The sequence below is a fragment of the Pseudomonas sp. Sample_23 genome, assembly GCF_004307595.1.
Taxonomy (GTDB): domain Bacteria; phylum Pseudomonadota; class Gammaproteobacteria; order Pseudomonadales; family Pseudomonadaceae; genus Aquipseudomonas; species Aquipseudomonas atacamensis.
In genome coordinates, this window is sequence record NZ_RCNX01000082.1 from 1 (window position 1) to 57270 (window position 57270).

Sequence of the window (57270 nt, forward strand, 5' to 3'; positions counted from 1 at the left end):
TCGCTGAACGGCTGCCAGAAATGGCTGACGGTGGCGAGCATCAGGCGACCTGCATGTGCGGTGTTGGCTGGATCAGTTCTCTGCTGGTTCCGTACACGCAGTGGCCGTTTTTGATCAGCAGGGTATGCGGAATTTGTTGGCGGACAGCCGCCAGGTCATGGCAGACCACAAGCAGTGTCCGGCCCTCGGCGTGCCAGTGGTGAATGTGTTGCCAGAGCAATTGCTGGCCGAGTTCGTCGAGTGCGGCGTGCGGTTCGTCCAGCAACAGCACCGGGGCGTCAGCAAGGCTCAGTCGCGCGAGCAGGGCACGTTGTAGCTCACCGCCGGACAGGGCCATCAACGGACGCTGTTCGAGCCCACTCAAATGCCAGTCTTCCAATGCGTTTTTCAGTCGCTGCGTGCGCAGCTGTGTCGAGAGCCGACGGCCCCAGAAACCTGCGGCGATGAGCTCTTCGAGGCTGATTGGAAACTGCCGATCCAAATGTTGCTGTTGCGGCAGAAAGGAAATGCCGCTTTGGCGTGGAACAGCCATTTCCACCTTGCCGGCCAAGGGCTTCTGCAAACCGGCGATGACTTTCAGCAGACTGCTTTTGCCGCAGCCGTTGGCGCCGATGATTGCGGTCAGGCTGGCGCTTTCGAACTCAAGACTCAAAGGCGTCGTCAGCGGTTGGCCGGGTGCGCCCCAGACCAAGGATTGGCAGCGGATCATTTTTGCTCCCGTCGCCAGCTGCTTTCGACGACGGCGTCATGGGCATGCAGGCTTTCGGCGTGGATCACGCGGATGTGGAATTGGTTGATGCCGGGCGTGCGCTGCAGTGCCAGATTGAGGCGGCGCGCGGCGTCTTCGCAGAACATCAGGTTTTGCCCATTGGCGAGTGCGAAGGCTTGCTCGTCGGGGCGCTTTACTGCGGTCTGTACGGCGGTGCCGAGGGCCGCTTCAGCGTCATTGATAATCGCGGTCAGCGGTAGCTCGTCGATGAAACTGTCGAGATGCAGGTGCAGTTGCGCATAGCTGCGTTGGCTGTGCGGCGTCGCTACGATCCCTTTGGTTGAGCCAAGCCATGCCAAAACATCTGCGTGTTGCAGAGCCTTGTTGGCGAAATCGTCGACGAATTGCTGCTGGATCAATTGCCTTGCCAAGGCTGCGGAGCATGGGCAGGTCGAGGAATAGGGCAGTTCAATTTTTAGTTCCACGTGGAACATTTGCTGTTTCAGGCTCGCTGAAATGGACGCCGGATAGGATTTCCACCCGGCCAAGGGGCTGACCAACGCGGGTCGTTTCAGCAACAATTCGGTGTGAATATTCAGATACGCGCAGGCGGATAGACCTTGATGGCTTGTCAGAAAACACTTGAGTACCTGATGCAGCAAAGCGGGAGAAAGGCTTCGCTGTTCGAGGGTTTCGAGTGCCAGATACAAGCGCGACATGTGAATACCACGCGCTTCACCATCATCGAGACTCACGCCAGCGTCGACTCTGGCGCTGAGGCATTGGCCTTCAAGCACAACGGGTAGAGCAATCCCACGCATGCCTACCCAGTCGAGGGGCAGTGCCAAGCGTGCAGATTGGGCGGCGATATCCGGGAGAGTAAGAGCATTCATGGTTGAGACCGTCGTATTGATCTCTTTTTACGTTACATTATAACAATCCATTCAGCGATGCTTTTTTCATGAAAAGGTTTTCACTAGCAGCCCGTCATCCGGCTGCAAGTGAACCTTACGCTGCTACCGCCCGAGCTGGAGAAGCGGTTGATGGTTGTCCAGCCGACACGACGGGTGTAGCCAACCCAAGCCTCGCCATCGGAGGCGATGCCGGTAAAAAAGGTCAATTGGCCGAAGCGGCTGTTGGTTTGCGCCCAATAGCGATGGCCGTCCTTCTCGAATCCGCGCAGGTAAAGCGTGGTGCCTACCGTATTGACGCTATAGGCATTGCCGTCGGCGTCCACACATGCCAGCAAATTAGCGCTGCGCGTGCAGTGCGCGAGCGCCGGCATTTGCGCTTGGGCTTGGCCGGCCAGCGACATAGCAAAGCTCAAAAGCAGGTGCTTCAACCCATTGTTCATTGGGAATTTCCACGATCGGTGCTGCGACAAATTACGAATTCTCCTGTGTCGGACTGGCAAGCTTTGATTGTTATACTATAACATCATCCGTAACCAGCCTGAGCCGCCGATTACAATCGTTTGCCTTCATTTTCCCGAGTAAATGGAGCGCAACACGCCAAGCGCACACCTAAAAGCGCAAATCGGCTGCCATTTATGAGGATTATCCAATGTCAGCCAAATTGCCCGTCACCGTACTTTCAGGATTTCTCGGTGCCGGAAAAAGTACACTTTTGAATTACGTACTACGTAACCGAGACGGATTGCGCGTTGCGGTGATCGTCAACGATATGAGCGAGATCAACATCGATGGCAGTGAAGTCCAGCGCGATGTCAGTCTGAACCGTGCGGAAGAAAAGCTCATTGAGATGAGCAACGGCTGCATTTGCTGTACGTTACGCGAAGACCTGCTTGAAGAAGTCAGCAAACTCGCTCGCGAGGATCGTTTCGATTACCTGCTGATCGAATCCACCGGCATTTCCGAACCGCTTCCGGTTGCTGAAACCTTCACCTTCCGCGATGAACAGGGGCAAAGCCTCGCCGACATTGCCCGCCTCGATACCATGGTCACCGTGGTCGACGGTGTGAATTTCCTGCTCGATTACCAGGCGGCCGAAAGCCTCGCCTCTCGCGGCGAGATTCTCGGTGAAGAAGACGAGCGCTCCATCACCGATCTGTTGATCGAGCAGATCGAGTTTGCCGACGTCCTGCTGATCAGCAAAATCGACCTGATCAGCCAGCACGAGCGTGAAGAACTCACCGCCATCCTCAAGCGCCTCAATGCCCAGGCTGAAATCATTCCAATGGTGATGGGCGAAATCCCCCTGGAGAAAATCCTCAACACCGGTCGTTTCGATTTCGATCAGGCCGCACAAGCGCCCGGATGGCTACAGGAACTGCGCGGTGAGCACGTCCCGGAGACACAGGAATACGGCATCGCCTCGACGGCCTACCGCGCGCGCCGGCCATTTCACCCGCAACGCTTCTTCAGCTTCATCGATCGGCCTTGGCTGAACGGCAAGCTGCTGCGCTCCAAAGGCTTCTTCTGGCTGGCCAGCAAACCCACCGATGCCGGTAGCTGGTCGCAGGCTGGTGGCTTGATGCGGCATGGATTCGCCGGTCGCTGGTGGCGTTTTGTGCCAAAGAATCAATGGCCGCAGGATCAGGAAAGTGTCCAGGCGATCATGGGAAACTGGATTCCAAGCGTAGGAGATTGCCGCCAGGAGCTGGTTTTCATCGGTCAGAACATAGATTTCCTACAACTGACCGCCGAACTCGATGCCTGCCTTTTGACCGACGAAGAAATGGCCATGGGTGTAGAAGGCTGGCGTTCGCTGCCTGATCCATTCGGCCCTTGGCACGAAGAGGCCGCCTGATGCTCGCACTCAAGGATCAGCCGCTTCTTACCCGTCAGCAGCACCAGGGTGTGACCCCGGAAACGTTGACGCGAATCCTGGACGACCAGACCAATCTCGCCGTCTGGCAACGCCAGTTGCCCGTGCACATTGCCGACTTTGCGCAATTGGTGCTGTCGCTCAACGAGCCCTTGGCCGAGTCGCTGTGTTTGGAATTGCCCGACGAAGATGCCGAACCGGATCTCGCCGGTCTGGCTGCAGGGCTGCGTGATCTGCAAGGTTTCGAAGGTTTCATGAGCGATCTCAAATGGCTGATCAGTGCCTTCGCCTGCCTGCTGGGGGCGCGGCGTATCGGCGTGCGTTTGCGTGTGCTGGACAAGGCCATGTGTCCGCGCTTCCACGTCGATCACGTGCCGGTGCGCTTGATCACTACTTACGCTGGCATCGGCAGCCAATGGCTTGAGGAGGGCGCGATGGATCGCCTGCAACTTGGCCAGGCCAATGCCGAACCGCAAGATCCAGCGTCGATTCGTCAGCTCAACAGCGGCGACGTCGCGCTGCTCAAAGGCGAAAAATGGCACGGCAATGAAGGCTTCGGCCTGATCCATCGTTCGCCGCAACCGGCACCCGGTGAACGCCGTCTGTTGCTGACCCTCGACTGGCTCGGCTGACACATCAGGGCTTGCGCCAGGCGCCCTGGCTCTGGCCTTCGCAATAAGGCTTGAGATACGCCGCATCAGTGGCCACGCCGTAATAGTGGATATCCTGGCGATAGGGCATATTGGCGACTTGCGCGTTGCTGCACACGCCGAAAGCGCCGCTGGGGCACTGGTCGACGTATTGCACCTCGACCTTCTGCCCGGCCAGCGTCGGTTGGCAGAAGCCGTCATTGAACAATTTCTGCGGAATCGTCCGGTTCTGCTGACAGACTTTGACGTCGAGCCGTTCGCCCTGTGTGTGCACCACGCAGGCCTGAGCCCACGCTTCACTCGACAGCAGCGCCAACAGCAACGACCATCCCGACCAGCGCATCTTCGATCTCCTCAATAACTGTCCGCAGAAAAGTGCCCGCCATGTTGCAGAACATTCCGACCCACGTCATCGCCGGCCCGTTGGGCGCCGGCAAGACCAGCCTGATTCGTCAGTTGCTGGCGCAACGGCCTGCGGACGAGCGCTGGGCGGTGCTGATCAACGAGTTCGGCCAGATCGGTCTGGATGCTGCATTGCTGACGAATGACGCCGATGGTATCGCACTGGGTGAGGTGGCCGGGGGCTGCCTGTGTTGCGTCAATGGCGCGCCATTCCAGATCGGCCTCGGCCGCCTGCTGCGCAAAGCCAGGCCAGATCGACTGTTTATCGAGCCATCCGGGCTGGGCCATCCGGCGCAGTTGCTCAAGCAATTGAACGAGGCGCCGTGGCTGGGCGTGCTGGCGGTTCAGCCTTGTGTGCTGGTTTTGGACGCTCAGGCACTGCACGCGGGTAGAACCCTGCCGGACGCCCAGCAGCAAGCGTTGGCCAGCGCGGGTTTGCTGTTGTTGAACAAGGCCGAAGATCTCGATGAAGCGGTTCGAGAGAAAATCGCCAGCCAGTTGCCGCCCGTCAGGCTGATCTGGACGCAGCAAGCCCAGCTATCTCTGAGCGAGCTTCCGGGGCTGGCAGTAAAAGCGAACGAAGGCGCAGGGCATCTGCCGCTGCCGACTGGATTGGCACAGCTGCCAGCGGTCTGGAGCGATCCGGCCGAACCGATTTGCCTGAGTCAGGCGCAGGAGGGTGGGTGGAGCATCGGTTGGCGCTGGCATCCGCGGCAGGTATTTGATCAAGCACGCATCGCCGATTGGCTGAGAGCGCTGGACTGGAAGCGGGCGAAACTGGTTATCCACAGCACGGATGGCTGGGTTTCGGGCAATGCGCTGGAGCATGCCGAGCTGAGTTGGCAAGCCAGCGAATGGCGAAAAGACTCAAGAATCGAGCTGATCTTCGCCGAACCGCAGAATATCGAACAGCTGCAAGCCGGTTTGGCTGAATGCCGGATTCAGTGAGTCAGCTCAGGGCTTCCACTTGGTATGTTCCTGGCGCCACTGGCTCAGCTCGATGACTTCGGCGCGAGGCTTGTGCACTTCGACTACCGGCGGCGTATCGTCGAACGGCGCCGGGTAGGGTGCCAGTTCAATCTGCGCACTGTGCGCGCCGAACTGGGTGACGGTGCCGTTGTGGCGGCTTTCGCCGGTCACGGTGAACTCGAAGTTGTAGACCCGCGCCAGTCGCCGGCGACCGTTGGCATCCCTGATCAGACCGATTTTTTTCAGCGCGACGTTACCGTCCAGCAGTTCAACGCCAACATTGGTGCAATGCTGCTTGACCCGCTCCAGCGCGCGCTCGCGCAAGCCGTGGTTGTGCCATAGCCAGGCACCAGCGGCGGCGAACAGCATCAGCACGAAGATGTTTTCCAAGGTCAGCATCTACATCGAACTCCAAATGATGGCGTCAGCTTAACTGCCTCGCCGGTCTGTCGTACAGGCTGTGTTTCGTCGCATACTGCGCGGCTTGAATTTCAATCGTTTTACGGAATGACCCGAATGAAACGTACGCCTCATCTGCTCGCCATCCAGTCCCACGTGGTGTTTGGCCACGCCGGCAACAGCGCTGCGGTTTTTCCGATGCAGCGCGTCGGGGTCAACGTCTGGCCGCTCAACACCGTGCAGTTTTCCAACCACACCCAGTATGGTCAGTGGGCCGGGGAAGTGCTGGCGCCGCAGCAGATTCCCGAGCTGATCGAAGGCATCGCCGCAATTGGCGAGCTGGGCAACTGCGACGCGGTGCTCTCCGGTTACCTCGGCAGCGCCGCGCAGGGACGGGCGATTCTCAGCGGTGTGGCGCGGATCAAAGCGGTCAATCCGAAGATGCTGTACCTGTGTGATCCGGTCATGGGTCATCCGGAAAAGGGTTGCAGCGTGCCCACCGAGGTCAGCGATTTCCTTCTTGATGAGGCCGCGGCCGTGGCGGACATCATGTGCCCGAACCAGCTGGAGCTGGACAGTTTTTCCGGGCGCAAGCCGCAGTCGCTGTTCGATTGCCTGGCGATGGCACGGGCGCTGCTGGCGCGCGGACCGAAAGCGGTACTGGTCAAGCACCTGGATTACCCGGGCAAACCGGCGGATGGCTTCGAAATGTTGTTGGTGACGGCTGAGGGCAGTTGGCATTTGCGCCGTCCGTTGCTGGCGTTTCCACGTCAGCCAGTGGGCGTCGGCGATCTGACCTCTGGTCTGTTCCTGGCGCGGGTACTGCTGGGCGACAGCCTGCTGGCGGCATTCGAATTCACCGCAGCGGCAGTGCATGAGGTGTTGCTGGAAACCCAGGCGTGCGCCAGTTATGAGCTGCAACTGGTGCGGGCGCAGGATCGCATTGCGCATCCGCGGGTGAAGTTCGAGGCTACCGCGATCAGTCTGTAAGACCGCGTTGCCCCCATTCGCGAGCAAGCTCGCTCCCACATTTGGTTTGTGTACGCCAGAGAGCCAGTGTGGGAGCGAGCTTGCTCGCGAAAGCGTTGTTCAGAGCGCTAAAAATCTCAGGCGTCGCCCTTGATCTCCTGATAACGCTTCTCCAGCTCCTGACGAATCTGCCGGCGCTGCTGCGCTTGCATGAAGCGGCGTTTGTCTTCGCTGTTCTGCGGTTGCAGCGGTGGCACGGCGGCCGGTTTGCGCTGATCATCCACCGCGACCATGGTGAAGAAGCAGCTGTTGGTGTGGCGCACCGAGCGTTCGCGGATGTTTTCGGTGACCACTTTGATGCCAACTTCCATCGACGTGTTGCCGGTGTAGTTGACCGAGGCGAGGAACGTCACCAGTTCGCCGACATGAATCGGCTCGCGGAAAATCACCTGATCCACCGACAGGGTCACCACGTAGCGCCCGGCATAACGGCTGGCGCAGGCGTAGGCCACTTCGTCGAGGTATTTGAGCAGGGTGCCGCCGTGGACATTGCCAGAGAAGTTGGCCATGTCGGGGGTCATCAGTACCGTCATCGACAGCTGGGCGTTTCCGGGTTCCATAACGTTCTCACGGATCAAGGCTGATTGCAGGAAGCGCCTCTGCGGGCACCTGGTGGCTTTTCAAAAAGCACCGTTATCGGGACGCCGCGCGGCGGGCCGCCGTCACGCCGGTAGCGATCTGTTTCCATATATTGCACCGGCTTCCAGAGCGAAGTCGCGGTGTTAACCTGCAAAAGCCCTGCCCAAGGGCAATTCCTACATTAAAAGCGGATTTTTACCCTGCTCGCGCAGAACGTCTGACGTCTGTCCGCGCGCCTCGTCATCAAGGAGCCCACGCCATGCATGCCATCAGTTTCATTCAGGATCTGGCAGTGATCATGCTGGTCGCGGGCGTGGTAACCGTGCTGTTTCATCGTTTCAAGCAACCGGTGGTGCTCGGCTACATCGTCGCCGGCTTCATCATCGGCCCGCATACGCCACCGTTCGGCCTGATTCACGACGAAGAAACCATCAAGACCCTGGCCGAACTCGGGGTGATCTTCCTGATGTTCTGCCTTGGCCTGGAGTTCAGCCTGCGCAAGTTGTTCAAGGTTGGGGCAACGGCGTTCATTGCCGCGTTTCTCGAAATCATCCTGATGATCTGGATCGGTTACGAAATCGGTCGCTGGTTCGACTGGAACACCATGGATTCGTTGTTTCTCGGCGCGATTCTGGCGATCTCCTCAACCACCATCATCGTCAAAGCGCTGAACGATCTGAAGATGAAGAACGAGCGCTTTGCGCAGTTGATCTTCGGTGTGCTGATTGTCGAGGACATCCTTGGCATCGGCATCATCGCGCTGCTGTCGAGCATCGCCGTCAGCGGCACGGTGAGTTCGGGTGAAGTGTTTTCCACGGTCGGCAAGCTGTCGCTGTTCATGATCGTCGCGCTGGTCATCGGCATTCTGTTGGTGCCGCGTCTGCTGGCTTATGTGGCGAAATTCGAAAGCAACGAGATGCTGTTGATCACCGTACTCGGCCTGTGTTTCGGCTTCTGCCTGCTGGTGGTCAAGCTTGAATACAGCATGGTGCTCGGCGCTTTCCTGATCGGCGCGATCATGGCTGAGTCGCGGCAATTGCTGAAAATCGAACGATTGGTCGAGCCGGTTCGCGACCTGTTCAGTGCGATCTTTTTTGTCGCCATCGGGCTGATGCTCGACCCGCTGATTCTCATCGAATACGCCTGGCCGATTGCGGTAATCACCGTCGCCGTGGTGCTGGGCAAGATGTTGTCCTGCGGCCTCGGTGCGTTTATCGCTGGCAACGACGGACGGACCTCACTGCGGGTCGGCATGGGGCTGTCACAGATCGGCGAATTTTCCTTCATCATCGCCGCGCTGGGCATGACCTTGCAGGTCACCAGCAACTTCCTCTATCCGGTCGCTGTGGCCGTGTCGGTGATCACCACGCTGCTGACGCCGTACCTGATTCGCGCGGCGGATCCGTTGTCGATCAAGCTCTCGGCCGCTGTGCCCAAGCGGCTCGGACGGGTGCTCGGCATGTATGGCGAATGGTTGCGCAGTATTCAACCGCAGGGCGAGGGTGCGCTGCTGGCGTCGATGATCCGGCGGATCCTGTTGCAGGTCGGGGTCAATCTGGCGCTGGTGATTGCGATCTTCTTTGCCGGCGCATACTTCGCCGAGCGCATGTCGTTGTGGCTGCAGGACTGGATCAGCGATCCGAGCTGGCAGAAGGCATTGATCTGGGGCGGAGCGTTGCTGGTCTCGCTACCATTTCTGATCGCGGCTTATCGCAAGCTCAAGGCGCTGTCGATGCTGCTGGCGGAGATGGGCGTCAAGCCGGAGATGGCCGGGCGTCACACGCAGCGAGTGCGCCGGGTGATCGCCGAAGTGATCCCGATTCTCTCGCTGCTGGTGATTTTCCTGCTGTTGGCAGCCTTGTCGGCCAGTATCCTGCCGACCAACAAGCTGCTGGTGCTGATCGCCGTCGTCGCGGCCGCCGTGGCGGCGCTGCTGTGGCGCTGGTTCATCCGCGTGCATACGCGGATGCAGGTGGCCTTGCTGGAAACCCTCGACAACCACAAGGAGTCGTCGGGGCATTGACCTGCCGGGGCGTGTGGCGGATCAGCTTTCCAGCCAGACGTCCCGCGCCCAGTGCCACACCGATTCCCATGATTCTTCGGTGATCAGCTCTTCTTCGCCGGACCACAGCACCACGGTGCCGTCTTCTTCAACGCAGTAGTAGTCGTCGCCGTCCTGGCAGATCGGGATCAGGTCACGCGGCACGCCGGCGTCCCAGGCATTGGCGGCAACGTCCGGCAGATAGGTGTGCGATTGCGGGTCGGTGACGGTCACCGGCTCGAGGCTGCCATAGACCACGTCGCTGACGGTCAGCAAAAACTCTTTGAAGACGAACGGAATGTTGATGAAGAGTTCTTCTTCGATCTCCACCAATTGGTCTTCGTCTGGCAATTCCAATGGAACCGGCACGGGTTCGTTGGCTTCGCGCAGTTGTTCGATGATTTCTTCCACGTCCGGGATCCTCTTGCTTGAATGGCGCGGTTTATATGGGCCGGTTTATACAGTAGCTCGCCATAGATGCAACCGTGAAATGAAAAACCCCGGCCGAGGCCGGGGTTCTGTTACTGCAAGTGAAGCGCAGCAGGGATCAGCCGTTCTGGCGGATACCGGCGACCAGCCAAGGCTGGTTGTCGCCCTGCGGACGTTCCATGTTCCAGCTTTCGCTGAACACTTCGCCCTGGTCGAAACGCGAGGTTTTCGACACGCCGGTGAAGGTCAGGGTGGCGATGGTCTTGTCGGCACGATCGTCGACGCCGTCCAGCTGCACCTGCAGGTTGTCGATGTAGGTCGACTGGAAGCCGTCGCCCAGATCCGCACGCTCACGCTTGAGGAACTCAAGCATTTGCGGGGTCACGAACTCGGCGATCTTGTCCATTTCGTTGGCGTCCCAGTGCTGCTGCAGCGACTGGAAGTGGCTGCGCGCGGCTTCAAGGAAGCGCTCTTCGTTGAACCAGGCCGGTGCATTGATCACCGGACGGGCAGCAGCCGGAGCGGCCGAACCACCGAAGATCGAACCCATGGCGGCAGGCTTCTGCTCGAACACTTCACGCTGCATCGGCGCGCCGGCCGGAGCGAATTGCTCCTGCTGCTTGCGACGACGGGCGGCGATGAAGCGGAAGATCACGAACGCGATCAGGGCCATGATCAGGATGTCGAAGATCTGCATGCCCTGGAAGCCGTCGCCCATGAACATCGACGCGAGCAGGCCACCGGCGGCGATGCCCGCCAGCGGGCCGAGCCAGCGCGACGCACCGCCGGCCTTGGCTGCGGCGCCAGCAGCACCGGCAGCGCCAGCGGTCGCTGCTGCGCCGCCCACGCCTGGAGAAGAAGGAGCCATCTGGCTGGTCTGGTGCGTCGGCGCAGCGCCGGCGCTTTTGCCACCACCAAAGCGCTTGGCGTTGGCGTCGAGGCTCATCGTCAGGCCGATGCACAACGCCATGGCGATGCTAAGAAAACGTTTCATAAAGGGTATTCCCGTTTTGTGGAGACACGCGCGCCATGTTGCACAGCTGAAGTGTTACTGGCTAGCGAGAGAGTGTTTCGGGCTTTTGCCTGACAGGTCGCGTTCAGCTTGGCGAGGCAATCAGCCGATGTACTTTTGTCTGTAGGAAAAGGCGATAGGTTCAGAGGGATTGATGTACTTGCGTCGCATAACCTGCGGGAGCGAGCAGGCTCGCTCCCACATGGGTTCAGTGCCGGTGGTTAGATCGCTTCCAGCTTGGCATAGCCGAGCATCAGCCACTTGCTGCCTTCGCTGAAGTTCACCTGCACCCGGGCCTGGGCGCCGGAGCCTTCGAAGTTGAGGATCACGCCCTCGCCGAAGATCGAGTGACGTACGGCCTGACCGAGCACAAAACCGGTTTCCGGAATCTCGCTGCCGCTGAACAGGCTGCTGCCGCTCATCGACTGGTTGCCGCCGAACGGTCGGCTGACGCTATTGGACAGGCGCACTTCCTGAATCAGGCCTTTCGGCACTTCGCGGACGAAACGCGACACCTTGTTGTAGGTTTCGCTGCCGTACAGGCGCCGGGTTTCCGCGTAGGTCATGACCAGATTCTGCATCGCCCGGGTGATACCGACGTAAGCCAGACGCCGTTCCTCTTCAAGACGCCCCGGTTCTTCCAGGCTCATTTTGTGCGGGAACAGGCCTTCTTCCATGCCCACGAGGAACACGTAAGGGAATTCCAGGCCTTTGGCGCTGTGCAGGGTCATCAGCTGAACGCTGTCTTCGTGCTCGTCGGCCTGAGTGTCGCCGGCCTCCAGCGAAGCGTGGCCGAGGAAGGCCGCCAGTGGCGTCAGTTCTTCGTCCTCTTCGGTGTTCTCGAAGTTGCGTGCGGCGCTGACCAGTTCCTCAAGGTTTTCCACCCGGGCCTGGCCTTTCTCACCTTTTTCCGCTTCGTGATAAGCGATCAGACCGGACTGCTCGATGACGGTTTGCGTCATCAGGTGCAGCGGCATCTCGGCGCACTTGGCAGCGAGGTTCTCGATCAGTTCGATGAACGCACCGAGCGCACTCGCGGCGCGACCGGTCAGGCCTTTGTTGGCCACCAGTAGGCGCATCGCTTCCCACATCGATACGTCGCTGTGTCGCGCATGCTCGCGAATCGCTTCGACGGTTTTCTCGCCGATGCCCCGCGCCGGTACGTTGATCACTCGCTCCAGCGCCGCGTCGTTGCCGCGACCCTCAAGCAAACGCAGGTACGCCATGGCGTTCTTGATTTCCGCGCGTTCGAAGAAGCGCTGTCCGCCATAGATGCGGTACGGGATCCGCTCGCGCAGCAGGGCTTCTTCAAGCACCCGCGACTGGGCGTTGGAACGGTACAGAATGGCGATATCGCTACGGGCCAGACCGGTTTTCAGCGCGCTTTCGATGGTTTCTACCACGTAGCGCGCTTCGTCATGCTCGTTGAACGCGGCGTACAGGTTGATCGCTTCGCCGTCGCCGCCGTCGGTCCACAGCTCTTTGCCGAGACGCCCGGTGTTGTTGGCGATCAGCGCGTTGGCGGCTTTGAGGATCCCGGCGGTGGAGCGGTAGTTCTGCTCCAGACGAATCGTCTCGGAGTCCGGGAAGTCGGAAGAGTACTGATGGATGTTCTCGATCTTCGCCCCGCGCCAGCCGTAAATCGACTGGTCGTCGTCGCCGACCACCATCAGGCTGTCGCCGCCCTTGCCGAGCAGGCGCAACCAGGCGTACTGCACGGCGTTGGTGTCCTGGAACTCGTCGACCAGAATGTGCCGGAAGCGCTTTTGGTAGTGCGCCAGCAGGCCGGGGTGATCGCGCCACAGATCGAGCGCGCGCAGCAGCAGTTCGGAGAAATCGATCACGCCAGCCCGCAGGCACGCCGACTCGTAGGCTTCATAGATGCCGCGCATGGTGGCCAGGAACAGGTCGCCGCTGGCCTGAATGTGTTGCGGCCGCAGACCTTCGTCTTTCTGGCCGTTGATGAACCACTGCGCCTGACGCGCCGGCCAGCGTTGCTCGTCCAGACCGAGCTCGCGGATCACCCGCTTGACCAGACGCTGCTGGTCATCGCTGTCGAGAATCTGGAAGGTCTGGCTCAGGCCCGCTTCCTGCCAGTGCGCCCGCAGCAAGCGGTGCGCGAGGCCGTGGAAGGTGCCGACCCACATGCCGGCCGGGTTGATGCCCAGCAACTGCTCGATGCGATGGCGCATCTCGGCAGCGGCCTTGTTGGTGAAGGTCACCGACAGGATGGAGTGAGGCGAGGCGTTTTCGACCTGGATCAACCAGGCGATACGGTGCACCAGCACTCGGGTTTTACCGGAACCGGCGCCGGCCAGGACCAACTGACGGCCAACGGGGGCTGCTACGGCCTGGCGTTGGGCATCGTTGAGGGAGTTCAGCAGAAGGGAGAGATCATCGCGCATCGGGGCATTCTAGGGTGCGCCGCAGGCCCGGGCAAACCGTGCGTTGCATTAGCCGATGAAAGTGCTGCCGATGACGACCGGTCGGTCACTGGCTGCAGGCTTCGGCCCGTCTCGCCTGAGGGGTTGCAGCGGTGCGCAAGCGGCGGAAAATTTCCCCGCAATTGTGATCGGCAGCAGTTTGGCATCGGGATCGGCTTGTGTATGCTCCGTCCACGTTTCGGGCGCACGCCCTCCTATAAGAACAAGAACGTTGCCCATGATCCTCAGCGCCGAACTGTCGGGGCCCTCCGTGGACCCCCGGGTGATCCGCAAGCACTATGCCGTCGAAATGGCGGTGGAGCGCACGCGTCTGCTGTATCAGGGCTCGTTGTTGCCCACGCTGTTCATGTTGATCAATGGTCTGGTCTGCGCCGCTTTGCTCTGGAGCCCGCAGCGCTACTTCGTGGTCAGCGTCTGGCTGGTGTGGCTGCTGTCGCTGGTCGCGCTGCGGGTGATTCAGGTAGCCGCGTTCGATTCGGCGATTCCTGATCGTCAGGCCCAGCCGATCTGGTTCCGCATGTTCCTGCTCGGTTCGACCATGACCGGCCTGACGCTGGCCGGAGCCGGCATCGCTCTGGTACCCGCTGACAACTTCATGCAGCAAGCCTGGGTGTTTGGCCTGATCGGCGCGGCAACGCTGTCGGCCAGTGTCGCCTACGCGGTGAGCCTGCCGGCGTTCCTCTCGTTTACCTTGCCGTGCCTGCTGCCAGCGATCGGCTACCTGTTCTGGGGCGGCGACGATCAGGCCCGGGGCTGGGGCTGGCTGGGTCTGATCCTGCTCGGTTCGTTGAGCGTGGTGGCGTGGCAGGTCAATCGGCTGATCGACCGTGGATTGCTTCGGCGTTTCCAGAATCAGCACCTGATCGAGCATTTGCAGCAAGCGCAGACGCGCAGCGAACAACTCAATCAGGAGCTGGGCAAAGAGATCGAACAGCGCCGCTGTGCCGAGGCGCAGTTGCGTGAAGCGCAGGTCGATCTCGAAGATCGCGTGGCCCAGCGCAGCCGCGAACTGGATGCCGCCAATCAGGCCCTGAGCAAAAGCGAAGCGCGCTTGGCGCTGGCGCTCAAGGCCAGTGAGCTCGGATTGTGGGACTGGAATCTGCAGACCGACGAGGTCCATCACACGCAGATTCAGGAACTGTTCGGCCTCGCCCCGGAATACGTCACCGCGCTGCTGCGCGACCTCAAGCCACGACTGCATCCTGAAGATGTGCCGTCACTCAAGTTCGCCCTGGTCGAGCATCTGAAGGGGCGCACCGAGGATTATCAGGTCGAATATCGCCTGCGCCACGGCGACGGTCACTGGGTGTGGATCGAGGACCGTGGCCGCGCCGTGGAGCGCAGCGCCAGCGGCCGGGTGATCCGTATGGTCGGCACCCGTCGCGATATCAGCGCCAGCAAAAGCCTTGAAGAGCAGCAGCGGCTGGCGGCGACGGTGTTCGAAGCGGCCAGCGAAGGCATCGTGATTCTGGACCCGGAATACGCGCTGATCGCGATCAACCAGGCTTTCAGCCGGGTTACCGGTTACGAGATAGACGACATGCTCGGGCGCAACGTCGTCGAGTTGCCGTGCAGCCGCGATGCCCGTCGTCACTATGTGGCGATCCGTCATGCGCTGGAGCAGCACGGCAGTTGGCAGGGCGAACTCGTGGAAACCCGCAAGAACGGCGAGCTGTATCCGCAGTGGCTGCAACTCAATGCCGTGCGTGATAGCCGTGGCAATGTCAGCCATATCGTCGGCTTCTTCGCCGATCTCTCGGCGCGGCGGGCCTCGGAAGAACGCCTGCGCTATCTGACCCATTACGACGAGCTCACCGGCCTGGCCAACCGTTCGCTGTTCCGCGAACGCCTGCACGAAGCCCATCAGCGCGTGCGCCAGGGCGGGCGCCGCAGTCTGGCGTTGCTGCACATCAATCTCGATCGCTTCAAATTGCTCAATGACAGTCTCGGCCATGAAGTCGCCGATCAGCTCCTGCAGAAGATGGCCCGGCGGCTGGTCAATGCCTTGCCGGAAGCCGACACCATTGCGCGCTTGTCCGGTGACGAATTTGCCGTGCTGTTCGATGCCTACGGCAATCTGTCGAGCCTGGCACGGGTAGCGACGCGGTTGTCGGCCAAGCTGCGTTTGCCGCTGAGCGTTGACGGGCATGAACTGGTGGTCAGCGCTTCGATGGGCATCAGCCTGTTGCCGGACAACGCGCGTGAGATCTCGGCGCTGGTCAGCCAGTCGAACATGGCCATGCAGCATGCCAAACATCTGGGCGGCAACAATTTCCAGTTCTTCACCGACAGTCTGCAAGCCAGCACACTCGAGCGTTTGCAGCTGGAAAACCACTTGCGCAGGGCCATTGAAGAACAGCAACTGACGGTGTTCTACCAACCGAAACTGTGCCTGCAAACCGGCCGCATGAATGCCGCTGAAGCGCTGGTGCGCTGGGATCATCCGAGCATGGGCCAGGTGCCGCCGGCGGACTTCATTGGCCTGGCCGAAGAGACCGGTCTGATCGGGCCGATCGGCGAATTCGTTTTGCGTCAGGCGTGCTGGCAAGCGTGCGAATGGCAGCGCCAGGGCCTGGCGCCGATCCGCGTGTCGGTGAACCTGTCGGTGCATCAGCTGCGCCAGGGCAAGCTGGTCAGTCTGGTCCGGCAAGTGCTGGAAGAAACCGGGCTGGCGCCGCACTGCCTCGAGCTGGAGCTGACCGAAAGTCATTTGCTCGACAGCGTCGAACACATCATTGCGACGTTCCAGCAACTGCGCGATCTGGGAGTGAAACTGGCGATCGATGATTTCGGTACCGGTTATTCGTCGTTGAGTTACCTCAAGCGCATTCCGGTGGATTACGTGAAGATCGATCAGGCGTTCATTCGCGGCTTGAGCGAGGGCAGTGCGGACGCAGCGATCACTCGCGCGATCATCGCCATGGCCCACGGGCTGGCCCTGAAAGTCGTGGCCGAGGGCGTCGAGCGTGAGGATCAACTGGCATTTCTGCGCGCCGAACACTGCGACGAAGTGCAGGGTTATCTGATCAGCCGGCCGGTAGACGCTGCTTGTCTGGCCGGGCTTTTGCGTGATCAGAAAAACCCGCCGTAAGGGCTACATGCTCCTCAGCGTGCCTGACGCCGGGACATCGAGTTACGCATTGAGCAGGCAAAATGCCCTTTCATGTAGTATAACTACAAGCTTGCTACATCCTTGCCCACAAGAAGAGTCCAACCCCTTGAATCTGCTGCAACACATCGCCCAGTCACGTCACCTGTTACGCAAGTCGGAGCTCAAGGTCGCCGACCACGTGCTGCTTGACCCTGCGGCGGTGATGCACAGTTCCATGGCCGACCTGGCTCACAGCGTCGGCATCAGCGAGCCGACCATCGTGCGTTTCTGCCGCGCGATCGGTTGTTCCGGCTTTCAGGACCTCAAGCTGAAACTGGCGCAAAGCCTGGCCGCCGGCGCCAGCTTCGGCCAGTTCGCGATCCACGAAGACGACTCCGTCGCCGACTACAGCCTGAAGATTTTCGACACCACGCTGCACACCTTGATGGAAGTGCGCGAGAAGCTCGACCCGGTCGAGTTGCAGCGCGCAGTGACGCTGATGTCCCAGGCGCAGCGTGTCGAGTTCTACGGCTTCGGTGCTTCCGGTGCGGTGGCAGCGGATGCACAGCACAAGTTCTTCCGTTTGCTGCTGACCGCGGCGGCGTATTCCGATCCGCACATGCAGGCGATGTCGGCTGTGACGCTGAAGCCTACCGATGTGGCGATCTGTATTTCCCAGTCGGGGCGCTCCAAGGATTTGCTGATCACCGCTAACCTCGTTCGCGAAAGCGGGGCGTCGTTGATCACCCTGTGTCCGAGCCAGACGCCGTTGGCCGAACTGTCGACCGTCAATCTGGCTATCGATGTGCACGAAGACACCGAGATCTACACGCCGCTGACCTCGCGAATCGCCCACCTGGTGGTGATCGACGTGCTGGCAATGGGCGTGGCCATGGCGCGCGGGCCGAGCCTGGTCAATCACCTCAAGAGCGTGAAGCGCAGTCTGCGCAGTTTGCGTTTGTCTCCAAAAGCCGTGAAAGCCCTGGATGATTGAGCAAGGTCGTTCCGACCTTGTTCGCGAGCAGGCTCGCTCCCACTGGGGACCTCCTGAGAACACAAACTCTGGGTCATAATGGGATCAGATGTGGGAGCGAGCCTGCTCGCGAAAGCGTCTTCAACAACAGCATATCCCTGCGCACATTTCATCACATTGTCATCCCCGCGCAGCCAAACCGTCATCCCCCACGCCTATCGTGAAACTCCCGTACTCGCCTTGGGAGAATCGAAATGGCTCAGCCCTACGAAGAACGCAACAGCGCCGCGAAAACCCGTCGTCAGCAGGAAGATCAGCGCCGCATGGAATTTCGCCGCGCAATCGAAGATCGCTTCGAACTTCGCCAGCTTCAGGCTGAGATCGGCGATTTTCCCGAGATCACGCACTGGCAGGCGACGCCCGCAGCTTCCCGTCGAAACGCTCAACCATCGCAATAATCTGCGCCCGCTCGCTGCGGATGAACGCCAGGAAGGCGTGCGCCACCGGTGACAGCCGCTTGGCTTTGGCCTGCACCAGACACCAGCTGCGCAGCAGCGGCAACTCTTCGACCGGCAGCTCGACCAGGCCGCCGGTCGCCAGCTCCAGGTTCAGGGCGTGGCGCGTCAACAGCGCCAGGCCCAGACCCGCCACCACGCATTCGCGCTGGGCTTCGGCGGACGCTACTTCCTGGGTCTGGGTGAAATGCACGCGCTTTTCCTTGAAATATTCTTCGCAGGCCAGACGCGTGCCCGAGCCCTGCTCGCGGATCAGCAGCGTATACGGCTCCAGATCCTGCAAGCGCAGCGGGCCCATGTGCGCCAGCGGGTGATCCGGGCGCGCCACGGCGACAATCGGATTGTTGAGAAACGGCAGAAATTCCAGGCCCATGTCCTGCGGCACCATCGACATGATCACCAGATCATCGCGGTTGTCCGAGAGGCGGCGGATGACCTGGCCACGGTTGACCACAGTCAGCTGCAAATTGACTTCCGGATGCTGGCGCTTGAACGCAGCAAACAAATGCGGCACGAAATATTTCGCGCTCGATTCCACTGCCAGTTTCAGCTGACCCTGCAGCGAACCCTGCATGTCCGACAGTTGCATATCGAGGTTTTCCAGCCGCCCGAAAATGTCGCGGCTGGCGCGTTGAAGGGCTTCGGCCGCCTCGGTCATGTAGAGTTTTTTGCCGACATAGTCGAACAGCGGCTGGCCAATCAGCTCTTCAAGCTGACGAATCTGTAGGCTCACGGCCGGTTGTGTGAGGGACATTTCCTCGGCGGCGCGGCTGTACGAGCGTAAATCACACACCTCATTGAAGATCTGCAACTGACGCAATGTCATACGCATCAATGACTTACGCATTTTATTCAGGCTCTCACGGAACACGGATACTTTGACTATAAGTGTTTACTTATGCCTGACCCAATTTTTATTCATTTTTGTTAATCCCTCAGCAGCGCTAGTGTGGACCTGCGACTGAATTGAAACATTTGGTCACGCGTCGACCTGGCTCCAGCAGGTCGTGGTGCCACCGGCTCAAGGGAACCTCCAAGTGATAAAAAAGATCCTGATCGCCAACCGTGGTGAGATTGCCGTACGCATCGTACGAGCCTGCGCCGAAATGGGCATTCGCTCGGTTGCGATTTTCTCCGATGCCGATCGCCATGCCTTGCATGTGAAGCGTGCGGACGAGGCCCACAGCGTCGGTGCCGAGCCACTGGCCGGCTACCTGAACCCGCGCAAGCTGGTGAACCTGGCCGTGGAAACCGGCTGCGATGCGCTGCACCCCGGCTACGGTTTCCTGTCGGAAAACGCCGAGCTGGCGGAAATCTGCGCTGAGCGCGGCATCAAATTCATCGGCCCGTCGGCGGAAGTCATCCGGCGCATGGGCGACAAGACCGAAGCGCGGCGCAGCATGATCAAGGCCGGCGTACCGGTGACGCCCGGCACCGAGGGCAACGTCTCCGGCATCGAAGAAGCCTTGGTTGAGGGCGACCGCATCGGTTACCCGGTAATGCTCAAGGCCACCTCCGGTGGTGGCGGTCGCGGTATCCGTCGCTGCAACAGCCGCGAAGAACTCGAACAGAACTTCCCCCGGGTCATCTCCGAAGCCACCAAGGCGTTCGGTTCGGCGGAAGTGTTCCTGGAAAAATGCATCGTCAATCCCAAGCACATCGAAGCGCAGATCCTTGGCGACAGCTTCGGCAACGTCGTGCATCTGTTCGAGCGTGACTGCTCGATCCAGCGCCGCAATCAGAAGCTGATCGAGATCGCGCCGAGTCCGCAGCTGACCCCGGAACAACGCGCCTACATCGGCGACCTGTCGGTTCGTGCGGCCAAGGCTGTGGGTTACGAGAATGCCGGCACCGTGGAGTTTTTGCTCGCCGAGGGCGAGGTGTACTTCATGGAAATGAACACGCGGGTGCAGGTGGAACACACCATCACCGAAGAAATCACCGGCATCGACATCGTCCGCGAACAGATTCGCATCGCTTCCGGCCTGCCACTGTCGGTAAAGCAGGAAGACATCCAGCACCGTGGCTTTGCGTTGCAGTTCCGTATCAACGCCGAAGACCCGAAGAACAACTTCCTGCCGAGCTTCGGCAAAATTACCCGTTACTACGCCCCCGGCGGCCCGGGCGTGCGCACCGACACGGCAATCTACACCGGCTACACCATTCCGCCGTTCTACGACTCGATGTGCCTGAAACTGGTGGTCTGGGCGCTGACTTGGGAAGAGGCGATGGACCGTGGTCTGCGGGCGCTGGACGACATGCGTCTGCAGGGCGTGAAGACCACCGCCGCGTACTACCAGGAAATCCTGCGCAACCCGGAATTCCGTAGCGGCCAGTTCAACACCAGCTTCGTTGAAAGCCACCCGGAACTGACCAACTACTCGATCAAGCGCAAACCCGAAGAGCTGGCCCTGGCCATCGCCGCCGCCATCGCCGCCCACGCAGGCCTGTGAGGAATACAAGAATGAGCAAGAAAATCTTCGTAACAGACACCATCCTGCGCGACGCTCACCAATCGCTGCTCGCCACCCGCATGCGCACCGAAGACATGCTGCCGATCTGCGACAAGCTCGACAAGGTCGGCTACTGGTCGCTGGAATGCTGGGGCGGCGCGACGTTCGACGCCTGTGTGCGCTTTCTCAAGGAAGACCCTTGGGAGCGCCTGCGCCAACTGCGTGCGGCGCTGCCCAATACCCGCCTGCAAATGCTCCTGCGCGGGCAGAATCTGCTCGGCTATCGCCATTACAGCGACGACGTGGTCAAAGCCTTCGTCGCCAAAGCAGCGGTGAACGGCATCGACGTGTTCCGCATTTTCGATGCGATGAACGATGTGCGTAACCTGCGTGTTGCCATTGAAGCAGTGAAGGCTGCCGGCAAACATGCGCAAGGCACCATCGCCTACACCACCAGCCCGGTGCACACCATCGAGGCTTTCGTCACCCAGGCCAAGCAAATGGAATCCATGGGCTGCGACTCGGTGGCGATCAAGGACATGGCCGGTCTGCTGACTCCATACGCCACCGGTGAACTGGTGCGCGCGTTGAAAGCCGAGCAGTCGCTGCCGGTGTTCATCCACTCCCACGACACCGCTGGCCTGGCCGCCATGTGCCAGCTCAAGGCGATCGAAAACGGTGCCGACCACATCGACACCGCGATCTCCAGCTTCGCCTCGGGCACCAGCCACCCGGGCACCGAATCAATGGTCGCTGCGCTCAAGGGCACCGAGTACGACACCGGCCTGAATCTGGAGCTGCTCCAGGAAATCGGCCTGTACTTCTATGCCGTGCGCAAGAAGTACCACCAGTTCGAAAGCGAATTCACCGCCGTCGATACCCGTGTGCAGGTCAACCAGGTGCCGGGCGGGATGATTTCCAACCTCGCCAACCAGTTGAAAGAGCAGGGCGCTCTGAACCGCATGAGCGAAGTGCTCGCAGAAATCCCGCGCGTGCGTGAAGACCTTGGCTTCCCGCCGCTGGTGACTCCAACCTCGCAGATCGTCGGCACCCAGGCATTTTTCAACGTACTGGCCGGCGAGCGCTACAAGACCATCACCAACGAAGTGAAGCTGTATCTGCAGGGCGGCTACGGCAAGGCACCGGGCGTGGTCAATGAAAAACTGCGCCGTCAGGCGATCGGCAGCGAAGACGTCATCGACGTGCGCCCGGCCGATCTGCTCAAGCCGGAAATGACCAAGCTGCGTGCCGATATCGGTGCACTGGCCAAGTCCGAAGAAGACGTACTGACCTTCGCCATGTTCCCGGACATCGGCCGCAAGTTCCTCGAAGAGCGTGCCGCCGGCACCCTCACGCCGGAAGTGCTGTTGCCAATCCCGGAAGCGGGCGCCGTTGCTTCGGCGGGCGGCGAAGGCGTGCCGACCGAGTTCGTCATCGACGTCCACGGCGAAACCTATCGCGTCGACATCACCGGTGTCGGCGTCAAGGCTGAAGGCAAGCGCCACTTCTATCTGTCCATCGACGGCATGCCGGAAGAAGTGGTGTTCGAGCCGCTCAACGAATTCGTTGGCGGCGGCAGCAGCAAACGCAAACAGGCCTCGGCACCAGGCCATGTCAGCACCACCATGCCGGGCAACATCGTCGATGTGCTGGTCAAGGAGGGCGACAGCGTCAAGGCTGGCCAGGCGGTACTGATCACCGAAGCGATGAAGATGGAAACCGAAGTCCAGGCCGCCATTGCCGGCAAGGTCACCGCGATTCATGTGGCCAAGGGCGACCGGGTCAACCCGGGCGAAATCCTCATCGAGATCGAAGGCTGAGATAACAGTCGCGATCCAACGCTTTAAACCTCGGGGGAGCATGTGCTCCCCTTTTTTTTGCCTGTGATTTTCCGACCTTGTCAGGTCATTGCCAGGGATCACATATGGGAGCGAGCCTGCTCGCGAATGCGCCAGGTCAGCCAATAGCATCTTTGCATGATCCACAGCTTTCGCGAGCAGGCTCGCTCCCACAGGAGGCGTGCTTGATCCGTCAGAACGCCATGCGCCATTGACCCGCTACGCCATACGTTCGGCTGTCATTACCTAGCTCACCCGTTAAGCCCACGCCCAGTGTGTGCGCCGCCGAAAGATCAAGGTCGAGCCCCGCATCCACCGCGAGGCTGTTCCGATCCAGTGCCGCCCCGGTCACTTCAAAGCGCTTGCCGCCCTTGCGCAGTTGCTGGCGGGTGCCACTGTCGATGTCACCGTAGGTATGTTTCCAGCCTGCGCTCAATCGCGGGGTCAAATGCATGCCGTTATCCAGCGTATTGACCTGCGCAACACGCAGACCGAAGGTGCTGCTGAAGTTGTCGCGGGTCTGGCCGTAGATTTTCAGTGCCGCGTCGCCGCCCTTTTCGTTGTAGCTGTCGCCCTGATAACGCTGATAGCCGAGGCTGGCGTAGGGCTCGAGGGTGACGCTATCCCGGCCCAGATTGAACCCGACTTCGGCGAATGCCTGTTGAGTATGGGCGTCGTAGTTGCCCTTGAGACGATCGCTGAAACCCTTGAACGCGACCCGCCGTGTGCTGCTGCCGTCATGGCTGGCGTAGGTCGCGCCGAGGCGCAGTGACAGCGGGCCATCCTGACGCATGGCGTAGGCGCCCAAGTGCCAGTTGTCGAGGTCGCCGTCGTACTGTCGGGCATCGAATTTCGTCTGCGATTTGCCGGCAATCAGGCCGACATGCCAGTGCTCGTCGAGTCGCCAGTCAGCGCCCACGACCAGCCCTTGCGTGGCATGTTGGAGGATGCCGTCAGCGTCGCGATCAACCTTGCCGCCGTGGCCCAGCGCCTGAATCCACACCCGCCCGGAGTCTTCGCTGCCTGCGGCCTGACGCGGTGAACTGCGCGAGCCGTCAGTAGAGCCGGAACGGTTGTCCAGTTGGCGCATCGCCGAGAGCATGCTCGTACTGACCGGCGTGATACTGCTCAGCGTGGCTTTGGCGAGGTTGGCATTGCTGCCTGCGGCAAGTTGATCGAGGGCGATGGGCGCGGTGGTTTTATCGCTGGTCAGCAGTGCGGCGACGGCCCTGTTGGTGCCGATATCGAAAGCTTGAGTGGAAGCCCCTCGATTATCCAAGCTCTGCGCAATCGAACGAGCACTGCGTGTTCGGGCCAGTTGTTCGAACCCTACATCGTTGCGCACGTAGTGCAGGTTCACCGCGCTTGGCTCATAGGAGAGCGTTGGTGTCATGTAGGCCAGATTGGTGGTGACCTCACCGAACTCGCCATCAATGACGTTTGCAGACAACAGCCGATACTCATTGGTACGAGCGTAGTCGCCCGGTACGCCATAAATCTCGACACGCGCACCTCCCAGGCTCGCGGTGCCCTGAACATGCACGGGATCTGAGCCGCGGTCGGCAGATACGGCGTAAGAAAACACAGCGTCCTCATGGAGCGTCAGATTGCCTTTGATATTGGGAGAGCCGTGTTGCTGGCTGGCAAGCAGGGTTCCTGCGACATATAGCCCCGTCACGTGTCCATAACCGCCAAAAACCGCTCCCGGGTCGACATCGACACCATTGATCGATGCGTAGTTGAGCAGCACGGCGTCGGCTTTGACGTCAGCATCACCCTCGAAAGCGTGACGCAGGGTCCACTGTCCACGTGCGATACGCATGGCTGAGAAATTGCGCGTCTCACCGATCTCGCCGCCTTCTACGGCATTGAACAGCAACCCGTTCGCACCTTTGCCACCGTCCAGGCGACCGTCCCAACGGGCGCCCTTATTGATCACCAGCAGGTCATCTCCATCGCCCAGTTGCAGGGATACGCCGTCGATATTCTCGAGCGGGCTCGAGACAAAAGAGCGCTGCGTCGTGATCGCCAACATGTCGCGTTCAAACGGGTCGACAAGATCGAATTCCTCATCGCCGGTTTCCACCACTACGAACTCTGGAAACTCCAGCCCTTCATAAAAGGCCGGACTGAAATCCTCGATCGCAACCGTCGCGCGTACGGCATCGACCGAAGGCGCGTCAGAGGCCTGCGTGGGCGACGGAGAAGTGTGCTCCAGCGGGCCGATGAATTCCTTGATCGCAAACAAGTCATCAGGATCCACTTTCGGTGTGGGTGTTTTCTTCTTTCGAGGCTTGGCGGTTTTGTCTTCGCTGATCTGCGCAGAAACCTGGACGTCGGGCAGCTGTTCGATGGACGCCTCGGCAGATCCGATCGTCAGCGCGATCGCCAAAGCGAGGTGATGGGGACGGTATTTGTGTAGGGCAGGCATCGAGTTCAACCTCCTTGTATGAAAGGCTCAACTCTATTGCTGCCTTGAAAAAAACGATGTCGGTCGGCTCCTGATGCTGTGCAGGCTACATCGGATCGTTCTGTCGAAAATCCTCGCGGGATTTCGCAAACAGAGCTTTTACGCAGCATCGCCGGTTCTTTTTCCTACGGCTTGGTACTGTTGGCGCATTCTTATCGGAGTGAGGTCAGGCGCTTACCTGCATTATTTTGCATGCACCCTGCCAATGGCTAAGATAGAACTGCATTTTGTTGCAGATATCCTGCAACTGAAACTCCGCGAATGCACTATATTGCATTTATAGACAGTTTTCTGTCCTCCAGCTGCATTTAAATGCATACGGAATCAACATGTACAACCTGACACTCCAGATCTTCACCGCCGGGCAATGGCACGACGCGATGATTCTTGACTTCGATGATCCGGAAAAAGGCTTCGAAAGCCGCTGCAGTTTTGGCTATGAAGCGGACTATCTGGTGGAAAACATCGAGTTGATCGGGTCGCCTTTTTCCCAAGCCGTGAGTGCCCTGTATCCGCTGGATTGGGAAGGTCGGCGCGCGAAGACACCAGCCTTTGTCCACGACATCGCACCGGCAGGCGCAGCCAAGCGGTTTCTGCTCGCCCGCCTGGGTCAGGAAAGACCCGCCGAGATCAGCGCCGATCTGTTTCTGCTGGGTCGCAGTACACCGGCTCCCATTGGCAACATGCGAATAAAGGAATCGGCGGAAGCAGTCGATGAGAGGAAGCCGATCGGATTCAAGCGCGAGGAGGTCATTGGCCGCGACAACCGCTTTCTTGAATATGCCTACGAGCTAGGCGCGGCCATCGGTGGCGCGACGGGGGCAGGTGGGGAAGCTCCGAAGCTATTACTGGCAGAGAACAGCGCCGGGCTTCTGTATCCCGATGCGGTACTGGACGATGAAGAAGTGCGACAGCACTGGTTCGTGAAATTCGCCAGAAACAGGGGCGGGCAGACCGACCAGGACATCCTGCGCAGCGAATTCCATTACTACAAAGCGCTGCAGACATTGGGCATCGAAACGGTCGCGGCAGAAGGCCTGGCCTTGGAAGAGGCGAACAAACCGAGTTTGTGGATGCGGCGTTTTGATCGACAAGTGAAAGATGGAGCGGTGTCGCGTTTTGCCGTCGAATCGATTTATTCGCTGGCTGAAGTGACGACGCCAGGCAGCGCCATGAATCATCTGGAAGTGATCCGCATGCTCGCCGGGCTCTGGCGCAAAGCGGGTCAGGCCAGCCAGATTGCCGGCCTCGTCGCCGATTATCTGCGTCGCGACCTGATCAATAAAATCCTCGGAAACTCCGATAACCACGGTCGTAACACGGCGATCATCCGGCAAGAGAACGCTTTCCAGCTCGCGCCGATTTATGACCTCGCCCCGATGGTCATGGATGACGAAGGCGTGACTCGTACGACCAAATGGCCAAGAGAGTTGGAGCGGGCGGGCGATGTCGATTGGCGAGGTGTCTGCCGCGTATTGGCCGATAGCGCAGATCCGCACGATTCGTTGGCGGGGCTGAATGCCTCGGCGCTGTTCGAGGGCCTGCGCGCGGATGCCCGCCGTCTGGCCGCACTGCCGGATATTCTTGCGGCCAGCGGTTTGCCCGCCAGAACCATGAATCACCCGAGCGTTCATCTGAAAAACCTCGAGCAACGTTTGAAAGAGTGGGACCTGCAATGAGTCTGACCGTCCTCGAGCGCACGGCGCTCATCGAAAGCATTCAGCAATCACTGGCCGAAGGCACTCTGGAAATCGGTGACGCCGTGCGCCGTTTACGGGTCGAAGTCACCGGTCTGCATCAGACTCAGTTCGCGAAGATGTGCAAGATCTCAGTGCGCACGCTGGTGCATATCGAACATGGCGAAGGCAATCAGACGCTGAAGTCGCTGAACGCTGTGTTCCGCCCGTTCGGCATGAAAATGGGCGTTGTGCGGATACGTCGGGACACCGTTTGAATACGCTTCAGCCACGCCGCACATACGCCTTGCCGTAATGCCGCTCCATCCGTGCCTGAATCAGCTCCAGCCCGATCGACATCAGCCAGTAGATGATCGCCGCCGTGGTGAGCATTTCGATGTAGCGATAGCTTGAGCGCCCGTAGGACTGGGCGAGAAACATCACTTCCCAGACGCCCATTACCGAGATCAGCGACGAGTCCTTGAGCATCGAGATGAACTGGTTGGTGGTCGGCGGAATGATTGTGCGCATGGCCTGGGGCAGGGTGATGCGCCAGAAGATCACGCTTTCGCGCAGGCCCAGCGCCAAGGATGCTTCGCGTTGGCCGTGATCGACGCCGAGGATGCCGGCGCGGAAGATTTCGCTCAGGTAGGCGCCGTAATTCAGCGACAGGGCAATGATGCCGGCGACGATGGCGCCGGGGACGATGCCCAGTTGCGGCAAGCCGAGGTAGATCAGCAGGATCTGGATCAGCAGTGGCGTGCCGCGAAAGAACGAGGTGTAGAAACTGGCGATGCCAAATGCGACGGCGCTGTTCGACAGGCGCGCCAGCGCGGTGATGAAACCGAGCAGCGACGAGGCGATGATCGAGCAGGCGCAGAGAAACAGCGTCAGCGCTGCGCCTTGCAGGAAGCCGTTCGGCGCCAGCTTCAGGCCAACGAGGTTGGGCAGTTTGTCGAGGATGATCGCGAACTTCAGGTCGAAGCTGAGGAAGAATCCGGCAAACAGGCAGAACAGCGCCGCCCACGTCAGGTACAGGCGCGTACGGAAACCAAAGAGCTTTTGCAGGCGTGTTTCAGCCACCGGTTGCGGTGGCTGGGGCGGGGTCGGAAAGGAAGTCATTGGCTGATATCGGCGCCGATCCATTTTTGCGACAGCTTGCTCAGGGTGCCGTCCTGTTTCAGTTGTGCGAACACCTCGCGCACCTTGGCGTCCCACTGCGGGTCACCCTTTTCGATGGCCACGGAGTTGGGTTCCGAGTAGAGCGGTTCGCCGGCCAGTTTGAAGCGCTGGTCCTGGTTCAGGCGCGGCTGCGCGGTGACCAGATTGGTGAGGATCGCATCCAGGCGCACGCCGGCGCCCAGGCCCAGATCCTGGAAGGCGACGTTGTCGGTGTCGTACGGGGCGATCTGCACATCCTCGAACGGATACTGCAACTGCGTATCCTCGGCGCCTTCGATGACCAGGTTCTTGTTCAGATAACTTTCGTAGCTGGAGGCGCTGGTGAGGCCAACCTTTTTGCCGCTCAGGTCCTTGGCGCTGTGAATGCGATCGTCCTTGGCGTTGACCACGATCACCGCTGGCGAAGCGTAATACTCGACCGGGAAGTCGAACACTTCGGCGCGGGCCTTGCTCGGGGTCATCGAGCAGATGCAGATGTCGTAGCGCCCGCTCCAGCGGCCGGCGGCGATCACGTCCCAGGACGGCGTTTCCAGACGCAGTTTGACGCCAAGCTTGTCCGCCACCGCTTTGGCAACGTCGACATCGAAACCGTCGAGTTGATTCTGCTCATTGAGAAACGAGAAGGGCGGATAGCTTTCCATGAGCACGCCGACCAGCTCTTTTTTCTGTTCGACACGATCCAGCGTCGCGCCGCCGAAGGCTTGGGTGGAGGCCAGAATGGTCAGGCCCAGGGCCAATAGCGGTTGGAGTTTCACAGTCGCTTCCTGTTGAAAAAAGAGGTTGTTATTAACCGAGTGGTGCGTATTAAATAGTTATAAGAACGACTCTGATAGTGAGTTATTTTCATAAGCATATGAGTGAAAAGCATATGGGCGCAGCGAACAGGGTCATTCTCGATGGCGGCATGGGCCGCGAGTTGCAACGCGCCGGCGCACCGTTTCGCCAACCGGAGTGGTCGGCACTGGCGCTGAGTGAAGCGCCGCAGGCGGTCGAGGCGGTGCATGCCGCGTACATCAACAGCGGCGCCGACGTGATCACCAGCAACAGTTACGCGGTGGTGCCGTTTCACATTGGCGAGGCGCGCTTTGCGGCTGAGGGCCAAGCGCTCGCGGCACTGGCGGGGGAGTTGGCGCGGCGGGCGGTGCAGGCATCCGGCAAGCCAGTGCGTGTTGCCGGTTCGTTGCCGCCGCTGTTTGGTTCGTATCGTCCGGATCTGTTCGAAGCGGATCGCGTGAGCGAGCTTCTGACGCCGCTGGTCAATGGGCTGGCCCCGAACGTTGATCTATGGCTGGCGGAAACCCAGAGTTCGATTATCGAGGCGCGGGCCATTCACGCCGGGTTGCCGAAGGACGGCAAACCGTTCTGGCTGTCGTTCACCCTCAAGGATGAAGACACCGATGAAGTGCCACGCCTGCGCTCCGGTGAGCCGGTAGCCGAAGCGGCTGCGCTGGCGGCTGAACTTGGCGTCGAGACCCTGCTGTTCAACTGCAGTCAGCCCGAAGTGATTGGCGCGGCCATCGACGTGGCGCGCGCAACCTTTGAGCGTCTCGGCGTCACGATCAATATCGGTGCGTATGCCAACGCGTTTCCTCCGCAACCGAAAGAAGCCACGGCCAACGACGGGCTCGACCCGTTGCGTGACGATCTCGATCCGCCGGGGTATCTGCACTGGGCGCTGGACTGGCAACAGCGCGGCGCCAGTCATCTGGGTGGTTGCTGCGGGATCGGCCCGGAGCACATTGCGGTGCTGGCGCAGAAGCTGCGTCGATAAGCCTGACCCCGCCAATTGTGGGAGCGAGCCTGCTCGCGAAAGCGGTCAGTCAGTCAATATTTCAGTGACTGCCACAGCGCCTTCGCGAGCAGGCTCGCTCCCACAGGGGCTTTGTGACGATCAGTTACGGCACTCGGCCAAGCCTTTCACCTGGCCATCAGGCGTCTGGTTTTCATTGCTCAGCCAGCGCTCGAACCCAGCACCAATCGCTGGCCATTCCGCATCCAGAATCGAATACCACGCGGTGTCGCGGTTCTGCCCCTTGACCACCATGTGCTGGCGAAACACCCCTTCGAAACTGAAGCCCAGACGCTCGGCTGCGTATTTGGAGCGGGCGTTGCCGTTGTTGCACTTCCATTCCAGGCGCCGGTAACCCAGCTCGAACGAATACTTGGCCAGCAGGTACACCGCCTCGGTGCTTTTCGGCGAGCGTTGCATTGGCGCACCGAAAGTGACGTGGCCGATTTCGATGCGGCCCTGCGCCGGGACGATCGACATCAGGCTGAGGATGCCTTGCACCTGACCAGTCGCGCGGTCGATGACGCTGAAGAAATACGGGTCGCTGTTGGCCGCATGATTGTTCAGCCAGTCGTTGAACGCGCTGCGCTCGCGAAACGGACCGTAAGGCAAGTAATCCCAGAGCTTCGGATCGGCACCGGGCCCTTCGAGGGCGGCGTACAGTTGCTCGGCATGCCGCGCCGGGTCGAGTTTTTCCAGACGAATGAAACGGCCCTCGAGCAGGGTGGCGGAGGGGGCGGGGACGCCTTTCCAGTCAGCGAGTGAAGCGGTCATGTGCGCGTCTCCTTACAGTGCCTTGCGAAATTGGATGAAGCCCGGGCGTTCAGCGATGCGCTCGTAGAGCTGGATCGCGGTGGCGTTGGTTTCATGGGTCAGCCAGTGGACTTTGCAGCAACCATCTGCCTTGGCGGTAGCGTAGACATGCTCGATCAACAGCCGACCGACACCGGTGCCACGGGCTTCCGGCACCACCAGCAGATCCTGCAGATAGCAGGAGTTTTCGATGCTCCAGTTCGAGCGATGATAGATGTAATGCACCATGCCCAACGCTTTGCCTTCAGCCCAGGCGAGGGCGGCGTGGGTCGGTTCATTCGGGTCGAGAAAGCGCTGCCAGGTGCTTTGGGTGACGGCGCCCGGCAGTTCGGTGTTGTAGAAGCGCAGGTACGCCTGCCACAGCGGCAGCCAAGCGGCGTGGTCATTGGCGCTGACCGGGCGAATGTCGATCTGGGTCATGGGTAGATCCTTAGCGCATCAGGCTGGCAAGGGTTTGGTCGTTGGCGTCGGGGCTGGCGGCGAGGCCTTCGCGCACCCCGGCGATATCTTCGGCGCTACGGTTCTGGCTGAGCTTGCGTTTGCCTTCGAGGCGGTCGATGGGAATGGCAAAACCGACGATGGCTTTGAGCATGGTGTCGATGTAATCGGCTGGCGCATCGTCCACCGACCACGGCTGGGCACGGCCTGCCTCGTGACGGTCGGTGAGGGTGCTGACGATGTCGAGCAACCGGCCGCCATCGCTGAAGGTCTCGGCCTGGCCGTAGGCGTGCACGGCGATGTAGTTCCAGGTCGGCACGACCTTGCCGTGTTCGGCCTTGCTCGGATACAAGCTTGGGCTGACGTAGGCGTCCGGGCCGGCGAAGATCAGCATCGCCTCGGCGCCGTCCCGCAGGTCCTTCCACTGCGGATTGGCCTTGGCCAGATGGCCGTAGAGCGTGCCGTATTCGCCCTGTTCGCGATGCAGCAGCACCGGCACGTGGCTGGCTTGCAGGCCGCTTTCGCCGTGGCTGACCAGAATGGCCAGGCGCGTGGCGAGGATCAGTTCGTGCAGTTGGGACAAGTCTTCGATGGCAAAGGCGCGTGGCGTGTACATGGACAGATTTTCCTTGGCGAATGCCTGCATCCTAGGCAGGCTATTGGTCCGTTGTAAGAGCCATTGCTGAGCCATTTCATAGGTCCATTCGCCATGCCTGATCTGCCACCCTTGTCGATGCCTTTCAATCCGGCCGGAATCGAGCTTGATCGCCGTCAGGGCCTGAGCCGCCAGCTCTATCAGGCTCTGCGCCTGCGGGTACTGGATGGACGTCTGGCCAGTGGCACGCGATTGCCGGCCAGCCGAGATCTGGCCTCGGCGCTGGGCATTTCCCGCAACAGCGTGGTGCGCGCCTACGATCAGTTGTATGCCGAGGGCTTTATCGAAGGGCGCGTGGGCGACGGTACTTACGTGGCGCAATTGGCTCAGGCATCCACGCCTGAGAAAAAACTATCCACAAATTCATCCACAGGCTTGTCAACAGACTTACCCACAGCCTTATCCACAAATTGGCTGGATTTACCTGTGAATTCATCCAGCAAAGTTATCCACAGCGACGGATTTTCCCTCATTGAAAAGCATCATTTGCCGCGACCACCGAGCGGTCCGCCGCGTGCTTTTCGGGTGGGTGTGCCGGCATTCGATCTGTTTCCGTTCGAGGTCTGGGCCAAGCTCAACGCGGCTTTCTGGCGTAAACCGGATCTACAGCAGCTGTGTTACGGCGACCCGGCCGGTGACGCGCGGCTGCGCGGCATGATTGCTGCGTATTTGCGCAGCTCGCGCGGCATGCAGTGCACGGCTGAGCAAATTGTGATCACCAGTGGCGCGCAGCAGGGCATCAGCCTTTGTGCACAGCTGCTGGTCGAGCCTGTGGACGGTGTGGCGATCGAGAATCCGGGCTATCGCGCCGCCGGACATGCCTTCGCTGTAGCGGGGGCGAAATTGCATGGGGTGGCGGTGGACAGCGACGGCATCGATTGCAGCGCCATGGCTCAGCTCAGCGATTGTCGGGTGGCTTACGTGACGCCGTCTCATCAGTACCCGACCGGTGTGGTGATGACTCTGGCCCGGCGTCTGGAGTTGCTCGCCTGGGCAGAACGTGTCGGCGGCTGGATCGTCGAGGATGATTACGACGGCGAGTATCGCTACACCGGCGCACCGCTGGCACCGTTGGCGGCACTTGATCGTCAGGGGCGTGTGCTCTACGTCGGTACGTTCGGCAAGGTCGCTTTTCCGGCGTTGCGCCTGGGCTATCTGGTGCTGCCGCCCGCGCTGGTCGAGGCGTTCGCGCAACGCCGCGCCGTCGATGTGCGGCACTCGGAGGTCAGCACGCAAGCGGTGATGGCCGAATTCATGGCCGCCGGGCATTTCCAGCGGCATATCCGCCGCATGCGCCGGGCTGCGCTGAGCCGACGCAACTGCCTGCTCGAAGGCTGGCCGACGGTCGCCGGCGTCGGTCAACTGCCCGCCGTGCCGGCCGGGCTGCACTTGACCGTCGCCGTGGACAGCATCGAGCGCGAGCAGCAATTGATCGCTCAGGCCGCTGAGGTCGATGTCGAAATCAACGGCCTGAGCAGCTACTGGCTCCCCGATTCGACTACGCCCATGGATAAGCGCGCCGGCCTGGTGTTGGGGTTCGCTGCTGTACCAGAGCCAGCAATCAAAGCGGCGCTGTCGCGTCTGCGGCAGGCTTGGCGAGATTGAAGAACAGCGTTTCGGCGCTGCGACTGGAAATTTCGCTGCGATGGATTTCGATCAGCCTCTGATTATCCACATCGGTTATTTCAGAGGTGCCTCCGAGGCGGTGCTGGGCAACTGTCTTCATGTGTCCACGCAAAAATGCGCCATCGGGCGCGTCGGCGCTGCTGTAATGGAAATGCGCATAGCAGAGGACCTTGTCGGTATGCGCATCACGAATCTGATACTCGTCGAGGAAGTCATTCTTATGGCGCCTCAGGCGCCGTCGGGTCAGGGTTTTCGAAATGTTCACTTCGCCCTTGTCCTTGAGCCACTCGACCCCGGCGGCTGTTGGTAGTTGTTGCTTGACCAGACGGATTCGCGTGCTGGTGCCCTTTTCCTCCAGCGTCGTAGCCGCAGCGTCGAGCTTGTGGTTGAGCGTTTCGGACGGTTCATGCAGAGCTGCGGTGAGGTTACTCACCGTCAACGCTTCATCGATGGCGGCACCGGCCTTGCGCAACAGGGCGGCGTGGTTGTGGTATTCCTCTTCGACTTCCACCGGAATGCGCGAGCCGCGTTTGAGGCGCGCCTCGATGCGCCGATGGAACGCCGCCAGCCCGTCGATCAAGGCCTGCCCTGCGCTGATGCTGTTGTTGAGGTTGGGCCGGGCTTTTGGCGACGGTGCCGGCCGTGCATTCTGTTCGACCCAGATACCTGGCGACTCCTCCTTGAATGTCGCGATGACTCTCGTCAGTGCTGTACTGACCTCGACCAGATCGGTGTCTTTGCCGTCGAGGCTTTTTTTCCGTTCGCCGACCAGGGTGCCCTTGTTGCGCGTCTTGATGATCTGCCGATTCGAAGATGACGGGGAAGGTCTCGACGGACCGGCTTGCGGCACCAGTAAATGCCGGTAGCGCAACAGATCGGCGAGTCGATTGTCGGCGCTTTCCTTGAATGCGGCCACGCGCGCCTGCAACTGCTTGAGTCGCTCCGTGTGTATGTGTTCGGAATATTCACTCGCCAGGTCATCGAATCGCTTGTCCACGGAAGCAAACTGTTCGCTCACCTGGCTCAGGGCGTCGATGCGTATGCGCAGATCACTGAGGCTTTCATCGGCGCTCAGGTCCCGTGAACTCTGAACGTTCAGCGCAGCATCTTCGAACAGACCGGCCAGCGCTTGTTGTGCCTCGACATGAGCGGTGGAATCGCCGGGCTTGATGCAGGTGTACTGGACGAGACTGATCTGCAAAGTCTTCAGATCATCCAGCGGGTAGGGCGCAAGGCTGATGTTGTATTTCTGCTTTATATCAAAGCCATCCGGTCCCAGCCTGGTGAGCTCCTTCATGCAGGCTTCAGCCGACTCCATTTTCTCGATAATGGTTTGAGTGACATCGTTCAACTGTTCGAACGCAGAGGTGGCGGCCTGCGATTCGCTGCGCAGTTCGTCGTCGAGTATCGCCTGCACCGCCAGTACCCGCTGCTGGTAATCCGAAGCGTTATTACTCAGCCACTCCTGTCCCAGAAACAACTGCATGTCCAACCGCTCCGGCATTACCGTGCGGTAGTTGGGGATCGACTGCTTGCAGTTGAGTTTCTTGATCAGCTTTATGTTTGCGGCATATTCGTTGTGCTGTGAATCGAGCGTGGCAAGGTACTGCGCAAGCGCTTGCTCGCGTGCCTGCGCAGGGGCATCGTGCAGGCTGTTGCGGTCTGCATCGAGACGGCTCCCTTTGCTCTCCATCGTCAAATCGAACGCAGTAATCTGCTCGGCCAATACGGCCACCTCCTTGGTTCTTATGCCTTGCGCGGCTTGGCGACCTTCCTCCAGTCCGCCGCCGCGCAGACGCAAGCGCAGATCGATTACCCACTGGCCGTTGGCGGTATAGGCCAGCCTGGGTCCGGCAGGTCGGGTGGGCTGACGCGTATCGACAATGTGCACATCGCCATGCGCGTTGCGCGCGACTTCGAACCAGCGTTCACCGACGCGGGCGTACCATTTGTCTGCGTGGGCGTAGAGGCCTCGCTGCGCACCCTCTCTGGTGGCAGCGCCAAGCCCTTTGGGCTTGGCGAGGTTGAACGTATCCAACAGCTTGGCGAGGGCCAACGGGGATCGTTTCAGCGCCGTGATGCTGTCAATCGATGTGCCATGGGCTTCGGTCAATTGCGGGCCGGTGATGTCCGGCTGGCGCAGCGCTTTGACGATTCTGGCGGCAGGTTTGCTCGTTGCTGTGTCCTCTTCGAGCGTTGTGGCCACGGGCGTCGATGGCGCATCACCCATTGCCGCACGATGGGCGAGCACCATGCCCAGCGCCAGGAGGATATCGGCGATGGCCGTCCAGGCGACTTTCGCCGATTGCTCGTTGGCGCCGTCGGTGATTTCCTGCAGATCATCCATGATCTGCCAGATCCACGCCGCTGTACCTACGCTGCGGCCCAGAAACGGCAGTGCGGCATTGAGCATCACCCAGCCACCCTGTTTCAGCGAGGCCCAGCGTGCTTCTGCATCGGAGACCGATTGCCGGTCGGCTTGGGTGACAAGCGCCTTGACGTTGCGTGCGTGCAGGGTGGCGAGGACATCGCTGGCGATCACCTGAGTGCCCAGCGCGACCGCGCCTGACATGTCCAGTGCTGTGGTCGGGTTGATCATCAGTTGCGGGATCGTCCACACCGACGGCAGCCTGGCGGTGAAGACGAACTGGCTGTAATTGAAGCGCACATCGTCCGGCAACCAGGCCAGTACCGAATCGCGCAGATGTCGCGAATGCTGGATCGCAAAGAGCAGATTGGCAAATCCCGGATATTGCAGCAGAGCCTTGTCGAACAACGGTCGATACAGCACGCACGGCCCTTTGTCGGCATCGCGCGGGCCTATGACATACATGTTGTCGACAGTGTCTGCGGTGGAGCGGCTGCGATGAGCGACGAAGGCCAAAGGGCGAATGACGATTTCCTCACCATCGACGTAGCGTTCTGCGTCAGTCGTGGCCAATGCGGCAACCACGTATCGATAACCCGATTCGTCAATGCCGGCTCTGCCCTGGATCTTGTGCTGCAACGCCAGTAATGGCAGCTCGACGCGTAGCTGACTGGTATAGAGCCTTTCCAACCGTGACGCTTGTACTGAGTCGTCTATCAGTACGGCCTTGAGATGCGCCGGGTAGGTCTTGCCGATGTCGACCGTGCTGACCAGCTTCTCCAGAAAAGTCGCGCTCATCCACTCGGGTACCGGGCTGCCATCCTTGTACCGCACAGTCTTGTTGCCCAAGGGCAGGCCGGCGAGGTTTTGCAGGGCAAGCTCGGTCAGCGTCCATGTCTGAGTCTGAGTATTTCCCGGCAACACAAACGTGCCCCAGACCACGAGACTGGTGATGGTGATTTCGATGTTGTCGATGTCCAGGTCTTTGGCGTCGGGCTGCTCCTTGAGAATCTGTTTGATCAGCGCTGCCCGAGTGAACGCCTGCAGGCTGGTGATTTCGTTCTGAAAGGATTTGCCGTTGTTCTCGTGCTGCAGCGTCGTCAGGTCCAGCAGGTGCCGGCTGTAACGTGTCTGATCGATGGGCAAGGCGTCGTTCAGCCAGTCCGGAAGCATCGGCTGTAAACGCTCGAAGTGCGCTTCGAGGCGCGGTGTCGGTTGTGCCGGTTTGCCGACCGTGCCGGTATGCGGATAGACGCGTTTATCAGGGGAGTCCTGAAAAAAACTGATTTTGCCCAAGGCATCCGCTTCCAGGGAAATCAGGGTGCAGGCCTGCTGGTCGAAGAAATTTCCCTGGGGTTCGACCAGCCGCCACTTGAGATCTTCGCCCGAGGCGTTTGCGCCATATATCCGCAGCAGAGCCTCGCCGAGTTCCTCCAGTGAATCGAAACGCTGAAAGCCCTGAGTAATCGCGTGGGTGAGAATCAACGTACGGTCTGCGATGCTGCCGACCAACACTGCGGCGTCGAGCAGGGTCAAGTGGCTTTGCGTGTCGGCGTTCCCCCGATCGAGATCAATCAGATATGCCTTTGCCGAGTACGGGGCGGGGGCCAGGCGTTGTTGCGGGTCGGGCTGTTTGAAAATCGCCTGGGCCATGGCAATTTCATCGGCATCCCAGCCGACGCTGGCATCGACGTTCCACAGGTTGCGCAGTGCCTCGGACAATTGCTGCCAGCGCGGTTGCCCGGGATAGGTGAACTCGTCCCAGTAGTCGACGTGCTGTTCCTTGTAGGCGATGAACAGCAGCGGTGCCAGTTCGTTGAGCAACAGGCCGATCGCATCGATCTTCACCGGCAGATGCGCAGGGGCGGGCACGCCGGGTTGCAGGGTCAGATAATGCTCGCCATCGAGGTACGTCACCGTGGTACCGGACAGGCCGAGCCGCACCAGGGCGTTGGTCAGCGATCCAGCCTGATACCCGTCGGGTACCACTCGACCATCCACAATGGCCCAGGCGGGTTGCACGACCATCGCCAGACGCGGGTCAATGTCGAGATTCGGATACAACGTCTTGAGGGCTTCGCGCAGCGTTTTTGATGCGACTTCTTGCAGCGAGGGGCCGGTAACCAGCTGAGTCACGATATCGACGGCACTGGCTTTGGGAATGGCGGTCATGGTGGTTTCCTGCTCTGTCGGGACGCCGCAAGGGCGGCGGAGCAGAGCAAGTTAAAAGGCGCGACGGTGACCCGTGCGGTAGATAAAGCTGCCAGGCAAAAAAAAGACCCGCCGAGGCGGGTCTTGAGCAAACGAGGCGGTTTCAGGTCCCGGACTTGATTTTCGTCCAGGCCCGCGTGCGTGCGCGTTCGGCATCCCGAGGCAGCGGCTGCAAGGTATAGAGCGTGCTCATTGCCGCGTCGGTCGGGTACAGGTTCGGGTTGTTGCGAATGGCTGGATCGACCAGGCCGGTGGCGTCCTTGTTCGGGTTTGGATAACCGACAAAGTCGCTGACCGGGGCAATCACCGCAGGTTGCAGCAGATAGTTGATGAAGGTGTAGGCGTCTTCGGTGTTCTTCGCGCCCTTGGGAATCGCGAGCATGTCGAACCAGATCGGTGCGCCTTCTTTGGGCAAGCGCATATCGACCACCACGCCGTTTTTCGCTTCCTTGGCGCGGTTGGCCGCTTGCGAGAAGCTGCCGGAATAACCGACGGCCACGCAGATGTCGCCGTTGGCAATGTCAGCCATGTACTTGGAGGAATGGAAGTACGTCACGTAAGGGCGGATCTTCATCAGCAGCGCTTCGGCCTTGGCGTAATCCGCTGGCTTCTTGCTGTTGGGGTCGAGGCCGAGGTGTTGCAGAGCCAGCGGCAGAATTTCCGACGGAGAGTCGAGCAGGGCGACGCCGCACTGCTTGAGCTTGCTGATGTTCTCCTCTTTGAAGATCAGGTCCCAGCTGTCCACGGGCGCGTTGTCGCCCAGGGCCGCCTTGATCCTGGCCGGGTTGAAACCAATCAGGATGGTGCCGTACATGTACGGCACGGCGAACTTGTTCCCCGGGTCGTTGGCCTCGATCAGCTTCATCAGTTTCGGATCAAGGTGATTCCAGTTCGGCAGTTTGCTGCGATCCAGCGGCTGGAATACCCCGGCCTCGATCTGCTTGGCGAGGAACACGTTGGACGGCACCACCACGTCGTAGCCGGAATTGCCGGTGAGCAGCTTGGCCTCGAGTGCTTCGTTGGTGTCGAAGATGTCGTAGATCAGTTTGGTCTGGCTGTTCTGTGCCTTGAAGTCGTCCAGCGCCTTGGGCGTGATGTAGTCGAACCAGTTATAGACGCGCAGCGTGCGTTCTTCGGCGTGGGCGCCAGCGCTGAGCAGGGCCGCGCACAGCGCCGAGGCGATCAGTCGCTTTTTCATTGTTCAAAACCTTCCAGCACGTTCACCGCGTTGATGCCGATTTCTTCCACCGCGTAGCCACCTTCCATGACGAACAGGGTCGGCTTGCCGAGGGCGGCGATGCGCTTGCCCATGGCCAGGTAATCCGGGCTGTCGAGTTTGAACTGCGAGATCGGGTCGTCCTTGAACGTGTCGACGCCGAGGGAGACGACGATGATGTCCGCGCCATAGCGATCGATCTCGTCGCAGGCCTGATCCAGCGCCGCGCTCCACACATCCCAGCCGGAACCGGCCGGCAGTGGATAGTTGAAATTGAAACCTTCACCGGCACCTTCGCCGCGCTCGTCGTCGTAGCCGAGGAAGAACGGAAACTCCGCTTCCGGGTGACCGTGGATCGAAGTGAACAGGACATCGCTGCGTTCGTAGAAAATCGACTGGGTGCCGTTGCCATGGTGGTAGTCGACGTCAAGGATCGCGACTTTCTTGTGGCCCTGATCGAGAAAGGCTTGAGCGGCGATGGCGGCGTTGTTGAGGTAGCAATAACCGCCCATCAAGTCGCTGGCGGCGTGATGTCCCGGCGGACGGCACAGGGCGAAGGCCGCGCGTGCGCCGCGCTGGATTTCTTCTTGTGCGGTCAGGGCCACTTGCGCTGCGCTGTAGGCCGCTTGCCAGGTGCCGGCGGTAATCGGCGCGCCGCCGTCGAAGCTGTAATAACCGAGCTGGCCGTGCAGGCTGGTCGGTTTGATCGCACGCAGCGTGCGCGCCGGCCAGGTGTAGGGCAGCAAGTCGCCGTCGGTGTTGAACTCGGTCCAGCGCTGCCACGCACCTTTGAAAAATTCCAGATAGTCACGGCTGTGAATGCGCGCGATCGGCTCCAGGCCGAAATCCTTCGGCGCTTCGACCGCCCCGAGGTTTTGCTTTTGCACGCGTTGCAGCACATGGTCGGCACGCGACGGCATCTCGAAGCACGGCTTGAGCTGGCCATCGATGAGTTCGCAGCGGCCATGGTGCAAGTGGTGATCGTCTGAGTAGATCGTCAGCATTTGTTGTTCTCCGCAAGGCTGATTCGGTGGCGTCCAGTGTTGCGGCGCAACTTGAAACGGAGAACGTCGGGAGCGGCCAAAAGGGAATCGATATGGCCAAAACCTCTGACCGCAATTCGCCCCTTGTTCATGCAGGCTCATGCCTGGAGCACACATCAATGCGGTCGGAACTGACTCGGCGCCACGCCACTCCAGCGCACAAACGCATGGCGGAAACTCGCGGTCTCGCTGAAGCCCAGCGTCTCGGCGATCCGATAGATTGGCAACTGGTCTTCACACAACATCTGCTTGGCCCGTTCGAAGCGCAGTTCATCGAGCAGCTCCTGATAGCTGCTGCCCATGTCTTTCAAATGCCGACGCAGGGTGCGCGGTGAGCACTTCATCTGCTGTGCCAGACCTTCCAGTCCCGGCGCGGCATTCAATTGTGCGCTGAGCAACTGCCGAATCCGCCCCAGCCAGGCCTGACGTCCGGTGAATTCCAGATTCTGTTTGCGGCAGCGCTCTGCCATGGCCTGATGGGTGATCGCGTCGGCCAGCGGCAGCGGCTGATCGAGCCAGTGGCGGTCGAAGGCGAAGGCGTTGTCCTTGGCCGAAAAGTGCAGCGGCGAGTCGAAGGGTTCGGCGTAGCTGGCGCGATAGTCCGGCGCTGCATGTTCGAAACGCGTGGCGCGCAGCGGCAGCGGATGGCCGAGCAAGTCGTCGCAGATGACCTTCAGCGAAACCAGACAGAATTCGGCGTTGAACACCGCCATCGCCGGGCTTTCACGGTAATCAGCAGCGACGAACCACACCTGCTCGCCATCGTCTTCCAGGCTCAGTTCGAACAACGTGCCCAGCAGCGCCGGATAACGGATCGCCAGACGCAAAGCGTCACCGAAGGTGGCACAGGTCAGCAGGGCGTAACCGAGCATGCCGTAACAGGACACGTGCATGCGCCGGCCCAACTCAAGGCCGATGTCACGTTTGAGCGCGACCGCGTTGGTGCAGACCTGCATCTCTTGATGGGTGGTGATGCGCGTATCGGCACGCTGCAGATCGGCCGCCACGATGCCGCTGCCAGCCAGCAGCGCCTCGCTCGACAGGCCTTCGGCCTTGAACGTGTTGAGGATCAGCGAGACCGCGTTGAGGGTGGTGAGGTGGGAGTGGAGCATGGGATCTTCCAGCCTGGAGGTGGCTGGAACGCAGCAATTTATATGCCGTACAAAAATCCCTGGTGGGAGCGAGCCTGCTCGCGAAAGCGGTGTGTCAGGCACACGAATGCCGAATGTGTCATGGCTTTCGCGAGCAGGCTCGCTCCCACAGGGGGATTTGCGTTGTGACAGATCAGCTCAGTTCGCCGCAGAGATCCAGTTCGATCAATCGACGCACTTCAGCCGTTTCCAGCCCGGCCCCCAGCAAGCCATGCAACTTGCCGAACGCCGCCTCGCGCGTCATGCCGCCACCGGACAACACGCCGACCCCACGCAAGCGGCTGCCAGCCTCGTAGATATCCAGCTCGACCCCACCTTCATGGCATTGCGTCACTGCAGCCACCACCATGCCGTTATCCCGTGCGCGGCCAAGGCTGGCGAGGAACTCTGGATTGTCGCTCGGCCCGGTCCCGCTGCCGTAGCATTCCAGCACCAGACCTTGAATGCCGCTGTCGAGCAGACCGTCGAGAACCTCGGCACTGATCCCGGGAAACAGCGGCAACACCGCGACTTTCGCCAGTTGCTTCGGCTGGTTGTAGTTCAGCGCGACTGGGATCGACGGCGCCTTCACACCACCGCCCTGACGCTCCAGGCGTTTGAACGGATGGCGGCCGAAGCTGCGCACTTTCGCGCAGCGGGTCGGCGCCAGCAGTTCACCGTGGAAGTACAAATGCACGCCCGGCGCCAGGCCCTGGCCGAGGGCGACCAGCGCGCCGCCGAGGTTTTCCCAGGCATCGCTGTCGGTCACGCCCGCCGGCAACATCGAGCCGGTGAAACACACGCGGGCATGCAGGCCGAGCAACTGAAAACTCATCGCCGCCGCGCTGTACGCCAGCGTGTCGGTGCCGTGCAGAATCAGCACGCTGTCGCAGCCTTGCACGTCCACGGCATCGACCACCGCTTCGCGCAGTTGCTGCCAGTAGGCCGGGGTCATGTTGGCGCTGTCGATCAGCGGCGACATTTCCCGAAACTGCCACTGCGGCACTACCAGCTCAGGCTGGCTGTGCAAGTAGTCGCGCATCCGCGCTTCGAAACCGGACGCCGGGGCCAGCCCGTTGGCGCTGGCCTGCATGCCGATGGTGCCACCGGTGTAGAGCACCATGACGTGTTGAGCGGCGGGATAGGTCGACGAGCTCATAGGATTCTCCGAAACGATGAGGGCCTTGCAGGAGCGAGCAGGCTCGCTCCTGCAGGTTATTGCATCACAATAACTGACGGGCGCGGGGGATGCGCCCGTCATTCACCTGTCAGCGTTGCGCTGCAGGTACGCCTTGCGGCGCAGTTTCAGTCTGGCCCGCCGCTGCTGGCGGGTTCACCGGCCAGGCGTTGCGATCCAGATCCAGGTCGGCGAATTTGCTCGAGTCGAACACTGGCTGTTTGACGCCGGCGCGACGCTGCTCATCATAATCGCGCATCACCCGCAGGCCGACCTTGAACAGCATGGCCAGGGCCACGAGGTTGACGAAGGCCAGACAGGTCATGGTGATGTCGGCGAAGGCGAACACTGTCGTCAGGTCCTGCATCGAACCCCACACCACCAGCGCCAGCACCAGGCCGCGGAACAGCATCAGCAGGGCGCGGTTGCGGCTGAGGAACTGCAAGCTGTTCTCGCCCAGGTAGTAGTTGTAGAGGATGCAGGTGAAGACGAACAGTGACAGCGCGACGCTGACGAACATGCGACCCCAGTCACCGACCACGGCAGCCAGCGAGTTTTGGGTCAGGACGATGCCGTCACCTTCGAAGCCCGGGGTGTAGAAGCCCGACAGCAGGATCAGCAGCGCGGTGCAGGTGCAGATCACGAAGGTGTCGAGGAACACGCTGAAAGCCTGGACCACGCCCTGCGCGCCCGGGTGCTTGACGGCGGCCACAGCGGCGACGTTCGGCGCACTGCCCAGGCCCGCTTCGTTGGCGAACACGCCACGCTTCACGCCCATGACAATGGCGCTGCCGAGCAGACCCGCAAAGGCCGGGTCGAGGCCGAAGGCGCTCTTGAAGATGGTTTCCAGCATGGCCGGTACGTGTTCGATCTGGGTGCCGATCACGTACAGGGTCACGCCGATATAGGCCAGGGTCTTGATCGGTACCAGCAGGTCGGAGACCGAAGCGATGCGCTTGATCCCGCCAATAAAGGTGATGGCCAGCAGCACCGCCAGGACGATACCGGTGTGTTGCGGGTTGAAGTCAAAGGCGTTCTGCAGCGAGTGGGTCACGGTGTAGGACTGCAGGCCGATGAAGGCGAAGCCGTAGGTGACCAGCAGCAGAACGGAGAAGACTATCGCCATGCCTTTGAGCTTGAGCCCGTGCTGGATGTAATACGCCGGGCCACCACGGTACAGGCCGTCGCCATCGGCGCGCTTGTAGACCTGGGCCAGGGTGCACTCGAAGAAGCTGCTGGACATACCGACCAGTGCGGTTACCCACATCCAGAACACCGCACCCGGACCACCGAGGGTCACGGCGATGCCGACACCGGCAATGTTGCCTGCACCGACGCGGCCGGCGAGGCTGAGCATCAAGGCCTGGAACGAGCTGAGTTGCCCGGCGCTGCCTTTGAGGCTGTCGCGGAACACCGCGAACATGTGGAAGAAGTGACGCAGTTGAACGAAACGCGAGCGAATCGTGAAGTAGCTACCGAGCCCGACAATGAGCACGATCAGTACTTTCCCTGAGAGGAAGTCGTTGATGACTTCGAGCATGGATTTATCCTCGCTGTTTTTTGTGGGTGCAAATGCTGGATCGGAGAAACATCGTGTTACACCGGCATGCACGCGGCACGACGGGTGAGGCGAAGGTTTCGTCCCGGATCCATATCGCGGGTTTTGTTATTAGTTCGGGTTTCGCATGGGTGATGGCCTCGTTACCGACGACCGCTCACGCGAAGAGGGGCGGCACTATACCGATCAGTGGCGCGCCCGTCTGCACGGTAGTGGTGCAAGCGACGAAACGAAGCTTTGAAACACTTGGCGTTTGTGGCGAGGGGATTTATCCCCGTTCGGCTGCGAAGCAGTCGTAAACCATTGCACGCGGTGTTTCTGGTACATCTTTATTGTTGGTATCGGGGCCGCTTCGCAGCCCAACGGGGATAAATCCCCTCGCCATAAAGGCTCACCTGCATATTGTTCAGTCCTCTACATTCGGGTCTCAGGATAAACAGTTAAAAAAAAGGGCTCGGGGACAAAATCCCCAAGCCCTCAAAAGGTGAGAGGTGTCTAGTCCCTCGACCTGGTGAGCGGTGCTACAAGTTCGCGTCGGCTCAGGCTTTGAGCGGAACCAGACGCGGGGCAATCATGTTTTCCGGGCGCAGGATGTCGGCGAGCATGGCTTCGTCGAGCAGACCTTCTTCGCGCACCAGTTCCAGCACGCCGCGGCCGCTTTCAAGGGCGATACGGGCGATGCGGGTGGCGTTTTTGTAGCCGATGTACGGGTTCAGTGCGGTGACCAGACCGATCGAATGCTCGACCAGTTCGCGGCAGCGCGCTTCGTTGGCGGTGATGCCGACGATGCAGTGCTCGCGCAGCATGTCCATGGCACGTTGCAGCAGGCGGATCGAATCGAGGATCTTGAAAGCGATCAGCGGCTCCATCACGTTCAGTTGCAGCTGGCCGCCTTCGGCTGCCATGGTCAGCGCCAAGTCGTTACCGATGACCTGGAACGCGACCTGGTTCACGGCTTCCGGGATCACCGGGTTGACCTTGCCGGGCATGATCGAGCTGCCTGGCTGACGCGCCGGCAGGTTGATTTCATTGATGCCGGTGCGCGGGCCGCTGGACAGCAGGCGCAGGTCGTTGCAGATCTTCGACAGCTTGACCGCGGTGCGCTTGAGCATGCCGGAGAACAGCACGAAGGCGCCCATGTCGGAGGTCGCTTCGATCAGGTCGGCGGCCGGTACCAGCGGTTGGCCGCTGATCAATGCCAGACGTTGAACAGCCAGTGCCTGATAACGCGGGTCGGCGTTGATGCCGGTGCCGATCGCGGTGCCGCCCAGGTTGACTTCAGTCAGCAATTCCGGGGCCAGCGTCTTCAGACGCGCGAGGTCTTCGCCCATGGTGGTGGCGAACGCGCGGAATTCCTGGCCGAGGGTCATCGGCACGGCGTCTTGCAGCTGGGTACGGCCCATTTTCAGGACGTGGTCGAACTCTTTACCCTTGGCCGCGAACGCCTGAATCAGGCTGTCGAGGCTGGCCAGCAGCGCGTCGTGACCCAGCAGCAGACCCAGGCGGATCGCCGTCGGGTAGGCGTCGTTGGTCGACTGCGCCATGTTCACGTCGTCGTTCGGGTGCAGGTACTGGTACTCGCCTTTCTCGTGGCCCATCGCTTCCAGAGCAATGTTGGCGATCACTTCGTTGGCGTTCATGTTGGTAGAGGTGCCGGCGCCACCTTGAATCATGTCGACCACGAACTCTTCGTGGTAATCGCCGCGGATCAATCGGGCACAGGCTTCGCTGATGGCAGCGTGCTTGGCTTCGCTCAGGTGACCCAGCTCGCGGTTGGCGTCAGCGGCGGCCTGTTTGACCATCGCCAGGCCCACAACCAGTTTCGGGTAATGCGAAATCGGAACGCCCGAGAGGCGGAAGTTGTTCACCGCTCGCAGGGTCTGGATGCCGTAGTACGCATGGGCCGGTACTTCGAGGGCGCCAAGCAGGTCGGTTTCTGTGCGGAAAGATGCAGCGGAGGACATGATAGAAATCATCTCGATAAGGACCCGGTCTGTGCCGGAACGCTGCGAATGCTAGGCTTGTGGGGATTTTTGGGCCAATGCTGTTCAGCACTGCCCTATGCACATTCGGCATAATGCCCATGTGACGCCGCCTGTGCGGCAGACGTGTGACCTGTTTTGGTGCGTGTCCGGGAGGACGTGATGAATCTGGAAAGCAAATGGCTCGAGGACTTCAGTGCCCTGGCCGCCACCCGCAGCTTCTCGCAGGCAGCCGAACGGCGCTTCGTGACTCAGCCGGCGTTCAGTCGGCGGATCCGCAGCCTCGAAGCGGCGCTGGGGCTGACCTTGGTAAATCGCTCGCGCACGCCGGTCGAACTGACGGCGGCGGGGCAGTTGTTTCTGGTGACCGCGCGCACCGTGGTCGAACAGCTCGGCGAAGTGCTGCGCCATCTGCATCATCTGGAAGGCGGGCAGGGCGAGGTGATGCAGGTGGCGGCGGCACACTCGCTGGCGCTGGGCTTTTTCCCGCGCTGGATCGCCCAGTTGCGCAACGAAGGGCTGAACATCGCCACGCGGCTGGTGGCGACCAACGTTGGTGACGCCGTGCACGCTTTGCGTGAAGGTGGCTGCGATCTGATGCTGGCGTTCTACGATCCGGATTCGGCGATGCAGATGGACCCGGAAATCTTCCCGTCGCTGCATTTGGGCCAGACCGAGATGCTGCCGGTGTGCGCGGCCGATCTGGATGGCAAACCGCTGTTCGATCTGGAAGGCGAGGCGAGTGTGCCGTTGCTGGCGTACAGCGCCGGGGCGTTTCTCGGCCGATCGGTGAACGGCTTGCTGCGCCAGCGCCAGTTGCGCTTCACCACGATCTACGAAACCGCAATGGCCGACAGCCTGAAAAGCATGGCCCTGGAAGGACTCGGCATCGCCTGGGTGCCGCAATTGAGTGTGCGCGCCGAACTGGCTCGCGGTGAACTGGTGGTGTGCGGCGGCCCGCAGTGGCATGTGCCGCTGGAGATCCGCCTGTACCGCTGCGCCCTGGTGCGCAAGGCCAACGTGCGGTTGCTGTGGCGCAAGCTTGAAGGCGGCGCCGCACAAAGCGCTTGAAGCTGATGAAGATCGAATGTGGGAGCGAGCCTGCTCGCGAATGCGCAGTGTCAGGCCCTGAGGTATCGTCTGACACAACGCTTTCGCGAGCAGGCTCGCTCCCACAGGGGGATTTTTGCGCTGTTCTTTCGCTGACCTCAAGGTCAATAAAACCGGGCGTTTCGCTCATTTGACAGATGGTCGTTTCGGGGGCTGTTTATTGCTTTCTTTGCGGTATACTGCGCGGCCTTCGGCCGGCACGTCCGGCCATTTTTCGTACAATCAAGCCACGCAACCTGCGTGGCTTGTTGTTTTATGACGCGCCTGCGGGCGCTCCAGAGAGAAGAGGCGCGACGATGAGTGCACTGGTTGGCGTGATCATGGGCTCCAAGTCCGATTGGTCCACCCTTAGCCACACCGCCGATATGCTGGAAAAGCTCGGCATCCCGTACGAGGTCAAGGTGGTTTCCGCCCACCGCACCCCGGATCTGCTGTTCCAGTACGCCGAAGAGGCTGAAAGCCGCGGCATCGAGGTGATCATCGCCGGTGCCGGTGGCGCCGCCCACCTGCCAGGCATGTGTGCGGCCAAGACCCACCTGCCGGTGCTGGGCGTGCCGGTGCAGTCGGCCATGCTCTCGGGCGTCGATTCGCTGCTGTCGATCGTGCAGATGCCGGCGGGCATTCCGGTCGCCACCCTGGCCATCGGCAAGGCCGGCGCAATCAACGCCGCCCTGCTCTCGGCGAGCATCCTCGGCGCCAAGCACCCGCAATTTCATGCGGTACTGAAAACCTTCCGTGCCGAGCAGACAGACAGCGTCCTGGACAATCCAGACCCACGTATTGCCTGAGGTTGTTGAGATGAAGATCGGTGTAATCGGTGGCGGCCAGTTGGGTCGCATGTTGGCTCTGGCGGGCACTCCGCTGGGGATGAACTTCGCTTTTCTCGACCCTGCGCCGGACGCTTGCGCCGCTGCGTTGGGCGAACACCTGCGGGCCGATTACGGCGATCAGGATCATCTGCGCCAACTGGCCGATGAAGTCGATCTGGTGACCTTCGAATTCGAAAGCGTCCCGGCCGAAACCGTGGCGTTTCTTTCGCAATTCGTGCCGGTCTACCCGAGCGCCGAAGCCCTGCGCATTGCTCGTGACCGCTGGTTCGAAAAGAGCATGTTCAAAGACCTCGGCATTCCGACCCCGGCCTTCGCCGACATCCAGTCGCAAGCCGACCTGGACGCCGCCGTCGCTTCCATCGGTCTGCCGGCCGTGCTGAAAACCCGCACCCTGGGTTATGACGGCAAGGGCCAGAAAGTCCTGCGCAAGCCGGAAGATGTTGCCGGTACGTTCGCCGAACTGGGCAGCGTTGCCTGCCTGCTGGAGGGCTTCGTGCCATTCACCGGCGAAGTGTCGCTAATCGCCGTGCGTGCCCGCGATGGTGAAACGAAGTTCTATCCACTGGTGCACAACACCCACGACAGCGGCATCCTCAAGCTGTCGGTAGCCAGCACCGATCACCCGTTGCAGGCGCTGGCCGAAGATTATTCCAGCCGTGTGCTCAAGCACCTCGACTACGTCGGCGTGATGGCTTTCGAGTTCTTCGAAGTCGACGGTGGCCTGAAAGCCAACGAAATCGCCCCGCGCGTGCACAACTCCGGGCACTGGACCACCGAAGGTGCCGAGTGCAGCCAGTTCGAAAACCACCTGCGCGCCGTGGCTGGCCTGCCGCTGGGTTCGACCGCCAAGGTCGGCGAGAGCGCGATGCTCAACTTCATCGGCGTAGTGCCGCCGGTGGAAAAAGTCATCGCCATCGAAGACTGCCATCTGCATCACTACGGCAAAGCTTTCAAGGCCGGACGCAAGGTCGGCCACGCCAACCTGCGCTGCGCCGACATGGCCACGCTGCAGGCGCAGATCATCAAGGTCCAAGCGCTGATCGCCGAGTAAACCAGTTTCATGTGGCCGCGGCGGAACCATTCAGGGGCCGCCGTTCTCTCATGGCAGGATGCCAAAGTCTGTCTAGGCTTTGGCATATCTACCAAATCAGAGGGAAATGCCATGGGAATTATCGGAACCATCTTTATCGGCTTGATCGTCGGCCTGCTGGCTCGGTTCCTGAAACCGGGCGATGACAGCATGGGCTGGATCATGACCATCCTGCTCGGTATCGGCGGTTCGCTGGCGGCCACCTACGGCGGCCAGGCTCTGGGCATCTATCAGGCGGGCGAGGGCGCGGGTTTCCTCGGCGCACTGGTCGGCGCTGTCGTGTTGCTGGTGATCTACGGTCTGATCAAAAAGAACTGATCGAAAGCGACAAAGCCCTCTCGGCCCGCGCGGCCGGGAGGGCTAGAATGCGCGGCGACTCACCGTCCATTCCTTTGTCTGCCGAGCACCTTCATGCGCCGTCTTCTGTTGATTCTCCTCTTGCTGGGCAGCTATCTCGCCCACGCCGGCGAACTGCCGGAAACCGACTGGCTGGAACTGATGCCCAAGTCGGATCAAAAGGCCCTCGAGGCCATGCCTGAAATCGACCACAACACCCCCGAAGCCACCGGCACCTTCACCGAGAAGGGCGGGATGAAGCAGGCCAAAGGTCTGCCGGCGGTGATGTATTCGACGAAAACCGTGGCGTCGATGAACGACAAGCACATTCGCATCGGTGGTTACCCGGTGCCGCTGGAGTCCGATGCCAAGGGCCGCAGCACGTTGTTCTTCCTCGTGCCGTATCCGGGCGCCTGCATCCACGTACCGCCACCGCCGCCCAATCAACTGGTGCTGGTGCGATATCCGAAGGGTTTGAAGCTGGACGATATCTACACACCGCTGTGGGTGACCGGCACACTAAAAATCGAGAAGGTCAGCAATGACCTCGCTGATGCGGCGTATGCGCTGGAGGCGGAGAAGGTGCGGGTGGTGCAGGAGGCTGATCTCTAAAGCGCGCCGCACATAAATTTGGGAGCGAGCCTTTGTGGTGAGGGGATTTATCTGTAGTGAAGGGATTTATCTGTGGCGAGGGGATTTATCCCCGCTGGACTGCGCAGCAGGCCCCAGCTTTTGATTTAAAAAAAAGCGGGGGCCGCTGCGCAGTCCAGCGGGGATAAATCCCCTCGCCACAGGGCTCTTTGCCCTTTTGTATAGCGCTAGAGCTTAGAGCGGCGTAGCAGCTACGCTGACACCCATCGTATGGCGCGCCCCCGGCGCCAGGGTGACCAGATCATCCATCACATTCGCCGTTTCGATGCACAGCATGCGCTGCCAGCCATCGTTGTCCATGTCCGGCAGGGCGGCGGCGCGGTCGATCCATGGGTTCCAGATCACCGCCGTGCGCGAGCCGGTGGAGGTCAGCACGATGCGTCGTTCCCAGGTCGGATCAATGATGCTCAATTGCGGCGGAACGTCGAGGTAGATGCGGTCGGTCTCGCCGGCGAAATGCAGATCGCCGCTCTGGCTGGCCGTGTTCCAGTCATCCAGGGTCTCGATATAATTCAGCCCGGCCACGCCGTCGACATGCACATTGCGCACGTCACTCACGGCGAAATAGGTGTGCAGCGCCTGACTCAGCGTGACGGTGTCATTACCACGGTTATGGCTGGTCAGGCTGTAGTGCAGTTGATCCGCCAGATGCAGGGTCAGGGTCAGATCGACCTCGTGGGGCCAGCCCGGCAGGCCACCTTCCGGGTAGGGCAGCTTGAATTCGACCTTGATGCCGTCAGCCTCTGATTCGATGTTGCCCAACTGCCAATCCATCGCCCGCACCAGACCGTGCGCGGGGGCCGGTTGCTCGCCGGTGTACATGGCCTGCACGCTGCTCGGATTGCGTTCGAATTTGCCGAACCACGGCCAGCACACCGGCACGCCGGCGCGGATGCTCTTGCCGGTCTTGAACTCGGCCTTGTCGTTGAGCCAGATGATCGGCGGCTGGCCGTCGATCTGATAACTGAGGATGTGCGCGCCTTGCTGGGCCACCAGCACTTCGGCCTTGCCGTGGCGGATGCGCCAGCAGTTCAGTTCATCCTGTTTCACGGCTTCAACGTTGGGCGTGTTCATGGGCAACTCTCGATCAGACACTGGGGACGACTATCGACCGCAAAACGGCCGCGAGGTTTAACGCGCGCGTGGCGGCACCGAACGGGTGCGACCGCTGCCGTCGATGGCGACGAAAACGAAAACCGCTTCGGTGACCTTGCGCCATTCGCTGGACAGTGGGTCATCGCTCCACACTTCGACCATCATCTGGATCGAGCTGCGGCCGATTTCCAGGGTCTGGGTATAAAAGGACAACTGCGCGCCGACCGCGACCGGGACGAGGAACGCCATGCGGTCGATGGCGACAGTGGCAACGCGGCCGCCGGCCACCCGGCTGGCCATGGCAGTGCCGGCCAGATCCATCTGCGCGACCAGCCAGCCGCCGAAAATATCGCCAAAGCCGTTGGTTTCGCGGGGAAGTGCGGTGATTTGCAGGGCCAGGTCGCCCTGTGGGATCGGATCTTCTTGTTCGAGCTCTATCATGCCGAGGGGCCTCTGACCCGTGACTCTTCGTGGGTATTGCGGGTGGTAGCCGTCTTCAGGAAAAACGATTCAACACCGAACACACTGCGTTCGTCACGTTTTCCATCAGGCGCCTAAAGGGAAACTCTGCGAAAAAGGCTAAATCCCGAGCAAAGGACGGGCCAACAACGTTTTCGCACAGCAACCTCTTACAAATCCTGCGCAGGTGGCGAGTATATCGGTCGATAGACCCCGCGACGACCACCCGGTTCTGATTTCGACCGTCAATTACGCGCCTCTATGTGCTTTTTCGAACAATTTGCTATGGTGCCGAACCTGTCCGAGCCACCGCCAGCGTTGTTGTGGCGACAGATTCGACTATAAGAGAAGCCCTTGCCATGACCACAGCGCCTTCGAGCCTCGCGCAGCCCGAGCAACCCGCACGACCGTTGACCCGCAATGACTACAAGACTCTGTCGCTGTCCGCCCTCGGCGGGGCGCTGGAGTTCTACGATTTCATCATCTTCGTCTTCTTCGCCACCGTCGTCGGCAAGCTGTTCTTCCCGGCCGACATGCCCGAGTGGCTGCGGTTGATGCAGACGTTCGGCATCTTTGCTGCCGGCTATCTGGCGCGCCCTTTGGGCGGCATCGTCATGGCGCACTTCGGTGACCTGCTGGGGCGCAAGAAGATGTTCACCCTGAGCATTTTCATGATGGCCGTGCCGACGCTGATCATGGGCCTGCTGCCGACCTACGCGCAGATCGGCATCTGGGCGCCGATCCTGTTGCTGCTGATGCGGGTGATCCAGGGCGCGGCGATTGGCGGCGAAGTGCCGGGGGCGTGGGTCTTCGTTTCCGAACACGTACCGCAAAAGCACATCGGTTATGCCTGCGGCACGCTCACCAGTGGCCTGACTGCCGGCATCCTCCTCGGCTCGCTGGTCGCCACGGCGATCAACAGCATTTATACGCCAGCCGAAGTGTCGGATTACGCCTGGCGGATCCCGTTCCTGCTCGGCGGCGTGTTCGGCCTGTTCTCTGTGTACCTGCGCCGCTGGCTGCACGAAACTCCGGTGTTCGCCGAACTGCAACTGCGTAAAGCGCTGGCCGAAGAAGTGCCGTTGCGCGCGGTGCTGCGGGATCATCGCGGCGCCATCGCCATTTCGATGCTGCTGACCTGGCTGCTGTCGGCCGGCGTCGTCGTAGTGATCCTGATGACCCCGACCGTGCTGCAAACGGTCTACCACTTCTCGCCGACCACGGCGCTGCAAGCCAACAGCCTGGCCATCGTCTTCCTCAGCCTCGGCTGCATTGGCGCCGGCGCGCTGGCCGATCGCTTCGGCGCCGGTCGCGTCTTCGTCTTTGGCTGCCTGGGCCTGCTGATCAGCTCCTGGACCTTCTACCACAGCCTCGCCGACCACCCGGACTGGCTGTTCCCGCTGTACGCATTGACCGGTTTGCTGGTCGGCACCATCGGCGCGGTGCCGTACGTGATGGTGAAGGCGTTCCCGCCGGTGGTTCGCTTCAGTGGCTTGTCGTTCTCGTACAACGTCGCGTACGCGATCTTCGGTGGCTTGACGCCGATGGTGGTGAGCCTGCTGCTGAAAGAAAGCGCGATGGGGCCTGCCTACTATGTGGCAGTGCTGTGCGGGATGGGGATTCTGGTCGGGGCGTGGCTCTGGAAGAAGGGGCGTTGATTTTCTCTCCCGCCTGATCGTTCCCACGCTCCGCGTGGGAACGCATCCTGTGACGCTCCGCGTCACGTCTCAAATGCGGACGCAGAGCGTCCATGGCGGCGTTCCCACGCAGAGCGTGGGAACGATCTGTCGCGACATGCTGGCCTTTCATCCAATTGTCATATTTCAGCCATAGAGTGTTCACATGGCCTGCTGATACTTGGCCCCGACTTAACACACCCTATCTGCTAGGAGTAAGGCATGAAACTGAAGCGTTTGATGGCGGCAATGACTTTTGTCGCTGCTGGCGTTGCGACTGCCAACGCGTTCGCCGCTGTTGACCCTGCTATCCCGAGCTACACCAAGACCACTGGTGTGTCGGGCAACCTGTCCAGCGTCGGTTCCGATACCCTGGCCAACCTCATGACCCTTTGGGCTGAGAACTACAAAAAAGAATACCCGAACGTCAACATCCAGATTCAGGCTGCCGGTTCTTCCACCGCGCCACCTGCACTCACCGAAGGCACCGCCAACCTGGGCCCGATGAGCCGCAAGATGAAGGACAACGAGCTGCAGGCTTTCGAACAGAAGTACGGCTACAAGCCGACGGCAATCCCGGTTGCCGTGGATGCCCTGGCGGTGTTCGTGCACAAGGACAACCCGATCAAGCACCTGACCATGGCTCAGGTCGATGCGATCTTCTCCTCGACGCGTCTGTGCGGTGCCAAAGCTGACGTCAAGACCTGGGGCGACCTGGGCGTAACCGGTGACCTGGCCAACAAGCCAGTCCAGCTGTTCGGCCGTAACTCGGTGTCCGGCACCTACGGCTACTTCAAGGAAGAAGCCCTGTGCAAAGGCGACTACAAGCCGAACGTCAACGAACAACCAGGTTCGGCGTCGGTGGTGCAGTCGATCAGCAGCTCGCTTAACGGCGTCGGCTACTCGGGCATCGGCTACAAGACCGCCAGCGTGAAAACCGTCGCCCTGGCCAAGAAAGAAGGCGGCGAGTTCATCGAAGACACCGAAGAAAACGCCCTGAACGGCAAGTATCCGCTGTCGCGCTTCCTCTACGTTTACGTCAACAAAGCCCCGAACAAGCCTCTGGCCCCGCTGGAAGCCGAGTTCGTGAAACTGGTGCTGTCGAAGCAGGGCCAGGAAGTGGTAGTGAAAGACGGCTACATCCCGCTGCCAGCCAAGGTTGCCGCCAAGGCACTGGCTGACCTCGGTCTGCAGGAAGGCGGCGCTGTCGCCAAGAAGTAACACCCTGAGGCCGGCCTGAAGCCGGACTCCTGTGGGAGCGAGCCTGCTCGCGAAGGGGTGGTCGCATGCAGCATCGATGTGACTGACCCGACGCCTTGGCGAGCAGACGCGCTCCTGCAACCACCAAATTTTCGACTCCGCTGCCGGACTTCCGGCTGGCGGATTTGCTGCGTCACTGCACTGTCATCTTTCTGTCATACAGGATCGCTAGGGTGTGCGCATGAATGATCTGGCCAATTCCCCAATGACTACGTCTTCCCCTCCCAAGCGCATTGATTTCAATACGCCTGAGCTGCAACGCAAGCGCCGCATCCGCGCGCTCAAGGATCGCTTCACCCGTTGGTACGTCCTCGTTGGCGGCCTGGCGGTGCTCGCGGCCATCACCCTGATCTTCTTCTTCCTCGCTTACGTTGTAGCGCCGCTGTTTCAAGGCGCCGACCTGACCGCGAAAGACTCGATCACCCCGGCCTGGATGCAGGACGCGGGCAAGCCGCTGATGATCTCGCTCGAAGAGCAGAATCAGGTAGCCATGCGTGTGTCCGACAAGGGCCAGGCGCTGTTCTTCGATCTCGACAGTGGCGCTGAATTGAGGCGTGTCGATCTGCCGCTGCCTGCGGGCGCCACCGTGACATCTATCGGCGAAGACCAGCCGGGTTATCCGCTGGTGGCCGTGGGGCTGTCCAACGGTCAGGCGCTGGTGTTCCGTCATACCTATAAAGTCAGCTACCCCGATGGCAAGAAAACCATCAGCCCGGCCATCGAATACCCCTATGGCGAGGCACCGATTGCGCTGAACGAAAGCGGCGGCGCGCTGGAGCATGTCAGCCTCAACGCCACCGACTCGACGCTGATGCTGGTCGGCTCCACTGGCTCGCAACTCAACGTGCTTTCGCTGACCAGCGAAGAAAACATGATGACCGGCGAAGTCACCAACGAGCAGACGCGCATCGATCTGCCGCAGATGACTGAGCCTGTGAAAAACATCTTCGTCGACCCGCGCCAGCAGTGGCTGTACGTGGTCAACGGGCGTGCCCAGGCCGACGTGTTCAGCCTGCGCGACAAGAGCCTCAACGGGCGCTACAAACTGCTGGAAAACGCTGACGCCCAAGTCACCGCCACCGCGCAGCTGGTCGGCGGTATCTCACTGATCGTCGGCGATTCCAAGGGCGGTCTGGCCCAGTGGTTCATGGCTCGCGATACCGATGGCGAGCAGCGTCTGAAGCAGATCCGCACCTTCCAGATGGGCACCACGCCGATCGTTGAAATCGCTGCCGAAGAGCGCCGCAAAGGCTTCCTCGCCCTTGATGCCAGCGGCAAGCTCGGCGTGTTCCACAGCACTGCACACCGCACGTTGCTGGTCGATCAGGTGGTTGAAGGCCAGGGCCTGTTCGGTCTGTCGCCGCGCGCCAACCGAGTGATCGTCGAAGCCGGCGGCAAGCTGCAGCCGTTGCTGCTCGACAATCCGCACCCGGAAGTATCGTGGAGCGCGCTGTGGAGCAAGGTCTGGTATGAGAACTACGACGAGCCTAAGTACGTCTGGCAATCGACCGCCGCCAACACCGATTTCGAACCGAAACTGAGCCTCTCGCCGCTGACCTTCGGCACTCTGAAGGCCGCGTTCTACGCCATGCTGCTGGCCGCGCCACTGGCCGTCGCTGCGGCGATCTACACCGCGTACTTCATGGCCCCGGGCATGCGCCGCAAGGTCAAACCGGTGATCGAACTGATGGAAGCGATGCCGACGGTGATCCTCGGTTTCTTCGCCGGTCTGTTCTTGGCTCCATATGTAGAAGGGCATCTGCCGGGCATCTTCAGCCTGCTGATGTTGCTGCCGATCGGCATTCTGGTCGCCGGTTTCACCTTCAGCCGCCTGCCCGAATCCATCCGCCTGAAAGTCCCGGACGGTTGGGAAAGTGCGCTGCTGATTCCGGTGATCCTGTTTGTGGGCTGGCTGTCGCTGTACATGAGTCCGTTCATGGAGAACTGGTTCTTCGGCGGCGACATGCGCATGTGGATCTCCCACGACCTGGGCATCACCTACGACCAGCGCAACGCTCTAGTGGTCGGTCTGGCCATGGGCTTCGCGGTGATCCCGAACATCTACTCGATCGCCGAAGACGCCGTGTTCAGCGTGCCGCGCGGTCTGACCCTGGGTTCGCTGGCCCTCGGTGCGACGCCGTGGCAGACCATGACCCGCGTGGTGATCCTGACCGCCAGCCCGGGGATCTTCTCGGCGCTGATGATCGGCATGGGCCGTGCGGTCGGCGAAACCATGATCGTGCTGATGGCCACCGGCAACACCCCGGTGATGGAGATGAACCTGTTCGAAGGCCTGCGCACCCTGGCCGCCAACGTCGCGGTGGAAATGCCCGAGTCGGAGGTCGGTGGCAGCCACTACCGCGTGCTGTTCCTCTCGGCGCTGGTGCTGCTGCTTTTCACCTTCGTCATGAACACCCTGGCAGAACTGATTCGTCAGCGTCTGCGCAAGAAATACTCGTCGCTTTAAGCAAAGGTAGAAGTCTGTGAAACAGAACTCCCTGAAAGGATGGTTCAAGAGCGGCGCCCCGGGCGTCTGGATCAGCGGTGGCGCGGTGTCCATCGCGGTCATCATGACCATTGGCCTGTTGGCGGTGATTGCCGTGCGCGGTCTCGGTCACTTCTGGCCGGCGGACCTGATCCACGCCCATTACGACGTACCGGGCCAGGCCAATCACCTGGTGATCGGCGAAGTGGTGCAGAAAGAAGAAGTGCCGCGCGCACGTCTGAAGAGCGCCGGCCTGCCGGTGCCTGACGAAGGCCCGGAATTCATGACCCGCGAGCTGATCAAGGTCGGCAACCGTGACCTGAACGGCAACGACTTCACGTGGATCGTCGGCGAGTGGCTGACCAAGCAGACCACACCGCCAGAATTGATGGCGATCGAGCGTCGCGAGTGGGGCAACTTCTACGGCTATCTGGTCAACGTCAAACAGGATGGCAAGGTCATCGCCGAGGGCGAGGCCGCATGGCCTGAACTGCAAGCGCGCATCGATCGGGTGAACGATCTCGCGGCTCAACTGAAGACGCTGGAAAAAACCGACATCGGCGCAATCAACGCCGGTCTTGAACGCATCCGACTGCATGGGCGCAAGCTCGAGCTGGAAGGCAA

At 60.7% G+C, this 57270-nt stretch carries 48 protein-coding genes (1 of these 48 only partly in view); 23 read left to right on the forward strand and 25 right to left on the reverse strand.

Going from position 1 to position 57270, the window contains the following annotated elements:
• Positions 1-40: 40 nt before the first annotated feature.
• From D8U82_RS19850 to D8U82_RS19860, 3 genes are all read right to left on the reverse strand, one after another.
• Complete coding sequence (locus tag D8U82_RS19850; RefSeq protein WP_130902816.1) at positions 41-709, reverse strand: ATP-binding cassette domain-containing protein; 669 nt, start codon at positions 707-709, stop codon at positions 41-43.
• Positions 706-1602 carry a GTP cyclohydrolase FolE2 gene (gene folE2, locus D8U82_RS19855; RefSeq protein ID WP_130902817.1) on the reverse strand — a complete coding sequence of 299 codons (897 nt, stop codon included), beginning with the start codon at positions 1600-1602 and terminating at the stop codon, positions 706-708. Before folE2 ends, D8U82_RS19850 begins: the two co-directional genes overlap by 4 nt.
• A gap of 83 nt (positions 1603-1685) precedes the next feature.
• Entirely contained in the window at positions 1686-2063 is a 378-nt protein-coding gene (locus D8U82_RS19860) for a glutamine synthetase (protein ID WP_130902818.1), read from the reverse strand.
• 209 nt (positions 2064-2272) lie between these two features.
• Between D8U82_RS19860 and zigA the strand changes: the two genes are divergently transcribed.
• Both zigA and D8U82_RS19870 read left to right on the forward strand, forming a co-directional pair.
• Positions 2273-3478 (forward strand): zinc metallochaperone GTPase ZigA, encoded by a 1206-nt coding sequence (gene zigA, locus D8U82_RS19865; protein WP_125927525.1) that lies wholly within the window; start codon positions 2273-2275, stop codon positions 3476-3478.
• Complete coding sequence (locus tag D8U82_RS19870; RefSeq protein ID WP_125927524.1) at positions 3478-4128, forward strand: DUF1826 domain-containing protein; 651 nt, start codon at positions 3478-3480, stop codon at positions 4126-4128. Before zigA ends, D8U82_RS19870 begins: the two co-directional genes overlap by 1 nt.
• Positions 4129-4132: 4 nt before the next feature.
• Here D8U82_RS19870 and D8U82_RS19875 read toward each other — a convergent pair whose 3' ends face one another.
• Positions 4133-4489 carry a hypothetical protein gene (locus D8U82_RS19875; RefSeq protein WP_016772443.1) on the reverse strand — a complete coding sequence of 119 codons (357 nt, stop codon included), beginning with the start codon at positions 4487-4489 and terminating at the stop codon, positions 4133-4135.
• Positions 4490-4530: 41 nt separating this feature from the next.
• Here D8U82_RS19875 and D8U82_RS19880 point away from each other — a divergent pair, with 41 nt between their 5' ends.
• A complete protein-coding gene (locus tag D8U82_RS19880; protein ID WP_130902819.1) occupies positions 4531-5496 on the forward strand; it encodes a CobW family GTP-binding protein in 966 nt (321 codons plus the stop codon).
• Between the two features lie 6 nt (positions 5497-5502).
• Here the strand turns inward: D8U82_RS19880 and D8U82_RS19885 are convergent, their stop codons facing one another.
• Positions 5503-5916, reverse strand: coding sequence for a DUF3301 domain-containing protein (locus D8U82_RS19885; protein ID WP_038861179.1), 414 nt, complete (start codon positions 5914-5916; stop codon positions 5503-5505).
• Between the two features lie 117 nt (positions 5917-6033).
• On the opposite strand from D8U82_RS19885, the gene pdxY reads away from it, so the two are divergent.
• The gene (gene pdxY, locus D8U82_RS19890; RefSeq protein WP_042608042.1) at positions 6034-6906 is read left to right on the forward strand and encodes a pyridoxal kinase PdxY; all 873 of its coding nucleotides are present in this window, start codon (positions 6034-6036) and stop codon (positions 6904-6906) included.
• Between the two features lie 116 nt (positions 6907-7022).
• Here the strand turns inward: pdxY and D8U82_RS19895 are convergent, their stop codons facing one another.
• Positions 7023-7505, reverse strand: a complete 483-nt coding sequence (locus D8U82_RS19895; protein WP_016772447.1) for an acyl-CoA thioesterase — start codon at positions 7503-7505, stop codon at positions 7023-7025.
• Positions 7506-7783: 278 nt separating this feature from the next.
• Between D8U82_RS19895 and D8U82_RS19900 the strand changes: the two genes are divergently transcribed.
• Positions 7784-9547 (forward strand): cation:proton antiporter, encoded by a 1764-nt coding sequence (locus tag D8U82_RS19900; protein ID WP_110599748.1) that lies wholly within the window; start codon positions 7784-7786, stop codon positions 9545-9547.
• Between the two features lie 21 nt (positions 9548-9568).
• Here the strand turns inward: D8U82_RS19900 and D8U82_RS19905 are convergent, their stop codons facing one another.
• From D8U82_RS19905 to uvrD, 3 genes are all read right to left on the reverse strand, one after another.
• Positions 9569-9976 (reverse strand): SMI1/KNR4 family protein, encoded by a 408-nt coding sequence (locus D8U82_RS19905; RefSeq protein ID WP_007954245.1) that lies wholly within the window; start codon positions 9974-9976, stop codon positions 9569-9571.
• A 136-nt stretch (positions 9977-10112) separates the two neighbouring features.
• Complete coding sequence (locus D8U82_RS19910; RefSeq protein WP_016772449.1) at positions 10113-10988, reverse strand: Tim44 domain-containing protein; 876 nt, start codon at positions 10986-10988, stop codon at positions 10113-10115.
• A gap of 239 nt (positions 10989-11227) precedes the next feature.
• Positions 11228-13411 carry a DNA helicase II gene (gene uvrD, locus D8U82_RS19915; protein ID WP_110644548.1) on the reverse strand — a complete coding sequence of 728 codons (2184 nt, stop codon included), beginning with the start codon at positions 13409-13411 and terminating at the stop codon, positions 11228-11230.
• Positions 13412-13667: 256 nt separating this feature from the next.
• On the opposite strand from uvrD, the gene D8U82_RS19920 reads away from it, so the two are divergent.
• The 3 genes from D8U82_RS19920 (at position 13668) to D8U82_RS19930 (ending at position 17972) form a co-directional block, all read left to right on the forward strand.
• Positions 13668-16541, forward strand: a complete 2874-nt coding sequence (locus tag D8U82_RS19920; protein WP_130888833.1) for a GGDEF domain-containing phosphodiesterase — start codon at positions 13668-13670, stop codon at positions 16539-16541.
• A gap of 127 nt (positions 16542-16668) precedes the next feature.
• Positions 16669-17535 carry a transcriptional regulator HexR gene (gene hexR, locus D8U82_RS19925; protein WP_007962240.1) on the forward strand — a complete coding sequence of 289 codons (867 nt, stop codon included), beginning with the start codon at positions 16669-16671 and terminating at the stop codon, positions 17533-17535.
• Between the two features lie 233 nt (positions 17536-17768).
• Entirely contained in the window at positions 17769-17972 is a 204-nt protein-coding gene (locus D8U82_RS19930; RefSeq protein WP_125916905.1) for a hypothetical protein, read from the forward strand.
• On the opposite strand, the gene D8U82_RS19935 is transcribed toward D8U82_RS19930, so the two are convergent.
• Positions 17914-18876: a LysR family transcriptional regulator gene (locus D8U82_RS19935; RefSeq protein ID WP_130888832.1), complete on the reverse strand. Its 963-nt coding sequence runs from the start codon at positions 18874-18876 to the stop codon at positions 17914-17916. The two genes, D8U82_RS19930 and D8U82_RS19935, sit on opposite strands and share 59 nt — an antisense overlap.
• Before the next feature lie 190 nt (positions 18877-19066).
• Here D8U82_RS19935 and D8U82_RS19940 point away from each other — a divergent pair, with 190 nt between their 5' ends.
• Both D8U82_RS19940 and oadA read left to right on the forward strand, forming a co-directional pair.
• Positions 19067-20482 (forward strand): acetyl-CoA carboxylase biotin carboxylase subunit, encoded by a 1416-nt coding sequence (locus tag D8U82_RS19940; RefSeq protein WP_024014853.1) that lies wholly within the window; start codon positions 19067-19069, stop codon positions 20480-20482.
• A gap of 11 nt (positions 20483-20493) precedes the next feature.
• Complete coding sequence (oadA, locus tag D8U82_RS19945; protein ID WP_125927738.1) at positions 20494-22302, forward strand: sodium-extruding oxaloacetate decarboxylase subunit alpha; 1809 nt, start codon at positions 20494-20496, stop codon at positions 22300-22302.
• 211 nt (positions 22303-22513) lie between these two features.
• On the opposite strand, the gene D8U82_RS19950 is transcribed toward oadA, so the two are convergent.
• On the reverse strand, positions 22514-24751 hold the full coding sequence (locus D8U82_RS19950; protein WP_130902820.1) for an autotransporter outer membrane beta-barrel domain-containing protein: 2238 nt from the start codon (positions 24749-24751) through the stop codon (positions 22514-22516).
• Between the two features lie 368 nt (positions 24752-25119).
• On the opposite strand from D8U82_RS19950, the gene D8U82_RS19955 reads away from it, so the two are divergent.
• Together D8U82_RS19955 and D8U82_RS19960 are read left to right on the forward strand one after the other, a co-directional pair.
• Complete coding sequence (locus D8U82_RS19955; RefSeq protein ID WP_110599756.1) at positions 25120-26469, forward strand: HipA domain-containing protein; 1350 nt, start codon at positions 25120-25122, stop codon at positions 26467-26469.
• Complete coding sequence (locus D8U82_RS19960; protein WP_024014849.1) at positions 26466-26744, forward strand: helix-turn-helix transcriptional regulator; 279 nt, start codon at positions 26466-26468, stop codon at positions 26742-26744. Before D8U82_RS19955 ends, D8U82_RS19960 begins: the two co-directional genes overlap by 4 nt.
• Before the next feature lie 7 nt (positions 26745-26751).
• On the opposite strand, the gene D8U82_RS19965 is transcribed toward D8U82_RS19960, so the two are convergent.
• The gene (locus D8U82_RS19965; protein ID WP_016772457.1) at positions 26752-27588 is read right to left on the reverse strand and encodes an amino acid ABC transporter permease; all 837 of its coding nucleotides are present in this window, start codon (positions 27586-27588) and stop codon (positions 26752-26754) included.
• A complete protein-coding gene (locus D8U82_RS19970; protein WP_016772458.1) occupies positions 27585-28403 on the reverse strand; it encodes an ABC transporter substrate-binding protein in 819 nt (272 codons plus the stop codon). Before D8U82_RS19970 ends, D8U82_RS19965 begins: the two co-directional genes overlap by 4 nt.
• A 113-nt stretch (positions 28404-28516) precedes the next feature.
• Here D8U82_RS19970 and D8U82_RS19975 point away from each other — a divergent pair, with 113 nt between their 5' ends.
• On the forward strand, positions 28517-29419 hold the full coding sequence (locus D8U82_RS19975) for a homocysteine S-methyltransferase family protein (protein WP_122603470.1): 903 nt from the start codon (positions 28517-28519) through the stop codon (positions 29417-29419).
• 120 nt (positions 29420-29539) lie between these two features.
• On the opposite strand, the gene D8U82_RS19980 is transcribed toward D8U82_RS19975, so the two are convergent.
• Genes D8U82_RS19980 through D8U82_RS19990 form a run of 3 tightly spaced genes read right to left on the reverse strand, consistent with a single transcriptional unit; the run spans position 29540 to position 31304 of the window.
• Positions 29540-30211 carry a GNAT family protein gene (locus tag D8U82_RS19980; RefSeq protein WP_130902821.1) on the reverse strand — a complete coding sequence of 224 codons (672 nt, stop codon included), beginning with the start codon at positions 30209-30211 and terminating at the stop codon, positions 29540-29542.
• Between the two features lie 12 nt (positions 30212-30223).
• Positions 30224-30670: a GNAT family N-acetyltransferase gene (locus D8U82_RS19985; protein ID WP_123441876.1), complete on the reverse strand. Its 447-nt coding sequence runs from the start codon at positions 30668-30670 to the stop codon at positions 30224-30226.
• 10 nt (positions 30671-30680) lie between these two features.
• Positions 30681-31304, reverse strand: coding sequence for an FMN-binding negative transcriptional regulator (locus D8U82_RS19990; protein ID WP_073471070.1), 624 nt, complete (start codon positions 31302-31304; stop codon positions 30681-30683).
• A gap of 93 nt (positions 31305-31397) precedes the next feature.
• On the opposite strand from D8U82_RS19990, the gene D8U82_RS19995 reads away from it, so the two are divergent.
• Complete coding sequence (locus D8U82_RS19995) at positions 31398-32948, forward strand: PLP-dependent aminotransferase family protein (RefSeq protein ID WP_130902822.1); 1551 nt, start codon at positions 31398-31400, stop codon at positions 32946-32948.
• Here the strand turns inward: D8U82_RS19995 and D8U82_RS20000 are convergent.
• The 7 genes from D8U82_RS20000 to aspA form a co-directional block, all read right to left on the reverse strand.
• On the reverse strand, positions 32905-37509 hold the full coding sequence (locus D8U82_RS20000; protein WP_130902823.1) for a DUF6543 domain-containing protein: 4605 nt from the start codon (positions 37507-37509) through the stop codon (positions 32905-32907). The two genes, D8U82_RS19995 and D8U82_RS20000, sit on opposite strands and share 44 nt — an antisense overlap.
• Positions 37510-37651: 142 nt before the next feature.
• Positions 37652-38746, reverse strand: a complete 1095-nt coding sequence (locus D8U82_RS20005) for a polyamine ABC transporter substrate-binding protein (protein WP_122612783.1) — start codon at positions 38744-38746, stop codon at positions 37652-37654.
• Positions 38743-39768 (reverse strand): histone deacetylase family protein, encoded by a 1026-nt coding sequence (locus D8U82_RS20010; protein ID WP_122751239.1) that lies wholly within the window; start codon positions 39766-39768, stop codon positions 38743-38745. The genes D8U82_RS20005 and D8U82_RS20010 overlap by 4 nt, the downstream gene beginning before the upstream one ends.
• A gap of 155 nt (positions 39769-39923) precedes the next feature.
• Positions 39924-40919, reverse strand: a complete 996-nt coding sequence (locus D8U82_RS20015; protein WP_024014840.1) for an AraC family transcriptional regulator — start codon at positions 40917-40919, stop codon at positions 39924-39926.
• Positions 40920-41091: 172 nt separating this feature from the next.
• The gene (locus tag D8U82_RS20020; RefSeq protein ID WP_130902824.1) at positions 41092-42096 is read right to left on the reverse strand and encodes an asparaginase; all 1005 of its coding nucleotides are present in this window, start codon (positions 42094-42096) and stop codon (positions 41092-41094) included.
• Positions 42097-42205: 109 nt separating this feature from the next.
• Complete coding sequence (locus D8U82_RS20025) at positions 42206-43654, reverse strand: alanine/glycine:cation symporter family protein (RefSeq protein ID WP_016772471.1); 1449 nt, start codon at positions 43652-43654, stop codon at positions 42206-42208.
• Between the two features lie 557 nt (positions 43655-44211).
• The gene (gene aspA, locus D8U82_RS20030; protein ID WP_016772472.1) at positions 44212-45636 is read right to left on the reverse strand and encodes an aspartate ammonia-lyase; all 1425 of its coding nucleotides are present in this window, start codon (positions 45634-45636) and stop codon (positions 44212-44214) included.
• A 180-nt stretch (positions 45637-45816) separates the two neighbouring features.
• On the opposite strand from aspA, the gene D8U82_RS20035 reads away from it, so the two are divergent.
• The 5 genes from D8U82_RS20035 to D8U82_RS20055 all read left to right on the forward strand — a co-directional run bounded on the left by D8U82_RS20035 (position 45817) and on the right by D8U82_RS20055 (position 49632).
• Entirely contained in the window at positions 45817-46725 is a 909-nt protein-coding gene (locus D8U82_RS20035; RefSeq protein WP_024014837.1) for a LysR substrate-binding domain-containing protein, read from the forward strand.
• A gap of 335 nt (positions 46726-47060) precedes the next feature.
• Positions 47061-47552, forward strand: a complete 492-nt coding sequence (gene purE / locus D8U82_RS20040) for a 5-(carboxyamino)imidazole ribonucleotide mutase (protein ID WP_007920220.1) — start codon at positions 47061-47063, stop codon at positions 47550-47552.
• Between the two features lie 10 nt (positions 47553-47562).
• Positions 47563-48645 (forward strand): 5-(carboxyamino)imidazole ribonucleotide synthase, encoded by a 1083-nt coding sequence (locus tag D8U82_RS20045; protein ID WP_073470876.1) that lies wholly within the window; start codon positions 47563-47565, stop codon positions 48643-48645.
• A gap of 111 nt (positions 48646-48756) precedes the next feature.
• Positions 48757-49002 carry a GlsB/YeaQ/YmgE family stress response membrane protein gene (locus tag D8U82_RS20050; RefSeq protein ID WP_016772475.1) on the forward strand — a complete coding sequence of 82 codons (246 nt, stop codon included), beginning with the start codon at positions 48757-48759 and terminating at the stop codon, positions 49000-49002.
• A gap of 93 nt (positions 49003-49095) precedes the next feature.
• A complete protein-coding gene (locus D8U82_RS20055) occupies positions 49096-49632 on the forward strand; it encodes a DUF3299 domain-containing protein (RefSeq protein ID WP_125927713.1) in 537 nt (178 codons plus the stop codon).
• Between the two features lie 213 nt (positions 49633-49845).
• On the opposite strand, the gene D8U82_RS20060 is transcribed toward D8U82_RS20055, so the two are convergent.
• Both D8U82_RS20060 and D8U82_RS20065 read right to left on the reverse strand, forming a co-directional pair.
• The gene (locus D8U82_RS20060; RefSeq protein ID WP_130902825.1) at positions 49846-50745 is read right to left on the reverse strand and encodes a D-hexose-6-phosphate mutarotase; all 900 of its coding nucleotides are present in this window, start codon (positions 50743-50745) and stop codon (positions 49846-49848) included.
• Positions 50746-50802: 57 nt separating this feature from the next.
• Positions 50803-51207, reverse strand: a complete 405-nt coding sequence (locus D8U82_RS20065; RefSeq protein WP_003229628.1) for an acyl-CoA thioesterase — start codon at positions 51205-51207, stop codon at positions 50803-50805.
• Between the two features lie 377 nt (positions 51208-51584).
• Here D8U82_RS20065 and D8U82_RS20070 point away from each other — a divergent pair, with 377 nt between their 5' ends.
• From D8U82_RS20070 to pstA, 4 genes are all read left to right on the forward strand, one after another.
• Positions 51585-52883 carry an MFS transporter gene (locus D8U82_RS20070; protein WP_016772479.1) on the forward strand — a complete coding sequence of 433 codons (1299 nt, stop codon included), beginning with the start codon at positions 51585-51587 and terminating at the stop codon, positions 52881-52883.
• 240 nt (positions 52884-53123) lie between these two features.
• Positions 53124-54122 carry a phosphate ABC transporter substrate-binding protein PstS gene (locus tag D8U82_RS20075; RefSeq protein ID WP_016772480.1) on the forward strand — a complete coding sequence of 333 codons (999 nt, stop codon included), beginning with the start codon at positions 53124-53126 and terminating at the stop codon, positions 54120-54122.
• A 220-nt stretch (positions 54123-54342) separates the two neighbouring features.
• A complete protein-coding gene (locus tag D8U82_RS20080) occupies positions 54343-56628 on the forward strand; it encodes an ABC transporter permease subunit (protein ID WP_130902826.1) in 2286 nt (761 codons plus the stop codon).
• Positions 56629-56644: 16 nt separating this feature from the next.
• Positions 56645-57270, forward strand: the 5' portion of a protein-coding gene (gene pstA / locus D8U82_RS20085) for a phosphate ABC transporter permease PstA (protein WP_016772481.1). 1045 nt of this gene lie beyond the right edge of the window; only the first 626 of its 1671 coding nucleotides appear in the window; its start codon is at positions 56645-56647; the stop codon falls past the right edge of the window.

What these genes read in the sequence shown, in the direction of transcription:
- D8U82_RS19850 (WP_130902816.1), bottom strand. Translation starts at nt 709, where the DNA reads ATGATCCGCTGCCAATCCTTGGTCTGGGGCGCACCCGGCCAACCGCTG.
- folE2 (WP_130902817.1), bottom strand. Translation starts at nt 1,602, where the DNA reads ATGAATGCTCTTACTCTCCCGGATATCGCCGCCCAATCTGCACGCTTG.
- D8U82_RS19860 (WP_130902818.1), bottom strand. Translation starts at nt 2,063, where the DNA reads ATGAACAATGGGTTGAAGCACCTGCTTTTGAGCTTTGCTATGTCGCTG.
- zigA (WP_125927525.1), top strand. Translation starts at nt 2,273, where the DNA reads ATGTCAGCCAAATTGCCCGTCACCGTACTTTCAGGATTTCTCGGTGCC.
- D8U82_RS19870 (WP_125927524.1), top strand. Translation starts at nt 3,478, where the DNA reads ATGCTCGCACTCAAGGATCAGCCGCTTCTTACCCGTCAGCAGCACCAG.
- D8U82_RS19875 (WP_016772443.1), bottom strand. Translation starts at nt 4,489, where the DNA reads ATGCGCTGGTCGGGATGGTCGTTGCTGTTGGCGCTGCTGTCGAGTGAA.
- D8U82_RS19880 (WP_130902819.1), top strand. Translation starts at nt 4,531, where the DNA reads ATGTTGCAGAACATTCCGACCCACGTCATCGCCGGCCCGTTGGGCGCC.
- D8U82_RS19885 (WP_038861179.1), bottom strand. Translation starts at nt 5,916, where the DNA reads ATGCTGACCTTGGAAAACATCTTCGTGCTGATGCTGTTCGCCGCCGCT.
- pdxY (WP_042608042.1), top strand. Translation starts at nt 6,034, where the DNA reads ATGAAACGTACGCCTCATCTGCTCGCCATCCAGTCCCACGTGGTGTTT.
- D8U82_RS19895 (WP_016772447.1), bottom strand. Translation starts at nt 7,505, where the DNA reads ATGGAACCCGGAAACGCCCAGCTGTCGATGACGGTACTGATGACCCCC.
- D8U82_RS19900 (WP_110599748.1), top strand. Translation starts at nt 7,784, where the DNA reads ATGCATGCCATCAGTTTCATTCAGGATCTGGCAGTGATCATGCTGGTC.
- D8U82_RS19910 (WP_016772449.1), bottom strand. Translation starts at nt 10,988, where the DNA reads ATGAAACGTTTTCTTAGCATCGCCATGGCGTTGTGCATCGGCCTGACG.
- uvrD (WP_110644548.1), bottom strand. Translation starts at nt 13,411, where the DNA reads ATGCGCGATGATCTCTCCCTTCTGCTGAACTCCCTCAACGATGCCCAA.
- D8U82_RS19920 (WP_130888833.1), top strand. Translation starts at nt 13,668, where the DNA reads ATGATCCTCAGCGCCGAACTGTCGGGGCCCTCCGTGGACCCCCGGGTG.
- D8U82_RS19930 (WP_125916905.1), top strand. Translation starts at nt 17,769, where the DNA reads ATGGCTCAGCCCTACGAAGAACGCAACAGCGCCGCGAAAACCCGTCGT.
- D8U82_RS19935 (WP_130888832.1), bottom strand. Translation starts at nt 18,876, where the DNA reads ATGCGTAAGTCATTGATGCGTATGACATTGCGTCAGTTGCAGATCTTC.
- oadA (WP_125927738.1), top strand. Translation starts at nt 20,494, where the DNA reads ATGAGCAAGAAAATCTTCGTAACAGACACCATCCTGCGCGACGCTCAC.
- D8U82_RS19950 (WP_130902820.1), bottom strand. Translation starts at nt 24,751, where the DNA reads ATGCCTGCCCTACACAAATACCGTCCCCATCACCTCGCTTTGGCGATC.
- D8U82_RS19955 (WP_110599756.1), top strand. Translation starts at nt 25,120, where the DNA reads ATGTACAACCTGACACTCCAGATCTTCACCGCCGGGCAATGGCACGAC.
- D8U82_RS19960 (WP_024014849.1), top strand. Translation starts at nt 26,466, where the DNA reads ATGAGTCTGACCGTCCTCGAGCGCACGGCGCTCATCGAAAGCATTCAG.
- D8U82_RS19965 (WP_016772457.1), bottom strand. Translation starts at nt 27,588, where the DNA reads ATGACTTCCTTTCCGACCCCGCCCCAGCCACCGCAACCGGTGGCTGAA.
- D8U82_RS19975 (WP_122603470.1), top strand. Translation starts at nt 28,517, where the DNA reads ATGGGCGCAGCGAACAGGGTCATTCTCGATGGCGGCATGGGCCGCGAG.
- D8U82_RS19980 (WP_130902821.1), bottom strand. Translation starts at nt 30,211, where the DNA reads ATGACCGCTTCACTCGCTGACTGGAAAGGCGTCCCCGCCCCCTCCGCC.
- D8U82_RS19985 (WP_123441876.1), bottom strand. Translation starts at nt 30,670, where the DNA reads ATGACCCAGATCGACATTCGCCCGGTCAGCGCCAATGACCACGCCGCT.
- D8U82_RS19990 (WP_073471070.1), bottom strand. Translation starts at nt 31,304, where the DNA reads ATGTACACGCCACGCGCCTTTGCCATCGAAGACTTGTCCCAACTGCAC.
- D8U82_RS19995 (WP_130902822.1), top strand. Translation starts at nt 31,398, where the DNA reads ATGCCTGATCTGCCACCCTTGTCGATGCCTTTCAATCCGGCCGGAATC.
- D8U82_RS20000 (WP_130902823.1), bottom strand. Translation starts at nt 37,509, where the DNA reads ATGACCGCCATTCCCAAAGCCAGTGCCGTCGATATCGTGACTCAGCTG.
- D8U82_RS20005 (WP_122612783.1), bottom strand. Translation starts at nt 38,746, where the DNA reads ATGAAAAAGCGACTGATCGCCTCGGCGCTGTGCGCGGCCCTGCTCAGC.
- D8U82_RS20010 (WP_122751239.1), bottom strand. Translation starts at nt 39,768, where the DNA reads ATGCTGACGATCTACTCAGACGATCACCACTTGCACCATGGCCGCTGC.
- D8U82_RS20015 (WP_024014840.1), bottom strand. Translation starts at nt 40,919, where the DNA reads ATGCTCCACTCCCACCTCACCACCCTCAACGCGGTCTCGCTGATCCTC.
- D8U82_RS20020 (WP_130902824.1), bottom strand. Translation starts at nt 42,096, where the DNA reads ATGAGCTCGTCGACCTATCCCGCCGCTCAACACGTCATGGTGCTCTAC.
- D8U82_RS20025 (WP_016772471.1), bottom strand. Translation starts at nt 43,654, where the DNA reads ATGCTCGAAGTCATCAACGACTTCCTCTCAGGGAAAGTACTGATCGTG.
- aspA (WP_016772472.1), bottom strand. Translation starts at nt 45,636, where the DNA reads ATGTCCTCCGCTGCATCTTTCCGCACAGAAACCGACCTGCTTGGCGCC.
- D8U82_RS20035 (WP_024014837.1), top strand. Translation starts at nt 45,817, where the DNA reads ATGAATCTGGAAAGCAAATGGCTCGAGGACTTCAGTGCCCTGGCCGCC.
- purE (WP_007920220.1), top strand. Translation starts at nt 47,061, where the DNA reads ATGAGTGCACTGGTTGGCGTGATCATGGGCTCCAAGTCCGATTGGTCC.
- D8U82_RS20045 (WP_073470876.1), top strand. Translation starts at nt 47,563, where the DNA reads ATGAAGATCGGTGTAATCGGTGGCGGCCAGTTGGGTCGCATGTTGGCT.
- D8U82_RS20050 (WP_016772475.1), top strand. Translation starts at nt 48,757, where the DNA reads ATGGGAATTATCGGAACCATCTTTATCGGCTTGATCGTCGGCCTGCTG.
- D8U82_RS20055 (WP_125927713.1), top strand. Translation starts at nt 49,096, where the DNA reads ATGCGCCGTCTTCTGTTGATTCTCCTCTTGCTGGGCAGCTATCTCGCC.
- D8U82_RS20060 (WP_130902825.1), bottom strand. Translation starts at nt 50,745, where the DNA reads ATGAACACGCCCAACGTTGAAGCCGTGAAACAGGATGAACTGAACTGC.
- D8U82_RS20065 (WP_003229628.1), bottom strand. Translation starts at nt 51,207, where the DNA reads ATGATAGAGCTCGAACAAGAAGATCCGATCCCACAGGGCGACCTGGCC.
- D8U82_RS20070 (WP_016772479.1), top strand. Translation starts at nt 51,585, where the DNA reads ATGACCACAGCGCCTTCGAGCCTCGCGCAGCCCGAGCAACCCGCACGA.
- D8U82_RS20075 (WP_016772480.1), top strand. Translation starts at nt 53,124, where the DNA reads ATGAAACTGAAGCGTTTGATGGCGGCAATGACTTTTGTCGCTGCTGGC.
- D8U82_RS20080 (WP_130902826.1), top strand. Translation starts at nt 54,343, where the DNA reads ATGAATGATCTGGCCAATTCCCCAATGACTACGTCTTCCCCTCCCAAG.